The sequence below is a fragment of the Povalibacter sp. genome, from assembly GCF_036520495.1.
Classification (GTDB): domain Bacteria; phylum Pseudomonadota; class Gammaproteobacteria; order Steroidobacterales; family Steroidobacteraceae; genus Steroidobacter.
Genome location: NZ_DATDJO010000026.1, coordinates 115343 through 172396, shown reverse-complemented (window position 1 = coordinate 172396; position 57054 = coordinate 115343). Strand labels below are relative to the sequence as shown.

General features: G+C 63.1%; 53 protein-coding genes (2 of these 53 only partly in view). 32 read left to right on the top strand and 21 right to left on the bottom strand.

Features of this window, described 5'->3' with window-relative positions:
* Positions 1-237, bottom strand: partial view of a glutathione synthase gene (gshB, locus tag VIZ63_RS09685; RefSeq protein ID WP_331609369.1) — the start only. 735 nt of this gene lie to the left of the window's left edge; 237 of the gene's 972 nt are visible here — the first part of the coding sequence; its start codon is at positions 235-237; its stop codon lies beyond the left edge, outside the window.
* 331 nt (positions 238-568) lie between these two features.
* On the opposite strand from gshB, the gene VIZ63_RS09680 reads away from it, so the two are divergent.
* The 6 genes from VIZ63_RS09680 to VIZ63_RS09655 all read left to right on the top strand — a co-directional run bounded on the left by VIZ63_RS09680 (position 569) and on the right by VIZ63_RS09655 (position 11234).
* Positions 569-979, top strand: a complete 411-nt coding sequence (locus VIZ63_RS09680) for a response regulator (RefSeq protein ID WP_331609431.1) — start codon at positions 569-571, stop codon at positions 977-979.
* A 60-nt stretch (positions 980-1039) separates the two neighbouring features.
* Positions 1040-1405, top strand: coding sequence for a response regulator transcription factor (locus VIZ63_RS09675; protein ID WP_331609368.1), 366 nt, complete (start codon positions 1040-1042; stop codon positions 1403-1405).
* Positions 1406-1416: 11 nt separating this feature from the next.
* Positions 1417-2007, top strand: coding sequence for a chemotaxis protein CheW (locus VIZ63_RS09670; RefSeq protein WP_331609367.1), 591 nt, complete (start codon positions 1417-1419; stop codon positions 2005-2007).
* 105 nt (positions 2008-2112) lie between these two features.
* Positions 2113-4194, top strand: a complete 2082-nt coding sequence (locus VIZ63_RS09665) for a methyl-accepting chemotaxis protein (RefSeq protein ID WP_331609366.1) — start codon at positions 2113-2115, stop codon at positions 4192-4194.
* A gap of 67 nt (positions 4195-4261) precedes the next feature.
* Positions 4262-10633 carry an Hpt domain-containing protein gene (locus tag VIZ63_RS09660; protein WP_331609365.1) on the top strand — a complete coding sequence of 2124 codons (6372 nt, stop codon included), beginning with the start codon at positions 4262-4264 and terminating at the stop codon, positions 10631-10633.
* A gap of 127 nt (positions 10634-10760) precedes the next feature.
* The gene (locus VIZ63_RS09655) at positions 10761-11234 is read left to right on the top strand and encodes a chemotaxis protein CheW (RefSeq protein ID WP_331609364.1); all 474 of its coding nucleotides are present in this window, start codon (positions 10761-10763) and stop codon (positions 11232-11234) included.
* Between the two features lie 147 nt (positions 11235-11381).
* Here VIZ63_RS09655 and VIZ63_RS09650 read toward each other — a convergent pair whose 3' ends face one another.
* On the bottom strand, positions 11382-12116 hold the full coding sequence (locus VIZ63_RS09650) for a 16S rRNA (uracil(1498)-N(3))-methyltransferase (RefSeq protein ID WP_331609363.1): 735 nt from the start codon (positions 12114-12116) through the stop codon (positions 11382-11384).
* 129 nt (positions 12117-12245) lie between these two features.
* Between VIZ63_RS09650 and ampD the strand changes: the two genes are divergently transcribed.
* From ampD to VIZ63_RS09630, 4 genes are read left to right on the top strand one after another with little or no spacing between them, the layout of a single operon-like run.
* Complete coding sequence (gene ampD / locus VIZ63_RS09645; protein ID WP_331609362.1) at positions 12246-12821, top strand: 1,6-anhydro-N-acetylmuramyl-L-alanine amidase AmpD; 576 nt, start codon at positions 12246-12248, stop codon at positions 12819-12821.
* A gap of 19 nt (positions 12822-12840) precedes the next feature.
* Positions 12841-13668, top strand: coding sequence for a cobalamin-binding protein (locus VIZ63_RS09640; RefSeq protein WP_331609361.1), 828 nt, complete (start codon positions 12841-12843; stop codon positions 13666-13668).
* Between the two features lie 58 nt (positions 13669-13726).
* Positions 13727-15181: a sodium:solute symporter family transporter gene (locus VIZ63_RS09635; RefSeq protein WP_331609360.1), complete on the top strand. Its 1455-nt coding sequence runs from the start codon at positions 13727-13729 to the stop codon at positions 15179-15181.
* A 40-nt stretch (positions 15182-15221) separates the two neighbouring features.
* Positions 15222-15677 carry an MGMT family protein gene (locus VIZ63_RS09630; RefSeq protein WP_331609359.1) on the top strand — a complete coding sequence of 152 codons (456 nt, stop codon included), beginning with the start codon at positions 15222-15224 and terminating at the stop codon, positions 15675-15677.
* 9 nt (positions 15678-15686) lie between these two features.
* Here VIZ63_RS09630 and VIZ63_RS09625 read toward each other — a convergent pair whose 3' ends face one another.
* From VIZ63_RS09625 to VIZ63_RS09615, 3 genes are all read right to left on the bottom strand, one after another.
* Positions 15687-15884 (bottom strand): hypothetical protein, encoded by a 198-nt coding sequence (locus VIZ63_RS09625; protein WP_331609358.1) that lies wholly within the window; start codon positions 15882-15884, stop codon positions 15687-15689.
* Positions 15885-15986: 102 nt separating this feature from the next.
* On the bottom strand, positions 15987-16757 hold the full coding sequence (locus VIZ63_RS09620) for a LytTR family DNA-binding domain-containing protein (RefSeq protein WP_331609356.1): 771 nt from the start codon (positions 16755-16757) through the stop codon (positions 15987-15989).
* Entirely contained in the window at positions 16678-17820 is a 1143-nt protein-coding gene (locus VIZ63_RS09615) for a sensor histidine kinase (protein WP_331609355.1), read from the bottom strand. The genes VIZ63_RS09620 and VIZ63_RS09615 overlap by 80 nt, the downstream gene beginning before the upstream one ends.
* A 213-nt stretch (positions 17821-18033) precedes the next feature.
* Here VIZ63_RS09615 and VIZ63_RS09610 point away from each other — a divergent pair, with 213 nt between their 5' ends.
* The 3 genes from VIZ63_RS09610 (at position 18034) to VIZ63_RS09600 (ending at position 21526) form a co-directional block, all read left to right on the top strand.
* Positions 18034-19752, top strand: a complete 1719-nt coding sequence (locus VIZ63_RS09610; protein ID WP_331609354.1) for a VWA domain-containing protein — start codon at positions 18034-18036, stop codon at positions 19750-19752.
* Between the two features lie 149 nt (positions 19753-19901).
* On the top strand, positions 19902-20612 hold the full coding sequence (locus VIZ63_RS09605) for an RNA polymerase sigma factor (protein ID WP_331609353.1): 711 nt from the start codon (positions 19902-19904) through the stop codon (positions 20610-20612).
* Complete coding sequence (locus tag VIZ63_RS09600; RefSeq protein ID WP_331609352.1) at positions 20609-21526, top strand: hypothetical protein; 918 nt, start codon at positions 20609-20611, stop codon at positions 21524-21526. The genes VIZ63_RS09605 and VIZ63_RS09600 overlap by 4 nt, the downstream gene beginning before the upstream one ends.
* A gap of 52 nt (positions 21527-21578) precedes the next feature.
* Here the strand turns inward: VIZ63_RS09600 and VIZ63_RS09595 are convergent, their stop codons facing one another.
* Positions 21579-22880, bottom strand: a complete 1302-nt coding sequence (locus VIZ63_RS09595; protein WP_331609351.1) for an ATP-binding protein — start codon at positions 22878-22880, stop codon at positions 21579-21581.
* Between the two features lie 159 nt (positions 22881-23039).
* On the opposite strand from VIZ63_RS09595, the gene VIZ63_RS09590 reads away from it, so the two are divergent.
* Positions 23040-23567: a TIGR00645 family protein gene (locus tag VIZ63_RS09590; protein ID WP_331609430.1), complete on the top strand. Its 528-nt coding sequence runs from the start codon at positions 23040-23042 to the stop codon at positions 23565-23567.
* A 3-nt stretch (positions 23568-23570) separates the two neighbouring features.
* On the top strand, positions 23571-24095 hold the full coding sequence (locus VIZ63_RS09585; protein ID WP_331609350.1) for a gamma carbonic anhydrase family protein: 525 nt from the start codon (positions 23571-23573) through the stop codon (positions 24093-24095).
* Positions 24096-24156: 61 nt separating this feature from the next.
* Here VIZ63_RS09585 and msrB read toward each other — a convergent pair whose 3' ends face one another.
* On the bottom strand, positions 24157-24618 hold the full coding sequence (gene msrB, locus VIZ63_RS09580) for a peptide-methionine (R)-S-oxide reductase MsrB (protein WP_331609349.1): 462 nt from the start codon (positions 24616-24618) through the stop codon (positions 24157-24159).
* A 134-nt stretch (positions 24619-24752) separates the two neighbouring features.
* The gene (locus tag VIZ63_RS09575; protein ID WP_414703782.1) at positions 24753-26204 is read right to left on the bottom strand and encodes an amino acid permease; all 1452 of its coding nucleotides are present in this window, start codon (positions 26202-26204) and stop codon (positions 24753-24755) included.
* A 129-nt stretch (positions 26205-26333) separates the two neighbouring features.
* On the opposite strand from VIZ63_RS09575, the gene VIZ63_RS09570 reads away from it, so the two are divergent.
* From VIZ63_RS09570 to VIZ63_RS09550, 5 genes are all read left to right on the top strand, one after another.
* Positions 26334-27752, top strand: a complete 1419-nt coding sequence (locus tag VIZ63_RS09570; protein ID WP_331609347.1) for an ADP-ribosylglycohydrolase family protein — start codon at positions 26334-26336, stop codon at positions 27750-27752.
* Positions 27753-27755: 3 nt separating this feature from the next.
* Complete coding sequence (locus tag VIZ63_RS09565; RefSeq protein ID WP_331609346.1) at positions 27756-28823, top strand: putative zinc-binding metallopeptidase; 1068 nt, start codon at positions 27756-27758, stop codon at positions 28821-28823.
* 13 nt (positions 28824-28836) lie between these two features.
* Positions 28837-29868: a hypothetical protein gene (locus VIZ63_RS09560; RefSeq protein WP_331609345.1), complete on the top strand. Its 1032-nt coding sequence runs from the start codon at positions 28837-28839 to the stop codon at positions 29866-29868.
* Between the two features lie 358 nt (positions 29869-30226).
* On the top strand, positions 30227-31315 hold the full coding sequence (locus tag VIZ63_RS09555) for a hypothetical protein (protein WP_331609344.1): 1089 nt from the start codon (positions 30227-30229) through the stop codon (positions 31313-31315).
* 35 nt (positions 31316-31350) lie between these two features.
* Positions 31351-33408, top strand: a complete 2058-nt coding sequence (locus tag VIZ63_RS09550) for a hypothetical protein (RefSeq protein ID WP_331609343.1) — start codon at positions 31351-31353, stop codon at positions 33406-33408.
* Positions 33409-33523: 115 nt separating this feature from the next.
* Here the strand turns inward: VIZ63_RS09550 and VIZ63_RS09545 are convergent, their stop codons facing one another.
* Positions 33524-34609 (bottom strand): OmpA family protein, encoded by a 1086-nt coding sequence (locus VIZ63_RS09545; RefSeq protein ID WP_331609342.1) that lies wholly within the window; start codon positions 34607-34609, stop codon positions 33524-33526.
* Between the two features lie 168 nt (positions 34610-34777).
* Between VIZ63_RS09545 and VIZ63_RS09540 the strand changes: the two genes are divergently transcribed.
* Positions 34778-35539, top strand: coding sequence for a helix-turn-helix transcriptional regulator (locus VIZ63_RS09540; RefSeq protein ID WP_331609341.1), 762 nt, complete (start codon positions 34778-34780; stop codon positions 35537-35539).
* Between the two features lie 172 nt (positions 35540-35711).
* Here VIZ63_RS09540 and VIZ63_RS09535 read toward each other — a convergent pair whose 3' ends face one another.
* From VIZ63_RS09535 to VIZ63_RS09525, 3 genes are all read right to left on the bottom strand, one after another.
* A complete protein-coding gene (locus VIZ63_RS09535; protein ID WP_331609340.1) occupies positions 35712-37781 on the bottom strand; it encodes a S9 family peptidase in 2070 nt (689 codons plus the stop codon).
* A gap of 122 nt (positions 37782-37903) precedes the next feature.
* The gene (locus VIZ63_RS09530; protein WP_331609339.1) at positions 37904-39088 is read right to left on the bottom strand and encodes an FIST signal transduction protein; all 1185 of its coding nucleotides are present in this window, start codon (positions 39086-39088) and stop codon (positions 37904-37906) included.
* A gap of 140 nt (positions 39089-39228) precedes the next feature.
* Positions 39229-39897 carry a glutathione S-transferase family protein gene (locus tag VIZ63_RS09525; protein ID WP_331609338.1) on the bottom strand — a complete coding sequence of 223 codons (669 nt, stop codon included), beginning with the start codon at positions 39895-39897 and terminating at the stop codon, positions 39229-39231.
* An 88-nt stretch (positions 39898-39985) separates the two neighbouring features.
* Between VIZ63_RS09525 and VIZ63_RS09520 the strand changes: the two genes are divergently transcribed.
* The 5 genes from VIZ63_RS09520 (at position 39986) to VIZ63_RS09500 (ending at position 44519) form a co-directional block, all read left to right on the top strand.
* Positions 39986-41167 carry an O-succinylhomoserine sulfhydrylase gene (locus VIZ63_RS09520; RefSeq protein WP_331609337.1) on the top strand — a complete coding sequence of 394 codons (1182 nt, stop codon included), beginning with the start codon at positions 39986-39988 and terminating at the stop codon, positions 41165-41167.
* Between the two features lie 153 nt (positions 41168-41320).
* Positions 41321-42022, top strand: a complete 702-nt coding sequence (locus VIZ63_RS09515; RefSeq protein ID WP_331609336.1) for an HAD family hydrolase — start codon at positions 41321-41323, stop codon at positions 42020-42022.
* Between the two features lie 391 nt (positions 42023-42413).
* On the top strand, positions 42414-42722 hold the full coding sequence (locus VIZ63_RS09510; protein WP_331609335.1) for an RNA-binding protein: 309 nt from the start codon (positions 42414-42416) through the stop codon (positions 42720-42722).
* A gap of 393 nt (positions 42723-43115) precedes the next feature.
* Positions 43116-43745, top strand: coding sequence for a hypothetical protein (locus VIZ63_RS09505; RefSeq protein WP_331609334.1), 630 nt, complete (start codon positions 43116-43118; stop codon positions 43743-43745).
* Between the two features lie 126 nt (positions 43746-43871).
* Positions 43872-44519 (top strand): hypothetical protein, encoded by a 648-nt coding sequence (locus VIZ63_RS09500; RefSeq protein ID WP_331609332.1) that lies wholly within the window; start codon positions 43872-43874, stop codon positions 44517-44519.
* A gap of 10 nt (positions 44520-44529) precedes the next feature.
* Here VIZ63_RS09500 and VIZ63_RS09495 read toward each other — a convergent pair whose 3' ends face one another.
* From VIZ63_RS09495 to VIZ63_RS09460, 8 genes are all read right to left on the bottom strand, one after another.
* Positions 44530-44922 (bottom strand): hypothetical protein, encoded by a 393-nt coding sequence (locus VIZ63_RS09495; RefSeq protein WP_331609331.1) that lies wholly within the window; start codon positions 44920-44922, stop codon positions 44530-44532.
* 164 nt (positions 44923-45086) lie between these two features.
* On the bottom strand, positions 45087-45605 hold the full coding sequence (locus tag VIZ63_RS09490; protein ID WP_331609329.1) for an NUDIX hydrolase: 519 nt from the start codon (positions 45603-45605) through the stop codon (positions 45087-45089).
* A gap of 115 nt (positions 45606-45720) precedes the next feature.
* Positions 45721-46149, bottom strand: coding sequence for a DUF6524 family protein (locus VIZ63_RS09485; RefSeq protein ID WP_331609328.1), 429 nt, complete (start codon positions 46147-46149; stop codon positions 45721-45723).
* A 54-nt stretch (positions 46150-46203) separates the two neighbouring features.
* The gene (locus tag VIZ63_RS09480) at positions 46204-47397 is read right to left on the bottom strand and encodes a succinylglutamate desuccinylase/aspartoacylase family protein (RefSeq protein ID WP_331609327.1); all 1194 of its coding nucleotides are present in this window, start codon (positions 47395-47397) and stop codon (positions 46204-46206) included.
* Between the two features lie 150 nt (positions 47398-47547).
* The gene (locus VIZ63_RS09475; RefSeq protein ID WP_331609326.1) at positions 47548-47823 is read right to left on the bottom strand and encodes an RNA-binding protein; all 276 of its coding nucleotides are present in this window, start codon (positions 47821-47823) and stop codon (positions 47548-47550) included.
* Positions 47824-48172: 349 nt separating this feature from the next.
* Positions 48173-48364 (bottom strand): hypothetical protein, encoded by a 192-nt coding sequence (locus VIZ63_RS09470; RefSeq protein WP_331609325.1) that lies wholly within the window; start codon positions 48362-48364, stop codon positions 48173-48175.
* Positions 48365-48525: 161 nt separating this feature from the next.
* Entirely contained in the window at positions 48526-50469 is a 1944-nt protein-coding gene (gene speA, locus VIZ63_RS09465; RefSeq protein WP_331609324.1) for a biosynthetic arginine decarboxylase, read from the bottom strand.
* 228 nt (positions 50470-50697) lie between these two features.
* Positions 50698-51540, bottom strand: coding sequence for a sulfurtransferase (locus VIZ63_RS09460; protein ID WP_331609323.1), 843 nt, complete (start codon positions 51538-51540; stop codon positions 50698-50700).
* Positions 51541-51714: 174 nt separating this feature from the next.
* Here VIZ63_RS09460 and VIZ63_RS09455 point away from each other — a divergent pair, with 174 nt between their 5' ends.
* From VIZ63_RS09455 to VIZ63_RS09445, 3 genes are all read left to right on the top strand, one after another.
* Positions 51715-52392 carry a glutathione S-transferase family protein gene (locus VIZ63_RS09455; protein WP_331609322.1) on the top strand — a complete coding sequence of 226 codons (678 nt, stop codon included), beginning with the start codon at positions 51715-51717 and terminating at the stop codon, positions 52390-52392.
* Positions 52393-52653: 261 nt separating this feature from the next.
* On the top strand, positions 52654-54069 hold the full coding sequence (locus VIZ63_RS09450; RefSeq protein ID WP_331609321.1) for a homospermidine synthase: 1416 nt from the start codon (positions 52654-52656) through the stop codon (positions 54067-54069).
* Between the two features lie 164 nt (positions 54070-54233).
* Complete coding sequence (locus VIZ63_RS09445) at positions 54234-54800, top strand: hypothetical protein (protein ID WP_331609320.1); 567 nt, start codon at positions 54234-54236, stop codon at positions 54798-54800.
* 87 nt (positions 54801-54887) lie between these two features.
* On the opposite strand, the gene greB is transcribed toward VIZ63_RS09445, so the two are convergent.
* Positions 54888-55400 carry a transcription elongation factor GreB gene (gene greB, locus VIZ63_RS09440; protein ID WP_331609319.1) on the bottom strand — a complete coding sequence of 171 codons (513 nt, stop codon included), beginning with the start codon at positions 55398-55400 and terminating at the stop codon, positions 54888-54890.
* A 111-nt stretch (positions 55401-55511) separates the two neighbouring features.
* Here greB and VIZ63_RS09435 point away from each other — a divergent pair, with 111 nt between their 5' ends.
* From VIZ63_RS09435 to VIZ63_RS09425, 3 genes are all read left to right on the top strand, one after another.
* Complete coding sequence (locus tag VIZ63_RS09435) at positions 55512-55706, top strand: hypothetical protein (protein WP_331609318.1); 195 nt, start codon at positions 55512-55514, stop codon at positions 55704-55706.
* 234 nt (positions 55707-55940) lie between these two features.
* Positions 55941-56690: a class I SAM-dependent methyltransferase gene (locus tag VIZ63_RS09430; RefSeq protein ID WP_331609317.1), complete on the top strand. Its 750-nt coding sequence runs from the start codon at positions 55941-55943 to the stop codon at positions 56688-56690.
* 279 nt (positions 56691-56969) lie between these two features.
* On the top strand, positions 56970-57054 hold the beginning of the coding sequence (locus tag VIZ63_RS09425; RefSeq protein WP_331609316.1) for a LemA family protein. It continues 548 nt past the right edge of the window; only the first 85 of its 633 coding nucleotides appear in the window; its start codon is at positions 56970-56972; the stop codon falls past the right edge of the window.

Sequence of the window (57054 nt, the reverse complement as noted above, 5' to 3'; positions counted from 1 at the left end):
CGTCTGTGCCTCGCCGAGTTCGAACCAGTCCTTGAGATCGTCCCGTACCCGCACCGGCCGCAGCCGTCCGAAAGCCACGCCATCGCTCAGCCACAGATCTTGCTGTTCCGCATACCAGAGATCCCAACCGCGTTTCTGCGCCGCCAGCATCATTGCAAGCGTGGTGTCCTTGGCTGGCTTGATCGCGTCGATCGGGTCCATCACGACGACGAGGCGAACGGGGCGAGTGGCGGGCATGAGATGAATCCTGAATCGCTGGGCGGTTGGCAGTGGTTGGTCGACGGTTCGGACGCGGAAGCCGGGAGTCTGGACTGCAGGTCCGCCGCGCCGGCGTCAACGGTCAACGCGTTGTCGCGTGACCGACATCACGCTGCCGGAAAACGCGTGTGACGGGCTTCATATTATAGGAAGGCGGCCAATGGCAGGGCCCTGACCAATATGTTAAAAGTTTGCACCGTCGCGCAAGTCCCGTTGATTGCACAAGATTTCCGCTGTCTTCGCGTGCGCCGCAGGTGTTCGCGAGACATGCCCGGTGAGAAACAAGGCGCGCGAGGTCTACGAGGAAATGATGGACAACCTGGCAACGAACGAGCCGCGGCTTGCAGGTCTGAAAGTGCTGGTCATCGACGACAGCAAGACCATCCGTCGCACCGCCGAAACGCTCCTCACCAAGGAAGGCTGCGAGGTCTTCACGGCCGTCGACGGCTTCGACGCACTATCCAAGATCGCCGATCACCAGCCGGACATCGTCTTCGTCGACATCATGATGCCGCGGCTCGACGGCTATCAGACCTGTTCGCTGATCAAACACAACAAGGTGTTCCGCTCGATCCCTGTCATCATGCTGTCGAGCAAGGACGGATTGTTCGACCGCGCGCGCGGTCGCATCGTCGGGTCGGAGCACTATCTGACGAAGCCCTTCACCAAGGATGAATTGCTGAGCGCGATCGAGACCCACGTCGGGCAGGCGGTCCGCTAGGTTTTTTCCGGAGGCCACTGAATGCGCGGGCAGGCAGTCGCAGCAAGGTCGGAGCGAGGTATGTCCCTGATCCTCATCGTCGATGATTCGCCAACCGAAGTGCACGTCATGCAGAAGGCGCTGGAAAGCCACGGCTACCAGACGGCTTCCGCCGGCGATGGCGCGGAGGCGATCCGCAAAGCCAAGGCCATGAAGCCTGACCTCATTTTCATGGATGTGGTCATGCCGGGCGTCAATGGCTTTCAGGCAACGCGCAAACTCGCATCCGATCCGGACACCCGGTCGATCCCCGTGATCATGGTCACCTCGAAGGACCAGGAAACCGATCGCATCTGGGGCATGCGCCAGGGAGCGGTCGACTATCTCGTGAAGCCCGTGTCCATGGACAAGCTGATCGAGAAAGCACAGGCAGCGCTCGCCGACTGATCCGCCCAACCATGAACGCTCACGCTGCCTCTGCTCCCGCTACCGTGGCGACACTGCGCTCGCTGCGTGACAAGCCGTTCGAACTGCTGCGCGAGCTGGAACGCCTTGCTCGCGTCGCGCTCAGCGGCCAGGGCCGCGACGCGGCGAACGAACACGAATGGGTCGGTATCGCATTCCGCGTCAGCTCGGAAAATTTTCTGGTCGCGCGCGACGAGACGCGCGAAGTGCTCGGGTTTCCCTCGGTCGTGACGCGCGTGCCGGGCGCCAGGCCCTGGATCCGCGGTCTGGCCAATGTCCGCGGTCAATTGCTGCCGCTGGTCGATCTGCGCGCCTTCCTTGGCGGTGGTGTCACCACCATCGGTCGCGGATCACGGGTGCTGGTCGCCAACCATCGCGAAGTGCCCGCCGGATTGCTGGTCGATGAGGTTCAGGGTTTCCGGCGTTTTGTCGATAACGAATTTGGCACTGCCGTGCCGCCGACCATCATCCGCTGCGAACGCTATCTCGCAGGTACGTTTCGCCGCGGAGCGGACAACTGGCCGGTTTTCAGTCTGCGCAGTCTGCTCGAGAGTCCGGAGTTTCTGCAGGCGGCCGCGTCGTGAACGCTGCCGTAAAGGTCATGAGAACGGTCGTGAAAGATTTCAGGCAGAGCATCCTTGCTGACGCGGCGGTCATCTGCGCGTGGCGGGTGGGTGCGGAGTGGGTCCATGGCCGAGGCTAATGCGAACAAAATGCACGGCGTGCGGTTCCTGCCGTTGCTGCTCGGCATCGCGCTGGTCTGCATCGTGATTGCAGTCGGGCTGTTGCTGTTCGCCGGCAGGCATTCCGGCCAGGACGCGCAGCAGGTGCGTCACATCAATGAGGTCGTGGCGCTGTCGCAGAAGATCCCATCGTTGACGACGGGAGCGCTTTCCGGAAAGGCAGAAGCGTTCGGCGCGCTGGCCAAGGCGCTCGATCGCTATTCGAAGCTGGTCGAGGAAGCCGGGCCGGAAGCGCGCAGCTTCGGTCCTTCGGTGGAACTGCAGAAACTGTCGCAGACGATTCTCGCTTCGCGCGAAGCCACGCTCGCGGTCCAGAAGTCTGCAACCGACGTGCATGCTCTCGTGCCGCAGTTGCTGCAATCGCTGGGCAATGTCGTCAGCAGCCTGGGTTCGAACGGCATCGAAGGCATGACGCGGCACATCGAGCGATTCGAACTCACCGGTCTGCGTCTGCAGCAGGACATGGAAGCGCTGGCTGGCGGTGTTGGCGATGCTTCGCTGATCGCGCGGCGTCTCGCTGACGGTATCGATTACATGGGGCAGGTGGTGGGTGGCCTCGGCGGCCAGGACGCCGGGCTCGGACTGACAAAGGTGACCGGCCCCGACGCCGAGGCGCGCCTGAAAGCCATGAGTACGCTGTACTCACAGTTGAGCGAACAGGTGCGCACCGCCATCACATCGGCCGAACGTCTGCGGGTCGCCCGTGAAGCCGGCGTGTCGGTTGCGACCGAAGCAGACAAGATCTACACGCACTTCCAGGATCGCATCGATCTGCCCGTCGCCGCCGATGACCTGCTCGGCAGCAATGTGCTGCCCTTGTCACTGCTGGGTGTGGCCGCCGTCTCGCTGCTGATTCTCGGACTGCTCTTTGCCACTGGCGGCGACATCCGCAAGACCGTGCAGACGCAGGCCAACAAGAACGAGCGCAATCAGGAAGCCATTCTGCGCCTGCTCGATGAACTCTCGAGCCTGGCCGACGGCGATCTCACTGTGCAGGCGACGGTGACGGAAGACATCACCGGCGCCATCGCCGACTCGATCAACTACGCGATCGAAGCGCTGCGCGAACTGGTCGCCACGATCAACGATTCCGCCATCACGCTCGATGGCTCCGTCAAACAGACGCAGGATTCTGCGGGGCTGCTGGCGAAGGCTGCCGTGGCGCAGTCACGCCAGATCGGTCTCGCCTCCGAATCGGTGGCCGCGATGGCCGGGTCGACGGAAGAAGTGTCAGGCAACGCCGAACGCTCCGCTGACGTCGCACGCCACTCGGTGGACGTGGCGCACAAGGGCGGCGACGCCGTGCGCCGCACCATCGACGGCATGAATGCGATCCGCGAGACCATCCAGGAAACGTCGAAGCGCATCAAGCGTCTCGGCGAGAGCTCGCAGGAAATCGGCAACATCGTCGAACTGATCAACGACATCGCCGAGCAGACCAATATCCTCGCGCTCAATGCGTCGATCCAGGCCTCGATGGCGGGCGAATCCGGCCGTGGCTTCGCGGTCGTGGCCGACGAAGTGCAGCGCCTCGCCGAGCGCGCCGCCAACGCCACCAAGCAGATCGAAGTGCTGGTGCGCACGATTCAGGCGGATACGAACGAAGCCGTCGTTTCGATGGAACGCAGCACCACCGACGTCGTGGGTGGAGCACTGCTCGCCGAAAATGCCGGCGCCGCACTGGAAGAGATCGAGCAGGTCTCGAACCAGATCGCGAGCCTGGTGCAGAACATCTCCGCGAGCGCACGCCAGCAGGCGTCAGCCGCACAGAACATCGCACGCAACATGAACGCCCTGCGCGAGATCAGCTCGCACACGGCGGAGAACTCGGCAGCGACTTCCAACTCGGTTGGCAAGCTCGCCGAACTGTCATCGCAGTTGCGTAAATCGGTGTCCGGATTCCGGCTGCCCGATGCGGCGAGCGGCGGCACGGAGTTGCTGGCCGATCCGGCCCGCAAAGCCGCCACGGTGGCGTCCGTCATGTCCACCACACCGCCGCCCAAGAAAGTCAGCGGCCTCGCTCGCTGAGCGACCAACGGGAGTTGCATCGATGACCTCACGTCCGTTGCGCAGTGTCCGGGGGATTTGCTGACCCATGGCCGAGCTCTCCTCGCAGACACTGCATATCGTCGCGCGCGAGCTCAATGCAGAGCTCAACGAAGCGCGGGCGGCGCTCGAACTGTTCGGCGATCAGCAGGACAACCTCGCGCTGCTGCGTCGTTGCAACGAACATCTGCATGCCGTGCATGGCGCGCTGCGTGTCTCCGAGGTGTATGGCGCCGCACTGCTCGCCGAGGAAATGGGGCAGGTTCTCCACTACCTCGTCGACAATTTTGCCGAGAAGCGTCACCTCGCCGAGGGTCTCGATGCGCTGATGCGCTCGATGGTGCAGCTGCCGACGTATCTGGAGCGCGTGCTCAGCGGCGGTCGCGACATGGCGCTGGTGCTGTTGCCGCTGCTCAACGATCTGCGCGCGGTGCGCGGTGATGCGCTGCTCTCCGAAGGCACGCTGCTGCTGCTCAATCTCAGTTCCGATCAGCAGGCGAGTCCTGCGTCGGCCACATCGGGTGAAGGTGCTGCCTCGGTTGCGCAGTGGGCGCGCAAGCTGCGCACCCGGTTTCAGCTGGGATTGCTTGGCTGGATCAAGGGCGAACGCGTCGACCAGAACCTGGAAGTGCTGGCGCGCGCTGCCGAACGTCTCGAGCAGGTGGCGACGACGCAGCCGGTGTTCCAGCTGTGGTGGGTCGTGGGCGCGCTGATCGAAGCGATGCGCGAAGGCGGACTGGAAGGCAGTGCGTCGGTCAAGCGGCTGCTCGGCCAGGCTGATCGCGACATGCGCCGGCTCTATGAGCAGGGCGAATCCCGCTACGCGGATGCGCCGTCGCTCGAACTCCTCAACAACATGCTTTATTACGTCGCACGCGCCAAATCCTCCGGGCCTCGCGTCTCGGCGGTGCGTGCATCGTTCCGTCTGAGCGAACTGTTGCCAGTCGATGATCAGGTCGAACAGGCGCGCGAAAGCCTCTCGGCGCCGTCCGTCAAGCTGATGAAGACGGTGGCCGCTGCCATCAAGGAAGATCTTGGCCGCGTCAAGGATGCACTCGATCTGTTCGTGCGCCGCGGTGGCACGCAGGTCGAAGAACTTGCCCCGCAGCTCGAGCTGCTGAAAAAAATCGGCGACACCCTGGGCGTGCTCGGCCTGGGCGAACTGCGCGACAAGGTACAGGGCGAGACCGCGGAGCTGCAGGCGATCATCGCGCAGCAGGCGCCGGTGAATGACAACGTGCTGCTGCGCATGGCGTCCACGCTGATCAAGGTGGAGGACAGCCTCGACGAACAGCTCGTCGGCATGATCGTGCCGAGCGGCGAACCGAGCGCACCGGCGAAGCCTGCCAGTCCTGACGATATCGAATTCCGCCAGGTCACCGAAGCGGTGCTGCGCGAGTGCATCGTCAACATGGCGCGCATCAAGGAAGCGATCGCGCAATCGATGGATCGCACGCGCGAAGGCCAGACCATCGACCAGATTCCGGCGCTCGTCCGTGGTATCACGGCGGGCCTGTTGATGCTGGGGAAGACGCGCGCCGCCGAGATCATGGAGGGCATCGACAAGGCGTTGTCGCAGTTCGTGCGTTCCGATGGCATGACGTTGCCGCCCGACGCCGTCGATCGGCTCGCGGATGGCATCGTCGCCGTCGAGTACTACATGGAAACGATTCAGGCCGGGCGTACCGATCCCTGGTACATGCTCGACAACGCCGAAGCCTGTCTCGAGTATCTTTCCGAAACGCAGCCGGTGCCGATCGGCGAAGCGTTCCCTGCGGCCACCGATCACGCCCACACGGTCGTCCTCGAGCCGTTGTCGCAGACCGTCGCCGCGCCGACGGAACAGGAACGGACGGCGGTGCTCGACCGCGTTCCGCAGCTCACGCCGGTGCCAAGACCTGCACCGGCTCCGGTCGCCGCGGCGCCGCAAGCGCCTGCCGTCGTGCCGCCGGCGATGGTCAGGCCAACGGATCGCGACATCGATCCGGAATTCCTCGAGCTGTTCATCGAGGAAGCGAAAGACGAAATCGCCCGGCTCGAAAAGTTCTTCCCGATGTGGGACCAGAACCCGCAGGACCTGGATTCGCTGGTCAACGTGCGCCGTTCCTTCCACACGCTCAAGGGCAGCGGCCGCATGGTGGGTGCGCAGCTCATCGGCGAGTTCGCGTGGTCGATCGAAACCCTGTTGAATCGTGTCATCAACAAGACGCTGGATCGGACGCCGGACATCATGGGTGTCATGCGCTCGGCCATCGCTGCCGTGCCGCAACTCGTCGAGCAGCTCGAAACGGGACGCGCGCCGGTGGCGGACATCGGTCTGTTGATGACGCAGGCAAACAATCTGTCGGGTGCACGCCCGCAGGCTCCCGCGAGCGCTGCCGCGCCGGCGCCCGCCGCTGCACACCAGCCGGCTCGAGCGGCACCCACGCTGACCTCGATTCCACCGGCACAAAAAAAAACGGTAGTACCGGCGATGGATCCGGTGCTGCACGATATCTACGGCAAGGAGACCCTGGGGCATCTCGCGGCCATCCGTAAGTTCATCGCGGACTGTCGCCAGGCGACCCCGCCTTACCTGGTCACCGAGGACCTGCACCGATCCTGTCACACGCTGAGCGGCACGGCCAAGACTGCCGGCGCCGTCAATGGCACCACGGTCGCGGATCCGCTGAACCGCTATGTCCGCAAGCTCTACGACAACTCGGCCGGCCTGAGCGACAACGGCCTGGACGTATTGAAGGATGCGGTCGCGGCCATTCAACAGGGGGTCGATCACATCAACGAAGACGCGAGCTTCTTCGGCAACCACGCGGGCATCGTGGTGCGGTTGCACGAACTCGAAGCCGAACTCGATCAGGACATCGCGCGGCTCGGTGAGACGATGGATGTCGGTGCCGAAGCGACGCGCGCCATTCCCGTGCTCAGGAACGTCGAGCTGCCGTCGTTGGCGCACAGTGTCCCGACGCTGGAAGACACGCACGAGGTCCTCATGGAGGACCCGGATGCCGCCACCAACGTATTTGTGGATGCAGACTTTCCGGCCGTTGGTGTGCGCAGAGAGGCGCCTGCTGTCGACGAGCCGGTGACGCAGCCCGTCGAGGAGGAGTCCGAAGAGATCACCATCGACTCTGTCGATCTGGTCGAGATGCCGTCGACCGATGCCAGCGATATGGAAGCGCTGGAATGGAGCTACAAGAACTTCCCTGCGGACGAACCGACCGTGACGACGCCCAGTCTCGACGATCCCGACACCGGCAGGGAGGTCGAAGAGATTTCCTACGCTGCGTCGCTGGATGAAGGTGACGGCATCGTCGTCGAAGAGACCGTCGTTTCCGCAGCGGTCGCGCCCGCCGAGCCCGATAACGGATTCGTGGTGGAAGATTTCGATGGGCTCGCGCAGACGAATCGCGTTCCTGTGCTGGCGATGGTTCATGAAACGTCGCCGCCGGTCGACGAAGCGTTGGCCGCTGCGATCCATGAAGGGATGGTGGGTGAAGAGATCGTGATCGAAGTCGGCGAGATCCCGCTCGACACGGCCGATGCCGGCAGCGTGCCGCACTTCGTCGACGATTCGGAAACGGTGCAGAGCATTGCACTGTCGGTCGTGGCACCGCCCGAACCCGAACCCGCGCCAGATTTTGCGTCTCAACCGGAGCCAGCACCCCTGGCGGAACAGTGGTTCGCGCCCGCGCCCGACGTAGCGATCAGCGCGGACATCGAACCCGAACAGGCACCGCTCGCACCTCCGGTCGTAGTCCCCGCGCCTGCGATGGACGCGCCGCCTGCGGCCCTGCTGCCCGCCGCTGTCGAACCTGACGAACCCGAGCTGGACGAGAATTTCGATCCCGACGTCGCTGCCATCTTCACCGAGGAAGCGGCGGAGCTGCTCGAGACCGCCGACAGCTCGCTGTCGGCCTGGTCGCGCGACCGCGCCAACAAGGCGCTCGTATTCGAGCTGAAGCGCGTCCTGCACACGCTAAAGGGCGGCGCACGCATGGCTGGCATTCGCGCCATGGGCGATCTGAGTCATGAACTCGAAACGCTGATGGAACTGGTGGAGGCCGGGCAGGTCGCCGGCGACCAGCCGGTCTTCGATGTGCTGCAGACGAGCCTGGATACGCTGCATCGCATGCGTGACACCGTGAATCAGGGAGGCCGTTGCGCGTCGCCGCGCGAACTGATTTCGCGCATTCGCGCGCTGTCAGGACAGGAGCAGGCTGCACCGGCGCCCGTGCAACCTGAGCCAGTGGCTGCCGCCGTTCCGGAGATAAGTGCACCCGCGCCCGACGTCGAAATGGCCGCCACGGAGGCCGCCGTTGCAGACGCAGCGCCCATCATCGATGAGCTGGCTCCCGCCGGGATCGTCGCCGATGAGTCGATGGAGATCGAAGTCGAGTTCGGGGCGGATGAACTGGGCGCGGCTGCGGCACGCGAAGCCGTGCGGATCGATGCACAGGCCGCCATGCCCGTTTCGCAGGCCGCGACATTCGACGTCGCCGCAGTGACGCCTGAACTGTTGCCGGAAGCGCCCGTTGCGGGTGAGCCGGAGTTGATTCCGGCACCCGCGCTGCCACCGGGGCGCGAACCGCACATCCAGGAACGCCAGGAATTCGCACGCGTCGACGCGGACCTGCTCGACACATTGCTCAATAACGCCGGCGAAGTGAGCATCTTCCGTTCGCGTCTCGAACAGCAGGTCGGTTCGATCGAGTTCAACCTCGCCGAGCTCGGTCGCACGGTGACGCGTCTGAAGGACCAGCTGCGCAAGCTCGAACTCGAGACCGAAGCGCAGATCCTGCATCGCCGCCAGGAAGAACAGCCGAATCGCTCCGACTTCGATCCGCTGGAACTCGATCGCTACTCGACGATCCAGCAGCTCACGCGCGCCTTTGCCGAATCGGTCAGCGACGTGGGCAGTATCGAAGGCTTGCTCGAGAACCTGACACGTGAAGGCCAGAACCTGCTGCTGCAGCAGGCCCGGGTCGTGACGGAATTGCAGAACGGGCTCATGCGCACGCGCATGGTGCCGTTCCAGCGCCACGTGCAGCGTCTCAGCCGTCTCGTGCGCCAGGTGGCGACGGATGTCGGCAAGAAGGCTGAACTGGTGGTCGTGGGCGCAGCCGGCGAGCTCGACCGGCAGGTGCTCGATCGGATGCTGCCGCCGTTCGAGCACATGCTGCGCAATTCGATCGTGCACGGCATCGAGACGCCGGAAGAACGCGTTGCGAAAGGCAAGCCCGAGAGCGGCACGATCCGCGTGGGCCTGCATCGCGAAGGCGCCGAGATGGTCATCATTCTCGAGGACGACGGTCGCGGCATCGACGTCAACGCCGTGCGCGAGCGCGCTCGCTTACGCGGTCTGCTGCAACCGGGACGCGTGCTGACGGACGAAGAGGCGATGCAGCTCATCCTCGAGCCCGGATTCAGCACGGCAAGTACGGTGACGCAGCATGCCGGTCGTGGCGTCGGCATGGATGTCGTCGTGACCGAGATCAAGAAGCTGGGCGGCGCATTGTTCACCGAGTCGCAGCCGGGGCAGGGCGTGAAGTTCACGATCCGCCTGCCGTTCACGCTCGCGATCACGCAGGCGTTGATCGTGCGCACGGGCGATGAGCTCTACGCGTTGCCGCTGCCGTCCGTCGAAGGCGTGGCGCGCGTGCCGCGCTCGGAAGTGGAAAAGCATCTCGCAGAAGAAACACCGACGTTCAACTACGGCGGACAGATCTATCGATTCCAGCACCTCGGCGCGTTCGTCGGCGGCGGCGCCTCGACATTGCCGGACGGTGACGTTTCCGTGCCGCTGATCCTGATTCGCGCCGGCGAACATTCGACGGCCATCGTTCCCGACGAACTGGTCGGTAGCCGCGAAATGGTCGTCAAGTCCGTCGGTCCGCAGATCGCCACGATCCGCGGTATCTCCGGCGCGACGATCATGGGCGACGGCCGCATCGTCATCATTCTCGACATGGGCGCGCTGGTGCGTTCGGAATGGCGCGGTCGCGGCCACGTGGAGGGTCCGCGGGAAGATCGCCGGACGTTCGCGCTGGTGGTCGACGATTCGATCACGGTGCGTCGCGTGACCCAGCGACTGCTGGAACGCAACGGTATGCGCGTGATGACGGCGAAGGACGGCGTCGATGCACTGTCGATCATCCAGGAGCACCTGCCGGACGTGATCCTGCTCGACATCGAGATGCCGCGCATGGACGGCTACGAATTCGCCACCCACGTGCGCGCCGACTCGCGCACGGCCGATATTCCGATAGTGATGATCACCTCGCGCACCGGCGAGAAGCACCGTGCCCGCGCCATCGAGATCGGCGTCAACGACTACCTCGGCAAGCCCTACCAGGAGAATCAGTTGCTCGATGCGATCGAGCCGCTGGTCGAGGCGCGCAGAAGGCACAGGAGAATGGCGTGAGAAGCCGGCCGACTGGCCGACTGGCCAACTGGTTTACAGGCCAGCGAAGAGGGCTTGCAGATATTTTCTTGCTGGCCAGCAGGCCAGTTGGCCAGTTGGCCAGTTGGCCGGCCGCCAGAGGCGCCCAATGAATTCCGAACTCGCCCACGAACTCTACAGCCTGCTGATTCCGCTCGGTCAGGAACGCCTGATCGTGCCGCGGGCGTGCGTGGCTGAAGTGATCACCTGGCAACAGCCCGAGAAGATGGATGGCACGCCGCCGTGGTATCTCGGCACGATTCAATGGAGCGGGCGACAGGTGCCGGTGATCTCGTTCGAAGCCGCCTGTGGCCAGAGCTTTCCGCCGCCCGGCACGCGTACGCGCATCGTGATCTTCGTGGCGCTGGGCAATCACATCGCAGGTGGCTACTTCGGACTGATCACGCAGGGCTTCCCGCAGCTCGTCCGGGTCAATCCCGATGTCGTCAAGGCCGATCACAGCCGCAGCTTCTCCGACCACGGCCCGACGCTGTGCCAGGTGCGCATGTTGAACGAGTCACCGCTGATTCCGGATTTCGATCATCTGGAGAGGATGATTTCGGAAGAAACTCGCGCCGCGTAGCGGCGCTGGTTTCGGCCAACTGGCCAACTGGCCAACTGGCCAACTGGCCAACTGGCTGACTGGCCAGAGCGAAGAGGCCAGAATTGAAAGTTGGGCTCTTTATCCTTCTGGCCAGTTGGCCAGTTGGCCAGCAGACCAGTTGGCTTCCTACTGCAAATCCCCCCACAACGCCTGCAACACCGTCAGCGCCACCACTGCGGCTGTCTCCGTTCGGAGCACGCGGGGACCGAGTCGCACTGGCATGAAGCCGGCTTTCTGGGCGGCGGTGATTTCGTCGTCATCGAGACCGCCTTCGGGGCCGATCAGCAACTCGACCCTGGATGGCAGGCTGGCGATGCCGGCCAGCGAGCCGGGGGCTGAGGGACTCAGGACCAGGCGCATGCCATCCTTGCGCACGGTGCTCAGGTAATCGCGCAATGCCATCGGCGTGCCCACGGCGGGAATGCGCGAGCGGCCGCACTGTTCGCAGGCGCCGACTGCGATGGCGTGCCAGTGCGTCTGTTTCTTTGCGGCCTGCTTCTCGTCCAGTCGCACGACGCTGCGCGCGGTCAGGACCGGCGCGATGGCGGTGACGCCGAGTTCGGTGGCCTTTTGCAGCGTCCAGTCCATGCGTTCGCCGCGTGAGATGCCCTGGACGAGCGTGATGCGCAGTGGCGATTCGCCGGTGCCGGGCGTTTGACCGCGCAATTGGACCAGAACCCTGTCGCCATCGACTTCGGTGATCTCAGCCCGGTAGTCGATGCCGCTGCCGTCGAAGATAACGAGAGGTGCGCCGGGCCGCATGCGCAGGACGCGCGCAACGTGATACGCGCCCGCAGAGGACAGTGGCACGATCGAGTCCGCGGTCAGCGGTCCGTCACAGTAGATCCGGTTCAGTCTCATAGCCCCCCGCTGGTCGCATCAGCATTTCGCCGGAATTGTAACGAAGCCAAGCAAGTGGCGGGCCACAGAAACCTCTTAACAGCCGCGAGGCACGACCGGAGCCGTGTGCACGGCTGCTAGGATAGAGCCATGTCGTTCACCACCCCCGAACCCATCGATGCCGCCATGGGTCTGCTGCGCACTGCGCGGCAGGTGCCTTCGCCCAATTGCGACGATCGTCCGGCGGGAGTCGTGGCGGATCTCATCGTTGTGCATGGCATCAGCCTGCCGCCCGACGAGTTCGGCGGACCCTGGATCGATCTGCTGTTCACCAATCAGTTGCCGCCGGAGCAGCATCCGTATTTCGCCGCTATCGCCGGACGCAAGGTGTCCTCGCATCTGCTGATTCGCCGCGACGGCGAGATGGTGCAGTACGTGCCGTTTCAGCGGCGCGCGTGGCATGCAGGCGTGTCCAGCTATGACGGACGCGAGCGATGCAACGATTTCTCCATCGGCATCGAACTCGAGGGAACGGATGATTGCGCCTACGAGCCGGTGCAGTACCGCGCGCTGAGCCGGGTCATCCGGCAATTGCTGGCGGCGTATCCGGCGTTGTCGTCGCGGCGGATCGCGGGTCATAGCGATATCGCTCCGGGGCGCAAGACGGACCCAGGTCCGGCGTTCGACTGGGCACGGTTGGGTGCCTTGCTCCAGTGCGATGTCTGACATGCGAGGACCTGCGCGATTGCTTCTGATCGTGTTCGCGCTGGCGTGCGTGCCGTTGCCGGCGGCTTTCGCCGCATCGCGCATCGTCAGCCTGGCGCCGAATCTTACGGAGCTGGCGTTCGCGGCAGGTGCTGGCGATCGGATCGTCGGCACGGTCGAGTACAGCGACTATCCAAAGCAGGCGACGACGATTCCGCGCATCGGCGACGCGTTTCGCGTCGACTACGAAAGGATTCTCGCCTTGCAACCGGACGCGATTCTGGCCTGGCAGCCCGGCACGCCACCCGCAACCGTCGAGCGTCTGCGCAGTCTGCGCCTGACGGTGAATGTCATCCGCACGCAGCGCCTCGCCGACATCGGCGCAGCGGTGCGCGACATCGGTCGCATCGCCGGCACGCAGGCCCTTGCAGCAGCCGAGGCGGATCGCTTCGAACGGGACATCGCATCGCTGCGTCAGGAATATGGCGCCCGCTCACCCGTGAGCGTGTTCCTGCAGATCAACGACCGGCCGCTATACACCGTGAACGGTGCGCAGATCATGAGCGAGGTCATCGGGCTGTGCGGCGGCGTGAACATCTTTTCCTCTTTGAATGAGCTGGCGCCGCAAGTCGGTGTGGAGGCCGTGATCGCCGCGAATCCCGAGGTGATCATCACCACGGGTCCCGCCGATGCCGAAGCATTCACGCAATGGCGGCGCTGGCCACAGATCCGCGCGGTGCATGCGCAGAACCTCTACGCGCTGTCTCCGGACGATCTGTCCCGCTCCGCGACCCGGCTGGCAAAGGGTGCCCGCGACATGTGTCGCACCCTTCAGACAGCTCGCGACCGCCTGTGGCATTCGCACTAGAATGGCCGCCGCGACGCGCCCGTGACGTCGACCGTTGCCAGCAACAATCGACGTGAGCATGACCCGAGCCACCGCCGCGCTGATCGTTCTTTGCGCCTACGCTGCCGCGTTGATCGCCATGGCGATCTGGGGCGGACGGCGTACGCACAATGGCAATGATTTCTTCCTTGCCAGCCGTCGTCTCAGCACCTGGCTGGTGGCGTTCAGTCATGTCGCGAATGCCTCTCCCGCGTGGCTGCTGCTGGCGCTGAGCGGCGCAGCGTTCGTCTGGGGGCTCGCTGCCGTATGGATCTGGCTGGCCGTCGTCGTCGGATACGCATTGAATGCGTTCTACGTCGGTCCGCGCTTGCGCCAGCTGTCGATCGGACAGGGTTCGCTGACCGTGGTCCAGGTGCTGAGCACCGACGCTGGCGACCGGCTGCAACCGCTCATCGTGCGTTCCGCAGCGCTCATTCTCTCGCTGGCCCTGCTGCTGGAAATCAGCGCGGTGCTGCATGCGGCCGGCAGCGCGTTTGCGATCGGCTTTGGTTTCGATTTCACCAGCGCCTGCATCACGGCAATCGCCGCGATTGCCATCGTCACTCTCGTCGGCGGATTCTGGTCACTGAGCTTCAGTGACATCGTGCAGGTTGGCGTGCTGTTCGTCGTGGGCTGCATCGTGCCAATGGCGGCGATCGCAGTCAGCGGCGGTGTCGAACAGTTGCAGATCGGCTTCCAGGCGCTCGGTCCGGAGATGACCGACTGGTTCGCGGGACGCAAGGGCGTCGTGGCGCTCGCTCTGGTGGTGGGTATCAGCGGACTTGGATTCGAACTCACGGGGCAGCCGCATGCGCTGGCCCGCTACATGGCGGCGCGCGACGAATCGACCCTGCGCAACAGCCGCTGGATCGCGCTGGCATGCATCGCGATATTGCTCGCGCTCATGCTGGTCTGCGGCTGGTCGGCCAGCGTGCTCTATGCCGGCCTTGAACGACCGGAACAGGCGATTCCAGTCGTTCTCGAACGCATCCTGTCGCCCCTGGTCTCGGGATTCCTCGTGGCATTGCTGCTGGGCGTGATGGTGATCGGCATGGGCAACCGGCTGCTGATTCTGGCATCGTGCCTCTCGGTGGATATGAAGCGCTCGGTATCGCCTCTGTCATTCGCGTGGGCGCGCGTCGTGCTCGTGTTCTACGCAGTCATCGCGCTGTGCCTGGCGCTGTATGCCACCGACAGCCTGCTCAATCAGGCCATGTTCGCGTTCGCTGCCGTCGGGGCGTCGTTCGGTCCGCTGTTGCTGGTGCGTCTCACGGGCAAACGGGTGCGGCCGGGCTCGACTCTGGGAGCGATGTGGGCCGGCTTCGTTCTCACAGTGCTGTTCCATGTACTGCCCGATGCACCCGGCGATTTTCTCGAACGCGTGCTGCCGTTCGTGGCCTCGCTCGGTATTGCGCTGACGGGTGGCGAGCGTCGCCATAATCCGGATCGTGCCGACCGCTCGCAGGAGACGGTGCATGACCGGGTGGCAATTTGACGAAGCGGCCAGCGGTCAGCGATCAGCCTGAGGGGATGCGATGCGAGGCAGGCGCGACGACAAGCAGGCGAGGCCGAAGAGGCCCCGGACGGGAAGCAAGCGTGTCGCTGCCAAAGTAACCAGGCGCAAGCAACCGGTTGCGCTCATCGCCACCGATCTTCCAGCCCGCATTCTCGCAGCGGTGCGCCGCATTCCGCGTGGGAAGGTCTGCACTTATGGAGATGTTGCAGACGTTGCGGGGTTGCCGCGACGCGCGCGTCTGGTGGGCACGGTGCTGCGACAAACGCCCGCTTCACGCGATCTGCCGTGGTTTCGGGTGATCAATGCGGGCGGTCGCATCTCGTTTCCCGTCGGCAGCGATGCCTACCAGCGTCAACGCAGCAAGCTCGAGACGGAAGGCGTGGTCTTCGTCGGCGGCCGTGTCGATCTGAAACATTACGGCTGGCCGCCGCGCGAAGAGCAACTCGACGAACTGTTGTGGCGCATGGATCGCTAACGGGTGCGCTCAGACCTCCGGCTGCAGGTGGCGCTTGATCTCGCCAAACTGCGCGTCGGTCAGGCGGACACAATCCTTGGCCGTTCCTTTGACGTGGCACACGAATTTCGTGAGCGGCTGGGGCTGCGGCTCGCGCCACTGCAATGCCGGATTGCAGCCCGTGAGCCAGGGAAGCAGCACAGCAAAACTGATCAGCTTGGCGTTCATACCTGTACCCCGATGTGATGTGACGGGGTAACTGGATAGATGCTTCGCGCACTCCCGGAAAGCAGTCTGGGATGAAGTCCATCGGCAACGATGCAGACTCCATCAATCCGTAACTGCGTTGCTCATCAGCGCAGCGAGACGCGGGCGAAATGCGCGACCGATCGTGAACTGTGTGCCGTCCCGTAACACGGCAATCTGTTCGCCGCGCGACCACGGCAGCAGTTGCCTGATGCGTTCGACATTGACGATGGCGGAACGATGCAGTCGCACGAATTGCTCGGGATCGAGCTTTTCATCGAACGCGGTCAGTGTTTCGCGCAGCAGATAGGTCTCGCGCCCGACGTGCAGCGTCACGTAGTTGCCTGAGGCTTCGAGCCAGTCGATTTCCGCTGTCTTGAGAAACACCAGCCGGCCGGCGCTCGTGACGACGACCCGCTGCAGGAATTTCTTTCGCTCCGGTCGCACGGCGTGCATGACGCTTTGCAGGCCGGCCTGCGCTTCTGCCGGCCTTTGCAGCTCCTTGCGTACGCGATCGAGCGCGCGGCGAAAGCGATCTTCGTCGAACGGCTTGATCAGATAGTCGAGCGCCTGCGCGTCGAAGGCGCGCAGTGCATATTCCTGATGCGCGGTGGCGAAGACCACGATGGGCATCGCTGCGACGCCGATCGCCTCGATGACATCGAATCCATCGAGCCCGGACATCTGCACGTCGAGGAACACCACTTGCGGTGCCAGCGTGGCAATGGCCTCGATGGCCTCATCGCCGTTCGAGCAGGTCCGTACCAGCTCGAACTCAGGATCGGTGCCAAGCAGCGTCGCGATGCGCTTCCTGGCCCACGGTTCGTCGTCGACGATCACCGTTCGGATCTTCATGGGCGACCTCTGCAGCCTCCGGCGCGGCGGTGAGCGCGGTGTGAAACGGGATCTCCGCCGTCACCGTGGCGCCGGATGGGGAGCGCGCTTCGAGGCGGAATGCATTGTTCCGGGGATACAGCTGTTCCAGACGCTTGCGGGAATTGGCGATGCCGACTCCTTCGCGCAGTCCAGCGGCGGACGGCAGGCCGCAGCCGTTGTCTGTTACGGTCAGAATCAGTCGGGAGCCAAGGCGCTGCGCCGAGATCGCGATGATTCCATTCTCGCGCGGCGGCGCCAGTCCATGCTTCACGCAGTTCTCGACCAGCGGCTGCAGAAAGAGTGCCGGTACGAGCGCGTCGAGCGCTGGCGGCGGCACCAGGATATGGGCGGTGAGACGTTCACCGAAGCGTACTCGCTCGATCTCGAGATAGGCGCGGACGAAATCGAGTTCTTCGGCGAGCCGCACTTCCTGGCGACCGATGTTGGCGAGCGTCAGGCGCAGCAGTTCGCTCAGACGGCTGATCATGCGATCGGCGCCTTTCACGTCCTCGTGCATCATCGCCGAGATGGTATGCAGCGTGTTGAACAGGAAGTGTGGCTGCAGCTGCGATTTGAGAACTTCCAGCTGCAGCTGCGCGATCTGCCGCTCGCGTTCCTGGTATTTGCGGAAGTAGTCGAAGGCCTGGGTGAAGCCGACCACGGCCCAGTAGGTCAGGAGGTTCGGATGGAATCGATAGAACAGCGGCCCGCCCACGTCGTTCCAGGCATGACAGACCACGGCATAGAGCATCGAGTGTCCGATCGAGAAGGCCAGGCATGCCGGAATGTGGGCTAGCAGTCCAACGCGCCAGCGCCGGCGCTCCAGCGGGAAGCGCCGCGTCAGCATCACGATCGCGGGAATGAACAGCAGCGCAATGGCGGAATTGACGACGGTCAGCTGCAGCGTCTCGCCCCACGAGATCGGTGCATTGCGCAGATAGAAGGTCAGATAGGCCTCCGGCGCGAACAGCAGCGACAACGCCGCCCATCCGAACAGGAACAGCACCCATCTGCCCCAGCGCTCCCTGAACAACGCGTTCATGAGGCGGACTTTGGACTGTTTTGGCGGGCGACGAAAGTACGTGGGGGCGAACTTCATCTGGGGCGGGACGAACGACATCAATGGGATGCCGGCTCCTGGCTGGGGGTCTCGCGATGCGCTGCCTCTGCCTGACCGGTTGCTTGCCGATTAACCCCGTTGGGCGCCCGATGACGTTGATGGAGGGGAGGGCGCATGGTGCGCCGGGAGATATCGATGAAGGCTCTTGTGCGTCAGTGTTCGGTAATGACGGCGACCGCGTTGCTGGTTGCCTGCGCCTCCCAACGGGACGGCAACAAAGAGGAGGAGGTCCGCAACCAGTCGCCAGGCCCTGCGGCTGCGAACGTGCGGGTGCCCACGATCGAAGAAGCCGTCGCCGCAGATGCGGCTACGCGCGCTATCGCCTCGCCGGCTGCGCCAGAGTTGCGCATGGTGAGGATTGCCCAGAAGGCAGCCTTTGCCCCGCCGTATTACCAGCTGCCGCCGGTCAACACGGAACGATATGAGCACAACAACGATAATCCCGTGCACCTGGTCGCGGAGCAGCCCGTGTCGACATTCTCCATCGACGTCGATACGGGGGCCTATGCGAACGTACGGCGATTTCTCAACGACGGGCAGTTGCCGCCGCAGGACGCAGTGCGTGTCGAGGAGATGATCAGCTACTTCGACTACCAGTACGCACCGCCGTCGACCCGCGAAACTCCGTTCAAGGTGACGACCGAGCTGGCGCATGCGCCGTGGAGCAAGGATGCATGGCTTCTCAAGGTCGGTATCAAGGGGTACGAGGTGTCGAACAGCGAACGGCCGCCGGCGAACCTGGTGTTCCTGATCGACGTGTCGGGATCGATGCAATCGCCTGACAAGCTGCCGCTGCTCAAGAATGCATTTCGTCTGCTGACCGATCAGTTGTCGGCGCGCGATCGTGTGTCGATGGTCGTCTACGCGGGCAGTTCCGGCGTGGTGCTCGAACCGACGCCCGGCAATCAGAAGCACAAGATCCTCCAGGCGCTCGATCGACTGGAAGCCGGTGGCTCGACGAACGGCGCCGAGGGCATCGAGCGCGCCTACCAACTCGCCAAGGAAGGGCACATCGACAGGGGCATCAATCGTGTCGTGCTCGCGACCGACGGCGACTTCAATGTCGGCACGGTGGATTTCGAATCGCTGGTCGACATGGCAGAGCGTCAGCGGGCATCCGACGTCGCGCTCACGACGCTCGGCTTCGGCACGGGCAATTACAACGACAAGTTGCTGGAGCGTCTCGCCGATGCGGGCAACGGCAACTACTCGTACGTCGATTCGCTGTCGGAAGCGCGCAAGGTACTGGTCTCCGAACTGTCCTCGACGCTGTTCACGATCGCGAAGGACGTGAAGATCCAGGTCGAATTCAATCCGGCGGAAGTGCTCGAGTACCGGCTGATCGGCTACGAAAACCGCATGCTCGCCCGCGAGGACTTCAACAACGACAAAGTCGATGCGGGCGAGATCGGCGCCGGCCACCGCATCACGGCGTTGTACGAGGTGGTGCCGGCGGGTGCGCAGGGACGCATCGACCCGTTGCGCTACGGTTCGACCGGGCAGTCATCGCAGGCGGGGAAGGGCGAGATCGCCAACGTGCGTCTGCGCTACAAACTGCCCGATGGCGAAACGAGTCAGTTGCTGGAATATCCGATCGCGCGCACGTCGCTGGTCAGTGCAGAAAAGGCATCCACCGATCTGCGTTTCGCTGCGAGCGTTGCCGCCTTCGGCCAGCTGCTGCGAGGCGGCAAGTACATGGAACAGTACGGCTACCCGGCCGTGGCGGCTCTGGCGAAAACGTCGCTGGGCGAAGATCGCGAAGGATATCGTCGCGAGTTCGTCTCGCTCGTCACGCTGGCTCAGTCGCTGACGCCGCAGGAAAGTGACGAGAAGGTCGGGCAGATCGGTCGTTGAAAGGCGAAGCGAAGAACTCCACGGGGGCACGGGGCAACACGGGGTGCGGAGGTAGAGTTGTCGGAGCCTGACTTTCACACTCTGGTCCCCGTGGATCCCCCGTGGATCCCCGTGGAGATTCTTTTCTCGTTCAACCTCCGCTACGCTCCATGGATCTGAAGGATGCGACCATCGATCGCATGAGTGATCTCGGCGATGCGAGTGCCCTGGCGGCGCCGCTCGGGCGCGTTGCGGCCTTTGCTGCAGCGCCTCCGGTTCAGGACGCGGACGATGATGCAGCGTTGATGCTGCGGTATCGCGACGGTGACATGCGCGCGTTCGAGTTGCTCTACAGCAAGCACAAAGGTGGGCTGTATCGGTATTTGCAACGGCTCTGTCACAACCCGGACGTTGCCAATGATTTGTTCCAGGAGGTGTGGAGCAAAGTGATTGCCACTCGCGAGCGCTACGAGCCGCGTGCTCAGTTCAATACGTTTCTGTTTCGCATCGCGCACAACTGTGCGGTCGATTATTTCCGGCGTGCCGGGCGCCAGCAGACCGGTCGCATGGAAGACGTGGGTGAGCTGGAAGAGAGTCTGCCCGATACGCCGGTGAGCCAGCCGGATACGCAGGTGTCTGAAATGCAGGTGCGTGCCTCCTTCAGGCAGGCGCTGGAGGATCTGCCGGCCGAGCAGCGCGAAGTATTCCTGTTGTACGAGGAAACGGGACTCAGTCTGGAGGACATCGGCCGGACCACCGGCGTGGCAATGGAAACGGCCAAGAGTCGCCTGCGCTATGCCTTCCGCAAATTGCGGACAGCGCTGCGTCACCATCAGCCCCGGATTGAGGACAGGCCTGCCGGCCAGGACATCGAACCGTGAACAGTCCATCCGACGACAAGGCGTTTGACGAGTATCTGGGACGCCGTTCGCGGGTGTCGCAGAACTATCGCGGCCTGCCGTCCGGTGAGGTGCCGGCGCATCTCGATCAGCAGATCCTCGCTCAGGCGCGTGCCGCCATTGCATCCGGCGCCGATGAGCTGGCGCGTGTCCGCGCGCGACGCAGGCGTTTGCTGCAATGGAGTGTGCCGGCCGCGGTCGCGGCCTCCGCGCTGCTCGTGGTGTCCATCGTGATCCGCAGCGGCGTCGAGCATGAAGTGACGCCAGCAGATTTCCCAGCAGATTTCCAGGCGGCGAAGCAGGTCCCCGCCAGTGCGCCCGCCGCACAGGTTGCGAAACCCGAAGCGGCTGGGACCTCCACCGAAGAGAGCGTGGTGCTCATCGCGCCGCCGCGCGACGCGGTCACCGAGTTTTCTTCCTATGCGCGAAAGCCATCACCCCGCGACGCTTCGCAGGCAAAGCGCACGGCTGCTGCGCAGCCACAGCAAGTGCCGGCAATGTCGCCGCCGACAGCAAGCGCACCGACACCCATGGCGCCACCGCCGCCGCAAGTGGCGGCGATGCAGGAGCGTGCGGTCATGGAAGCGGCCCGGCGCGAACAGGAAGAGCAGGTTGCGGTTACCGCGCAACGGCAGGAAACCGCGAAGCAGTCAGTGTCCGCGATGGCGATGCAACGTTCGCGCAGCATCGGCGAATCGGCGAACGTGGCGGATGCCCCCTTGAGCGTCGCTCGCCTGCACGCCGATCCGGACGACTGGCTGGAGCACATCCGCCAGTTGCGTCGCGACGGCCAGCAGGCAGCAGCGGATCGCGAATGGCAGCAGTTCGAAGCGACTTATCCGGATCATCCCGTCGCCGCGACGGATCTGGCGCGGACGAAGCAGGACAGTCGTTGACTGGTGCTCTGCGCCAGATCACGGCCGGGCGACAGCGGCAGTGCCACCAGGCTTAGTCGGCGCTGGCCGCAGCGATGCGGGGCAGGAGCAGGCTGACCTTGGTGCCTTTTCCCGGTGTGCTGTCGATCTGGATCAGCCCGCCGGCGCGCGTCACGATCTGGTGGACGATGGCGCACCCGAGGCCGGTGCCATGTTCGCCCTTGGTGGTGAAGAATGGTTTGAAGATGTTCTCGCGTGTCGCGTCGTCCATGCCGACGCCGGTGTCGGTGACGCTGATCTCGACGAACACGCCCTGTTCGCCGTCCGGGTCCTCGATGACGACGTCTTCGGCCCGCAGCGTGAGTTCGCCGCCCAGCGGCATGGCGTCGCGCGAATTGAGCACCAGGTTGAGCATCGTGCGTTCGAGCTGCGCCGAGTCCATGAAGATGCGGCTGACCGGTCGGTCCAGATCGCTGGTCAGCCGGACACGATTGCCCAGCAGCACCTGGAACATGCTGTGCATCGCCGTGATGGTTTTCGCGACATCGATGACCCGTGGCGAGACGGGCGTGTCCTTGCCGAACGACACGACTTCGTTGGTCAGGTGATTGCCACGCTGCAGGGTCTCGACGATTTTCTGCGAGTAGCGATCGGCATCGACCGGCAGGCCCGGTATCCGCTGGATCAATTCGGCGAATCCCATGGCGGCGCCGAGAATGCCGCGGAAGTCGTGTGCGATACCCGCAGCCATCCGGCCGACGGCTTCCATGCGATGCAATTCCATCAGGTGTTCTTCGTAGGCATCGAGCGTTACGCGGGTGTCCCTGCGTTTATGTTCCTGGTACAGGCGCGCGATGTTGTCGGCCACGGCGCTGGTGAAATCGCACTCAGCTCCCGTCCATTCGCGCGGTTCGCCGATGTGCTCGTGGCAGATGACACCGGCGACGCGGCCTTCGATGTAGAGCGGCGCATCCAGCAGCGAGGTGATGCCCAGCGGCTGCAGGTAGGAGCTGCCGAGTTCCTGCGTCAGCGAGGATTCATTGGCATGCGCTGCTGGCAGGGTGCGGCGCGAATACAGAGCCGCGAAATACCGGGGAAAATCCTGCTGACGCAGAATTGCCCCCTGGAAGATCTGCTGGCTGGAGCGCTGAAAGAGGTACTGGCAACGCAGCGCGCGACCCTCATCCACCAGTACCCAGACCCCGATGCGGTCGATGTTCAGGGTTTCTACTACACAGGTAGCCAGTTGCAGCCAGATCTCCTGCGGGGATCGGACGCCGCTCGCGTCGAGCCGGGCCAACTGCAGTCGCGCCTGTTCGAACAGGCGGGTCTGGTCGAAGGCGCTCGTCGCCGGAGTGTTATCAGAGACTTCCATGCGATTACGTTCCCCGCTTTTTCATTGACTCTACGCTTCGGTACCCGCACTGGCCAATAGCGGCAAGCCCGTGAAGCGTAGCGACACGATGAGCCTGGTCGCAGGCCCGGCGCTGTCGGGTAGAATCGCGGCCCCCACCCCTGCGAGTGCCGATTTGTGATTGAACGTGCGATCGAGAAGTTGCTGTTTTCCAGCCGCTGGATTCTTGCTCCGGTCTACCTGGGGATGTCGCTGGCGCTGCTCGCGCTGGGCATCAAGTTCTTTTTCGAGGTGTATCACCTGCTGCACACGATCCTGGAAGTTACCGAGGCCGATCTGGTGCTGCGGCTCCTTGCGCTGGTCGACCTGGTCCTGGTCGGCAGCCTGATCGTCATGGTCATGTTCTCGGGCTACGAGAACTTCGTGTCCAAGATCGACGTGAAGGACGGCGGCGACAACCTCGGCTGGCTCGGCAAGCTGGATGCGAGCAGCCTCAAACTGAAGGTGGCCGCTTCGATCGTCGCAATCTCGTCGATTCACCTGCTGCGGGCCTTCATGAGCATCGGCAACCAGCAGGTATTCGACGACACCGCGGGCACCAAGCTCATGTGGTTCGTGATCATCCATCTGACCTTCGTCGTGTCTGCCGTCATGATGGGCGTCCTCGACAAGATGTCGTTCGCGAGTCATCGCGACGACAAGCACTGAGCGGTGATTTACTCCCTCGGCGATCGCCGGATAGAAACTGTCGGCGACGACTATTTCGTCGCGCCCAGCGCCGATGTGATCGGCTCGGTGCGGCTCGGCCGCTGGGCCAGCGTCTGGTTCAACGCCGTGCTGCGCGGCGACAGTGACTGGATCGAACTCGGCGAGGGGACCAACGTGCAGGACGGTTCCGTGCTGCACACGGACTCCGGCACACCGCTGGTGCTGGGCGCGCATTGCACTGTAGGGCACCGCGCGTTTCTGCATACCTGCACGGTGGGTGATCATTCCATGATCGCGAATGGCGCGATGGTGATGGAGGGCGCGAGGGTCGGCAGCTACAGCATTGTCGCGGCCGGCGCCCTGGTGCTGCCGGGCAAGACGGTGCCGGATGGCGTCGTCGTGATGGGCAATCCGGCGCAGGTCGTGCGCGAGATCACGGAGAAGGACAGGCAGCGGGTGCTGCATGCTGCGCATCACTATGTCGGGAATGCGCAGAGGTACAGGGAAGAACTGCAAGCGACGAAGTGACGAAAGTCATCCGGGGTCGGAGTCTGCACCTTCGTCCCTTTCCTGACTTTCGTCAGCAGGGTCACTTCGCCGTCTTCTGCTCCGGCTCCACCCCCGTCGCGTAGAACTGGAGCGAAATCGAGTTCAGGCAATGCCGCTGATGGGTCGGCGGCGGACCGTCGTTGAACACGTGTCCCAGGTGCGCGTCGCAGCGCGCACAGCGAATTTCCGTGCGGACCATGCCGTGACTGCGATCCACGATCTCGGTGATGTGCTGCGGATCGAGCGGCTGATAGAAGCTCGGCCAGCCGGTGCCTGATTCGAACTTCGCATCGGCTTTATAGAGCGGCAACCCGCACAGCCGGCACGCATAGATCCCCGATTGTTTGTTGTTCAGCAGCGTGCCGCAGAAGGGCCGTTCGGTTCCCTGGTGCAGGATCACCTGCCGTTCCTCGGCTGAAAGATCTTTTGCGTACTGTTCGCGTTCTGCGTCGCTCAGCGGCCGCACGTCATAGCCGCTGGCGGATAGGGTGGTGTGTGGCATCTCATACCTCAGACGGATAGGTGGGCGGTCCCAGGGTTATCGCGGAACCATCGTGCTCGAAATCGGGAAGAACCCTGAGTCTGGTGGCGCTGGCGGACTATTCAACCGCCGCAGCGCCTCCGCAGGCAGTTCGCCTATCTTCCTTCCGCCCGCAGCTTGCTGTGGCGGTAGCCGTACGCCGCGTAGATGGAGAACCCCAGCGCCGACCAGATGCCAAGCCGCCACCAGGTGTCGGGCGGCAGGAACGCCATCATGGTCATGCACACCAGGGCCCCCAGCACACACGTCACCGGTGCGAACGGCACACGGAACGGCCGCGGCATGTCGGGCTTCGTATAACGCAGCACCAGCACGCCGATGCACACGCCGGTAAAGGCGAGCAGGATGCCGATGGAAATCAGCTCACCGAGCACATCGAGCGGGAGCAGGCCCGCAATGATGGCGGCGACGACGGTCGCGACGATGGTGGCGACATGCGGCGTGCGGTGGACCGGATGGATTTTCTTCCACGACGGCGGCAACAGACCGTCTTCGGCCATGGCGAGGAAAATTCGCGGCTGACCGAGCAGCGACATGAGGATGACCGACGTCATGCCGACGATGGCTCCGGTCTCGACCAGGGCGCCGAGCCAGGCAATCTGCGGATGTGCGTCCAGTGCGACGGCGACCGGGGCGGCCACATCCAGCGACGTGTACGGCACCATTCCGGTAAGCACTGCGCTCATCGCGATATAGAGCACTGCTGACACCCCGAGCGCACCGAGGATGCCCAGCGGCACGTCGCGCTGCGGATTGCGCGCCTCGCGCGCGGCGGTCGATGCGGTATCGAAGCCGATGTACGAGAAGAAAATGATCGCGGCGCCCTGGAACACGCCGCTCCAGCCGAACTCGCCGCGCTTGCCGGTGTTCTCCGGCAGGAACGGCTGCCAGTTCGCCGTATCGATGAAGCTGATGCCGGCGAGGATGAAGACGACGATGATGCCGACCTTGATGAACACCATGAAATTGTTGAGCCGGGCCGATTCCTTCACTCCGACGTAGCACACCCAGCCCAGGGCCAGCACCACCAGCACAGCTGGCATGTTGACCACTGCGCCGGTGAACCCGAGCCTGCCGCTCTCCGTCTTGCCCAATGGTGCGTTGATGAGGGCTTCGGGCAGGTGAATGCCGATCTTGGTGAGCAGGCTGGCCACGTACGCCGACCAGCCGACGGCGACGGCCGATGCGGACAGCATGTATTCCAGCGAAAGATTCCAGCCGATGAACCAGGCGATCGCTTCGCCCAGCGTCGCATAAGAATACGTATAGGCGCTGCCCGACACTGGAATCATCGCGGCAAACTCGGCATAGCAGATTGCGGCGAAGCCCGACCCAATGGCGGCGATGAGCAGCGCCAGCGTCAGTGCCGGCCCGGCATGGTTGGCAGCGACCGTCCCCGTCAGGATGAAAACGCCTGTACCTATCGTCGCGCCGAGGCCGATAGCCGTCAGCGATCGTGCGGTCAGGACCCGCTTGAGCGGTGGCGCGCTGTTCAGGTCGTTCACGATGGACTCAACGGAGCGTACGGCGAACAGTCGGCTCAGCAGGTTGGACATCGGCAGACCTCGTTGGAATTGTGCTGGTCGGCGGGGCCAGGGACGACAGACAGGCTACAGGCTCCCGACGGCGCTGAACAAGGACTCCGCCACCTGGCCACTTCCCCTTATCATTCCCGGGTGATTCAACCCCTGGCACCTGTTCCGTTCCCACCCACGCCGATTCCCAACAGTTACTGGGTTCGGCCGGGTCGCCTGCTCGCCGGCGAATATCCGGGACTTCCTGCGCCTGCCCCGACACTCGACCGTATACAACGCCTGCTGCGTGCGGGCGTGACTGCGTTCGTCGATCTGACCGCCGAGGGCGAACTCGCTCCGTATGTGCAGCTGCTGCCGGTCGATGGTTCGGTGACGCATCAGCGCTGGCCGATCCGCGATCACGATCTGCCGGAGTCGCCGCAGTACATGCAGCAGATCCTCGACGCCGTCGATGCCGCGCTTGCCGAGGGTCGCTGCGTCTACGTGCACTGTCGTGCCGGCATCGGTCGCACCGGCACGGTCGTGGGTTGTCACCTGATCCGCAGCGGCCTGGGTCCGGATGCTGCGCTGGAGTACCTGAATCAGCTCTGGTTGCAATGTGCGCGCAGCGAGAGCTGGTCCAGTGTGCCGGAGACGGATGAGCAGTACCGCTATGTCAGGGAGTGGCGCGAGGCTGGCCCGGTTGCACACGCCGTGGCTCCGGATCCCGAGGAGCGGCGCGAAGGTGCATTGATCGGGCTCGTTTGCGGCGACGGTTTGGGGGCGTTGGTCGCTGCTGGCCGCTACGATTTGCGGCAACTCGCACAGACAGACGTGCCGCCGTTGCAGCCCGGATTCGATGCGGCGACGACGCTGTGTGCCTTGAACAGTCTGCAGGAGCGGGCGGGACACGATGCCAGCGACCAGATGCAGCGCTATCTCGAGTGGTCCCGCAGCGCGCCGGCTGCGGAACTGCCGGCAGACTTCCGGCGTGCGCTCGCTGCCTGGCAATGGTCGAAGAAACCGAATGCGGGTTCGCACGATCCTGCCGATCGCAGTGCGCATTCGCTCGCCCGATCGCTGGCCGCTGCGTTGTACATGCATCGCGAAGCCGGTGCGGCAATCGAACTTGCAGCGGACATCTCGCGTACGACGCAGCAGTCGCCGATCGTGCTCGACATGTGCCGCTTGTGGGCGGCCATTCTTGTCGATGCATTGTCGGGCGTAGAGGTCGGCGAACTGCTGGCTCTGCGAGGAACGCCCGCGATCGTTTCGTTACAAGACCGCCGCCTGCGGCCGGAGGTCCGCGCGTTGCTGGATGGCGGCTGGCGCAATGTCGGGTCGAACGATGGCGATGTCATCGCGGTCGGCGTGCGGGCGTTGCGAGCACTCGATACGGGTCGCGATTTTGCCGCCGCGATGCAAATCGGCCTGGATGGCGCCGCGCCGTTGCCGACAGTCGGTGCGCTCACGGGAATGATCGCCGGCGCCTGCTTCGGTATCACCGCGATCCCGCAACGCTGGCGCGAAGCCGTGCCGCAGCTGCAGTCATTGCAGGCACTCGCCAGGTCATTTGCTTAAGTCATGGCGACGAAGAAGAAAAAGAAGGCCGTCCGAACCGCGACACGCAGCAAGGTGCGCGAACCGGCGTGGACGAAGCTCAGTGACACAGAGCTGCTGCAGAAACGTTTCTGCGACCTGCGCTTGTCCCTGCGCGGTACCGTGGTCGACCGGCACTGGAAGGAAGTGCAGAAGGATCTGGCAGGTCGCGGCATCCGCTTTCGTCCGCACCTGTGGCTGTCGGAGGAATGGTTCTCGCCCGACGGCGTGCCAGGCATCGCCGTGCCGTTCTACATGGCGCACCCGCGCCTCATGCGGCTCGAGCGGCTCATCATGGATGAAGTGGAGGGCGGCAACGCCAACTGGCTGACGCGCATCCTGCGTCACGAGGCCGCGCACGCACTCGACAACGCCTTCCGTCTGCGTCGGCGCAAAGGCTGGCGCAAGACCTTCGGCAAGTCGACGCGTCCGTATCCCGATGTCTATCGGCCGCGTCCGGCGAGTCGCGACTATGTGCTGCACCTGGGTCACTGGTACGCGCAGAGTCATCCGTCGGAGGACTTCGCGGAAACCTTTGCCGTGTGGCTGCAGCCGCGCGCCCGCTGGCGTCGTGATTACCAGGGCTGGCCGGCACTGAAAAAACTGGAGTACGTCGATTCACTGATGAAGGAGTTGCAAGGTGCCCGGCCGGTTGTCGACAATCGCGAACGTATCGAGCCGCTGAGCGAGGACACACGTACGCTCGCCGAGCACTACCAACAGAAGCGCGCGCGCTATGAACTCGATCGTCCGGGCGCCTACGACCTGCGACTGAAGCGAATCTTCGGCAAGCGCAGTCCGCTACGCCGGCATCTGCGCGCCAGCACGTTCGTGCGTCGCGTTCGCCCGCAGCTCGAGCGCCTGCTGATCCGGCGCTCGCGTCTGCATCCCTATCTCGTTCATCACGTGCTGCGCGTCGTGATCCAGCGCTGCCGCGATCTGGATCTCGTGCTCGAAACATCACAGCGCGATGCGAAGCGCGCCGTGCTGGGCGTGGTCGAGCGGATCATGATGGATATTCTGCGTCGAGACCGTGAGCGCTATGCATTGTGAGTAACAACAATCCATGAAACCACTTCGTGTGCTGGTGCTGATGCACGAGAGCCTGGTGCCGCCGCCGACCCTGCGCGGTCTGACCGTCAAGGAGATCGACGAGATCCGGACCGAGTTCGACGTGATGAGCGTGCTGGAAAAAGCCGGTCACACCGTGAAGGCGCTCGGCCTGCTCGACAACCTTTCCGACCTGCGCACGGGGATCACCGACTGGAAGCCGGACATCGCGTTCAACCTGCTCGAGGAATTCCAGGGCATCGTCACGTACGACCAGCACGTGGTGGCATTCCTGGAGTTGATGAAGCAGCCATACACGGGCTGCAATCCACGCGGCATGATGATCTCGCGCGACAAGGTGCTGTCGAAGCAGATTCTCGCGTACCACCGCATCCCGACGCCGGGCTTCGCGCTGTTCCGTCGCGGCCAGAAGTACAAACTGCCGCGCAAGCTCAAGCTGCCGCTGTTCGTGAAATCGGCGACCGAAGATGCGTCGCTGGGAATCTCGCAGGCGTCAGTGATTCGCGAGTCCGACAAACTCAAGGAACGCATCGAGTTCATCCATGAACAGACCAACTCCGATGCGCTGGTCGAGGAATACATCGAAGGTCGTGAGCTCTATGTGGGCGTGCTCGGCAACGACCGCCTGCGCACGTTTCCGATCTGGGAAATGGACTTCGGCACGCTGCCCGATGTGATGGCGGGCATTGCGACGCGCAAGGTGAAATGGGACCGCAACTACCAGAAGAAGCACGGCATCAGGACCGGCGCTGCGCCGACCCTGCCGGAAGGTGCGCCGGCCTATCTCGACAAGCTGTCGAAACGCATCTTCCGGGCGTTGCACATGAGCGGCTATGCGCGCATGGACTTTCGCATGCGGCCGGACGGCAGCGTCTTCGTGCTCGAAGCGAATGCCAATCCGAACATCAGTCACGCCGAGGATTTCGCGGAGTCGGCACGCGCGGCCGGCGTCGAGTACCCGACACTGCTGGAACAGATCATCCGCCTGGGCTGCAACTACCAGGCGGCGTGGCGGATCGACGAGTAGTCAGCGGTTTCTCTCCGAACAGTCGCTCCGCGATAGTCAGGTGACTGTTCGCTACGAAACTGAGATTACCCGCACCCACGCGCTGCGCCGGATCGCCCTGGGCAAGTGATCCTGGTCCCGGGAACCAGCATTCGCTGTAGCGGTTAAGGGCAATGCGCTGCCGTGAACTGCGTCGAGCGCGCCGGATCATCGAGTCATGCTACGTAGTCCCTCCCCATGGGCACCCGACCCCGAGCACAGCCTCCGTTGTGTATTGCGGGGATCGCTATGGCACTGGATTGCCTCGGAGCGGATACTGGAACGGTTGGTAACCTGCTCGATAACTCGAACGGCATTTCGCTGCCGCTGGGATTGAGCGATGCGCAAGCCGCGATCGGGTCATGCATTCGGGACCTTGGTCATTGCCGGGGTGTGCCTGCTGCTGGGTGCCTGCGCTTCAAAACCACTCGTCCCGTATTCGACCGACACGCCTCCGCTGGTGCTCGTGCCGGCTGCACAGGCCGGGGTCGCCGACAAGCGCGCACGCTTCCGTGAAATCTATTGCGCCGTACTCGAAGCGCGGCAGGGGTTGCCGGACCATCGGCCGTGCGAGGAAGTCTTGACGCGAGTTGGTGAAGAGCCCGCCGGGACGGGGCGGCCCGTCGACCTGGGAGCGTCGCGGCGGCACCTGATTGCAGCAGTCGTACCCGGTGTGGGGTTCGATTGCGTCGAGAAATGGCTGGCGTCGCCGGGCACGAGCACAGCGCACGTGCGCCAGTTCGGATACGACCAGGTGTTGATCAAGGTCGATGCGCTGTCCGGCACGTCGATCAATGCGCGTCAGATTCGCGATGCATTGCTCGCGATGCCTGAGGAGCCCGGCCCGGCGCGCATGGTGCTGCTCGGTTACTCGAAGGGCGCACCGGACATTCTCGAGGCGATCGTTACGTATCCCGAGATCCGCCATCGTGTGGCCGCCGTGGTCAGCGTGGCAGGGGCGGTCGGCGGATCGGCTCTCGCGAACGATGCGGAGCAGTACCAGGCCGACTTGTTGCGCCACTTCCCCGGCGCGAATTGCCAGTCTGGCGATGGCGGTGCCGTCGAGAGTCTGCGACCCGCGGTGCGCAGGCAATGGCTCGCCAGCAATCCATTGCCGAACGATGTTCGGTACTACTCGCTGGCGACGTTCCCGCAGCCGGAGCGCATTTCCTCGGTGCTGAAATCGAGCTATCGCAAACTCGCCCGCATCGATGCACGCAACGACAGCCAGGTGATCTTCTACGATCAGATCATCCCCGGCAGCGACCTGATGGCCTACATCAACGCCGATCATTGGGGGCTCGTACTGCCGATTGCACGCTCGCATGCAACCATCGGCGCACTCTTCGTCACCGAAAACGCCTATCCCCGCGAAGCACTTCTCGAAGCCGTCCTGCGCTTCGTCGAGGAAGACCTCTCGAACGAATGAACTCTCCCGATTGCGGGTCAACAGGAACCGACGCGATGCTGCATCCGGCACGGAACCAGGGTACACACACGACGCGAGGCCGCGTGTCCGCGGTGGGCGAGTCATCGAGGAAACGATGGCGGACAAGACTGCTGCTGCTTGCTCTTGGACTCGCTTGTGCCACGAGCCCGGCCTTCGCATGGGTCTATCCTGAGCACCGCGACATCGCCATTCTCGGTGTCGAAGCCCTCGATGCGGAACGCAAGGCGCAATTCGATCGACTCTGGACGGACGCGCGCACCGGTTACGAGAAGCGCCTGTGCGAGCAAGGCGCCGACAGCACACAGGGCGTGAACCCAGAGTGCATCGACTGGGCAGCGATGTCCGCGATCGCCGGCGATCATTCGTGCTCGAGCAAGCAGACGTTCGACACGGTCAGTTCTTCGGAATGGATCCTCGCGGTCGCCGAGGTCGCGGCGCAACTCAAGGTCGACCTGCTGCGGGTCTCGACAGCGGCGGCCGCCACGTCTCCAACGAGCGGCAGCGGCCTGATCGGTGGCTTGCGAAGTCAGGTGGAAAGCGAGGCCGTGAGGGCCGATCGCGTCAACGCATTGCGGATTGCGGATGTACGGTTACAGCGCGCCGACCCGGAGTACGCGACGCGGGCCGGATCCAACAATGCTCATTTCCTGCTCGCGCGACCCACAGTGGACTTCAGCGGGCGGGAATATCTTGAGTCCACGCTCCTTGCCGGGTCCGAGCTCAACGCCGTTGGTGTGTGGGGCCACTATCACTTGAGCGCCTTACAGAAGGCAACGCGGCTGGCGCGCGAGACCCTGACTGCGGAAGAACGCTCGGCGCTCGCTCGCGCCATGCTGGTCGATGAGGCGTTTGCGCTTCACTTCATGGAGGATGTCTTCGCAGCAGGGCACGTCGCCGGAACCTGGGGCGATGTGTCGCAGCGCAAGGGCACGCACGACTACTACAACGCCAGTGGCCTGGAAGTGCGTACCTGGCAGGGAGGCGAGAACACCGTCGTGCTGATGGGTGATGCGCACATGCATCCCGAGAATGCCGCGCGCGCTGGCGAAGCAGTGCGTCTCAGTCTCGAGCAACTGCTCGACACCGCGGCCGGGCGCTCGCGGCAGGTCAATCTTCCGTACACCCCGGCAGCTCCTGCCGAACCTGATGCGTTCGACGTGTGCGGGAACGACAGCCTCGGACACTGGCCCGTTGGACAACAGCCGACAGCCGAGGCCATCGAGCTGGGAGTCGAAGTCCTGGTGCTCACTCCGGTGCCGAGCCTGAATGCCGGACTCGGATCGATGCCGCGCTTCCGCGCCGAAGTCGGCCCGTTCATCGGCGCGGCTGGCTCGCTCGACGCACGCCATCTGGACGGCGGCTTTACGGGACTGGAAAGCGGCAATGGCTTCGTGGGTGGTGCGGACCTGTCGCTGCGCGTCGGCTATGGACTCGAAGGCGTGCTAGGCGAACAGGGAGACGGACTCATTTATTTTTCCGCAGGCTACAAGGGCGATACACCTTCCAGCAACGAGTTCAGCGAGAGAGCTGCTGAGACCGACGGCGCGGTTCTTGCCGCGATTCCGGGACGCACCGGATACACGATGCGAATGCGGATGCCGTTCTATCTTGTACCCGGCGATCTGCTGCTCCTGTCGCCGCTGTACCTGGTGTCGCCCAAGACCTATCAGGGCATGGCGATCACGGCGGCGAATGGCGGGCTGATTCCATGGCAGCTGGGCTGGGCGACACGCTTCGGCCGATTTCAATTCGTGCTGGGGCGTGAAATCGGTGCGACCTTTTATGGATACGGGTCGGACGACAGTCTGCTGGCGCCGGGCGCGCAGCCGGGCACGGGTCCGCGCGTGATCAGTTTCGAATCGACGTATCTGGAATTTCCGATCCTCGAGTACCGCCCATATCGGGCATTTGACACGACCCAGAGCTCTGCGCTGATCCTGCAGGTCTTCGGCGCCGTGGATATTCCGCACAAAGAGAATGTGATCACCCCGATGGGCGCTCCCGGTATTGAGCTGGATGAGGTGTATTCAATCGGAGTGCGACTCGTATTCGACTGGCGTCGTTACTTCTGACGCATTCCTGTGGGTTCTGCGGTGCCGGGCACCCAGATAGAGACGCCAGATAGAAAAAGGCCCGACGGCGATTGCTCGCAGCCGGGCCCGGGTTTTACCGATTAATTAAATCGGATCAGCGCACGGCGCCTTCAACCTTCACTTCGCCAGGGTTGTCGAGCACCTGCATGACGACGCGGCGGTTCGTGGCGCGTCCATCCGCCGTGGTGTTGTCCGCCACCGGCTGTGCTTCACCGTAGCCCTTGGCCGTCAGCTGGCTCGTCGCCACGCCCTGCTCGAGCAAGTGGGTGCGGACGGAGTCGGCACGCTGCCGCGACAGGGTCAGGTTGTAACGATCGGAACCGCTGCTGTCGGTGTGACCCTGCAGCTCGATCTTCAGGCGCGGATACTTCTTCAGACCCGTGGCCACCCCGTTGAGGACGGTGCGTGAGTCGGACGTCAGTTGCGCCGAGTTCGTTTCGAACGTCACGCCTTCCAGCGTGATCGAACCCTTGAGCGGGCAGCCGACGGTATCCACGGCGATGCCTGCAGGCGTTCCGGGGCACCGATCGATATCGTCAGTTACGCCGTCCTTGTCCGTGTCAGCTGGCGCTGGCGGCGGAGGCGGGGGCGTCGGTGCCGGCGGTGGCAGGGGGGTGGGCTCTGCGGCGCGAGCCTTCGGTGCGCCGAAGGAGTACTGGAAGCCCAGCGTGCCGATGTAATCCACCAGATGGCCTGCCGAGCCTGCATCGTCCCAGCGTGCCTTCAGGTCCGGGCGCAGCGCGAAGCTGCTCGAACCGTCCGCGCTTTCCCACGTGTTGATCAGCAGACCCACGCCGGCCTGTGTCATGAAGTCCGTCGCGTTCGAGCCGGGGCTGCGCTCGTTCTGTACCACGCCCAGACCTGCGCTCAGGTACGGAGATACCTTGCCGGCGCGATTGAAGACGCGCAGCAGGTCGAGAGAACCGCCGTACAGGCTCAGATCGCTGCGACCGGGGCCGCCGCCGATCTGTGAGCCGTTCAAATTCATTTCGATGCTCAGTGCGTCGCTGACATGCTTGCCGATGCCCAAGCCGTAGAGCCAGTCCTTGTCCTGCACGGGACGATCGTTGTCGACTGAAATGCCGCCGATCTGCGGCGTAACGTACCAGTGACCAACATTGTCCGCGGCGACTGCCGCGACGGGCGCGGCCAGTGCGCAGAATAAAGCTACTTGCTTCATCATTACCTCTTCGAATTTCTTGCAAAGTCTCGTCAGAAACGACCGCCTCAGCGATCGTCGGAGCGCATGTTCATGGCACGAGGGCTGCTGGGCAAGACCGAACTCACGAAGTACCGGATTACGGTACCCTAGAGTTCGCGATCCGAACCGTTTGACGAGGACGAGGCCATGAACGAGACCAAGCGCATGCTCGAAACCCTGAAGCGATGTCTGCGAGCCCGCGGCGTGACGTATGGCAGGCTGGGTAAAACGCTCGGATTGAGCGAGTCGTCCGTGAAGCGTCTGTTCGCCGACGAATCGTTCACGCTGTCGCGCCTGGAGCGCGTCTGCAGCGCGCTTGACATGAGCGTTGCAGATCTTGCGCGAATGACTACCGGCGCGGCCTCGCAGCGAGACGTGCAGGAGCAGCCCTACAGCCTGACGCTCGAACAGGAGCGCACCCTGGCGAGCAATGCGTCGCTGCTCGCATGCTTCTACCTGCTCTTGAACGGCCGCTCTGTTACAGATACGGGCGAGAGGCTGGGCCTGTCGCAGCGGGCGATGCGCACGTTCCTCAATCGTCTGTCGGCAGCGCGACTCATCGATACCGATGCCGGATACAACGTGCGATTGCACGCGCGCCTGCCGATCGCGTGGCGTCCGGAAGGGCCGGTGCGGAAGCTGTATGAGCGTCAGGTGCGCGCAGAGTTCCTGCAGGGTGCGTTCGCGGCAAGCAACGAGGCGCTGAGCTTCCATTCGGCCGAGCTGTCGCCGGCGTCGGTGCGCATCCTGTTACGCAAGATCGAGAAGCTGGCCGCGGACTTCGCCGATCTCGCGGCGCTCGATAACCAGGTGCCGTCGCGCGACAAGACCAGCATTGCGCTATTGCTGGCCTGCCGGCCGTGGGTGTTCTCGATGTTCTCCGCGTATCGGACGCGGGTAAATCGGTGACTGGCTAACTGGCTAGCCGGCCAACTGGCCAACCGGCTAACCGGCTAACCGGCTAACCGGCTAACCGGGTAACTGGCTAACTGGCCAACTGGCTAACCGGCCAGCTGGCCAGATGCCTTCTGCTCCAGCCAGTTGGCCGGTTGGCCGGTTGGCCGGTTAGCCCCTGCTTCCGTCATTCTGCTTTTTTCTGCGTCCACTCGCCGAGCCACATCAGCACTTCCTGATGCCATTGCACGCTGTTGGCGGGCTTGAGAACCCAGTGGTTCTCATTCGGGAAGAACAGCAGGCGGCTCGGGATGCCACGCCGCTGCAGCGCCGTGAATGTTCCGATGCCCTGCGTGTCAGGAACGCGGAAGTCCTGCTCGCCCTGGATCACCAGCATCGGCACCGACCATTTGGCGACCAGGTTCACGGGATTGAATTTTTCGTAGTTCTCGGGAACTTCGTAGTAGGGGCCGCCGTGTTCCCATTCGTCGAACCACAGTTCTTCGGTCGTGTAGGCCATGCCGCGCGCGTCGAAAATGCCGTCGTGGTTCACGAGGCATTTGAACGGCTCCTGCCAGTTGCCGGCAATCCAGTTGACCATGAAGCCGCCGTAGCTGGCGCCCAGCGCGCAGGCGCGGTCGGCGTCTATCCACGGATACTTCGCGAGTGCAGCGGCAAGGCCCTTCTGCAGATCCTCCAGCGGCTTGCCGCCCCAGTCTTGCGAGATCGAGTCCGTGAACGCCTGGCCGTAGCCGGGCGACCCGTGAAAATCGATGAAGACGGCTGCGTAGCCTGCGCCTGCATAGGTCTGCGGATTCCAGCGATAGCTCCAGGCATTGCCGAACGACACCTGCGGACCGCCGTGGATGATGAAGGCCAGCGGGTACTTGCGCTGCGGATCGAAGCCAGCCGGCTTCATCACGTGGCCATATACGGTTTCGTCGTTGGCGCCGACGAAGGTGAATTGCTCCGGTTCGCCGAGCTGCACTTCGCTCAAGGCCTGTGCATTGATGCGCGGCAGGTCACGCAGATCGTTGCCCTTCATGGTGAGCGCATACAGCTCTGACGGTGACTTGAGCGAGGCCAGCGAAAAAACGATCTCGCGCTCGCCGATGGAGAACGAGTCGACGTGTCCCGGGCCCGTCAACATCGTCGGCTTGCCGGTCTTCACATCGATCGACCACAGCGGGTGCTGGCCGAAATTGTCGGCGGTTGCATAGAGGGTCTTGCCATCGTGGGAAAAATCGATCGCATCGACGGAGCGATCCCAGGTCTGGGTAAGCGCGCGGCGTTGGCCACTCTTCATGTCCTGGATCACGACATGGAAGCGATCGGCTTCGAAGCCCGGTCGTTCCATGGCGCGCCATGCCAGCTGCGAGCCGTCGCGCGAGAAGACCGGTTGCGTATCCCAGGCAGGATTGTCGGCCGTGAGGTTGCGCGGTTCGCCGCCGTCGCTGGCCACTTCGTACAGATCGAAGTTGGTCGACAAGGGTTCCAGCTTGCCTTTGAGGCGCGCTGTGAAGACGACCTTCGAGCCGTCCGGCGAGAACGTGTATTCCGACGCATCGCCGAAAGGTCTGGAAGGCACGTCGGCATCGAGCGATCCGGAAAGCGACAACGGTTCGCCCTTCACTGCGCCGTTCTCCAGTGTCAGCACGAAGAGTTGTGAAATACGGCCGTCCGTCCAGGTATCCCAGTGCCGGATGAAGATCCGGTCATGAACCATTCCTGCGGCCTTGGACCTGGATTTCTCGTCCAGGCGCCTCGCCGTGCACGCAAGGTCGGCGCAGTCGGGAAAGACGTCGAGCGACACGGCCAGTTTGCTGCCGTTGGGCGAGAGCTTGAACGTGCCGACGTCCAGCGGCAGGCGCGTCACTTGTTCGGACTCACCCCCGGTGCTGCCCAGTCGCCAGACCTGGCTCGAGCCGCTGCGGCTGGAGAGGAAGTACACGTAGCGGCCATCGCCTGACCACTGTGCGCTGCTGTCGTTTTCGGCATGCGACGTGAGGCGGTGCGGTTGTGCGCCCTTGGTGACGACATCCAGCGCCCACAGATCGCTGCGTCCGCGATTCGCGTCCATGTCGGTTTCACGCACGGTGAAGGCGACAGTCTTGCCGTCCGGCGAGAGTGCCGGCTCGGACACGCGGTTCAATCGGACGAGATCGTCGACGGAGAAGGGACGCTTGGCCTGCGCAAATGCAGCAGGGGCGAGCAGCAACGAAGCGAGCAGGGCACTGGCGGCGCGCAAAGGAATCATGCAGAAACTCCCGGAAAAGAACCGGCGAAAGAATGTCACAGGGAAGCGGGAAGAGAAAGGAACCTGGGGAGGTGGAGGTTTCACACAGAGATCAGAGAGATCTCTGTGTGAAATCCTGTCTCTTACTTCCGTTCGCTGAACACGGCGAAGGCGCTTGTATACCCGTGCAGGTAGGTCGAGTTCTGGACGGGTCCGATTTCCCCGTCGCCGAAGAAGCCGCCGATGGGGACGTCGGCGATCAGGCGGCGAAAGGCATTGCTGTCGTGATCGGTCTGACCGTACAGACCGTAGCCGCGTCCGGAGCAGGAGAACAGCAGAGCGCCGGTCGACGGCCCGGAGAGTGTCGAGGTCTTGTAATGAGTGAGTGCCCGTTCGAGATCGTAGGCGGAGGTCGCAGCGTCGCGCAGATGAAACTGCACCACGCTGTTGGTGGGCACATGCGCATTGACCCATAGCGCGCCGCTTTGCGGATCCATGCCGAGGATGTTGCGGATCAGGAAGTCGCCCGGCACGTACTGGCTGGCATCCGCACGCATGGCCATGCCCAGGAACAGCGAGTCGGTGAGCAATTCGCGATCCAGGGGTGGCAATCGTTCGAACAGCGTTCCCAGTACGTCGCGTGGCACCCGGCCGTCCAGTTCGCGAATCAGATTCTCGTGCGCGAGCGTGACGAACATTGGATCGCCGATCGGCCGGCACCCCTGAGCGACCACGGGGTCGATCTGCACATTGCCCGTCAGTGCGAGTGCGATGGCGCCGGAGCGATGAATCTCATTGCCGAGATACAACGCGCTGCCGCCGACCTGGCGTGCGCCACTCGCGAGTCCGCCCACCTTCGTCGCACTCGGATAGACGCGATCCAGACCCTTCACGAAGGTTTCGGTTTCGAAGCTGAAAGGGTCGGCGAGGATCAGGAACGAGGGTTGCTGACTCGCCGTCAGGTGCATCGTGTCTTCCCAGACGTGCGGTTCGGCATAGACCGGCGGCACCTGTGCCGCATCGAGGTGTACGCCTTTCATTCGCACGCCCGGCAGCGTCGCGCCGGTCAGTGACAGGCAGGGGCCATCCTCGATCTCGCGTCCGCCCCCGATCACGCCGACGGCGCAGCAGCCGAAGAGATAGCTGCTTTCGAACTCGCGCAGCAACAGATACGAGAGTTCCTCGAAACGCGCGGCGTGATGGGCGCTGACGAATACGGTCAGCAGATCGGGTTCGCAATTACCCAGGCCCTTGAAGATCTTTGCGGCGGCATGCGTTACGGCCGTAGACAGCAGCGCGTCGGTGTCGATGACGGAGGCCCAACGCATAGTGGTCGACGATCCAGGGTGAGTTCACGGGTGAGTTCGCGAGTGCCGGTTGATTCTAGCGAGCACCAGCGCGCTTGTCCGTCGTGCGTTCTACGGGTTGTGCGGTTGTCGGCAGTCCGATGACTCCCATTCGATCGGGATCATCGGCTCAGTTCATCACGTGCGCCGGCGATCCATTCGCCGAGCGCAGCATCGCCGAGAACCTGCGTGACGTACGCTGTGGCCGCATCGGACAACGTCGCGCCATAGGTGTGGAAGCGCAGTACAACAGGCGCGTACATCGCATCGGCCGCGGAGTAGTCGCCGAACAGCCACGGGCCGCGGGCGGCATACCGGCGGCGACAGTCCTGCCAGAGTTCATCGATCCGGGCGACATCCTTCAGACCCGCCGGCGGCAGCGCGACGTTGGGAAGGATGCTGGCGGCCTGCATGGGCCAATGCTCGCGCAACGCGGAAAAGTCGGAGTGCATCTCCGCGCTGATGGATCGTGCATGCGCGCGCTGTGCCGGATCGGCGGGCCAGGCGCGCGCGCCGGACTTTTCATGCAGGTATTCCATGATCGCCAGCGAATCCCAGACGTGAGTGTCGCCATCGATCAGCGCCGGAACGCGGCCGGAGGCAGAGTACTGGCGTATCGCTGACGCGAATTGCGGCGTGTCCAGCTGCAGGGCCACTTCGCGGAACGGCAGATCGAGGTGCCGCAGCAGGATCCACGGTCGCAGCGACCAGCTCGACAGGTGTTTGTCGCCGATGACGAGAGTCAGCATGGGTCGATTCCAGAACAGAAAGTGCCGGGCAGTATCATGCATGGCCGCGCCTCACGGCAAAGGTAAAGAGTGAATGCCGCGGGGCTTTTTCTTTACACTGTGGGCCCCGGTTGCAGCCGATATCCCGCGTATGTCCGACCTTCATCTGTCCACGCTCGCCGTCCGCGCCGGCCAGGTTCGCACTCATGAAGGCGAACATTCCGAACCGATCTTCGCTACGTCGAGCTATGTCTTCCGCAATGCGGCGGAGGCAGCCGCGCGCTTCAGCGAAACCGAGAAGGGCAACATCTACTCGCGTTTCACCAATCCCACCGTGCGTTGCTTCGAAGAGCGGCTCGCGGCGATGGAGGGCGGCGCGTCCTGTGTCGGCACCGCGTCCGGAATGGCCGCCATCCTGGCCACGTGCATGGCGCTGCTCAAATCGGGTGATCACATCATCTGTTCCGACAGCGTCTTCGGTTCGACCATTGGTCTGATCAATCGCTACCTGGTGAAATTCGGCGTCGAGGTCACGTACGTGCGTCCCGACGACAACAACGCATGGCGCAACGCCATGAAGGACACCACGAAGCTGCTGTTTCTGGAAACACCGTCGAATCCGCTCGCCGTGATCGCCGACATTCGCGCGATCGCCGATATCGCTCACGCGCAGGGCGCGTACCTGATCGTCGACAACTGCTTCTGCACACCCGCGCTGCAACGGCCGTTCGAGTTCGGTGCGGATCTCATCATTCATTCGGCCACCAAGTTCCTCGATGGCCAGGGTCGCTGCGTCGGTGGCGCCGTCGTCGGCAACCAGCAACTTGTCGGCACGGAGATCTTCAACTACATCCGCTCGGCCGGGCCCAGCATGAGCCCGTTCAATGCCTGGGTCTTCCTCAAGGGGCTCGAAACGCTGGAGTTGCGCATGCGTGCTCATTCGAGTGCGGCGCTCGACCTGGCGCGCTGGATGGAGCAGCAGCCCGGCATCGCCAGGGTGTATTACGCAGGCCTGGAGTCGCATCCACAGCACGCGCTGGCGCGCAGCCAGCAGTCAGGCTTCGGCGGCATCATTGCGTTCGAGGTCGAGCGCGCACGCGACGGCGCCTGGGCCTTCATCGATGCGACCCGCCTGATGTCCATCACTGCCAATCTCGGTGACACCAAGACGACGATCACGCATCCCGCCAGCACGACGCATGCACGCATCACGCCCGCGGAGCGTGAACGTGCCGGCATTCGCGAAGGCCTGCTGCGCATCTCCGTCGGTCTCGAAAACCTCGACGATCTCAAGGCCGATATCCAGCTCGGTCTCGCGGCGGTACGGTGCTGAACAAGAGCAGCACGAGAGAAGTGCAGGTACACAGAGGAGCACATAGGAAACAAAGGAGCACAAAAGCTCGGATATGACTGAATTTTTCTGTGCTCTTTTGTGATCCCGTTTGTGCTCCTCTGTGTACCTGCCTTTTCTGCGACTTTGTCTCCGATGAAAACACTCCGCGCTCTCTGTTTCGATCTCGACGACACGCTCTGGGAAGTGTGGCCGGTCATTCGCAAGGCCGAGCAGGCGATGTACGACTTCCTGCTCGAGCGTTATCCGCGGGCGGCCGAGGCGATGACGATCGAAGCGATGCGGGATGCGCGGGCGCGGATAGCGCTCGACTACCCGCACATGGCGCATGACTTTACGTTCCTGCGGCAGCAGGCGCTGCGCGAACAGGCAGCGGCTTGCGGCTATCCGGAAGTCATGGCGGACGAGGCGTTCGAGGCCTTCATCGCTGCCCGGAACCGGGTGGAATTGTATGCAGACGTACGTCCGGCACTACAGGTGTTGCAGGGACGATACCGGCTGTTCACGGCCAGCAATGGCAACGCCGATCTCGGCCGGATCGGGCTGTCGCATCTGTTCGAGCGCAGTGTCGCCGCCCGTCAGGTCGGCGTCCTCAAACCGGCCGCTGCGGTCTTCCTCAAGGTCCTGGAGGGAACGGATCTTGCCGCCGCCGAGGTCATGTACGTGGGCGACGATCCGCACCTGGACGTGGAGGGTGCCCGCGCAGTTGGCATGTCTACGGCCTGGGTCAACCGGACCGGCGCGGCCTGGCCGGAGGACATCGAGCCTGCCACGTATTCTGTTACATCGCTGTCCGAACTGGTGGCGGTGCTCGAAGTCAGTGCATCCGTGGGTTGAAAAGCTGCAACGCAGAGCAATCTGCGACCTCGACCAGATGCCGTTGACACGTTCGCGTGGCTGCTCCGGAGCGTGATTTGTATTCCATGAATTCAACGGCCTGCACCTATTTGCCTTGATTCTGCCTTTGGCGTAGATTTCGCGCGGTTCGTTGCCTTTGCCTGCTTTTTTCTCTGGCTTGGCCAGCCGGGTCATTGACGACCCAACGTTTCGGCCAACTTCTGAAAAATCCGACGAGACCGCGAACGTTAGGCCTGGGACCAAAACCTTCGTGCTGTGAGGACACAGCCATGCAGGGGGAGGAGCCCGTTTGTAACCAGGCCTCGTGTGTTCGCTCGTCCTTGACCGGCGGTCGCGCTCGAGGCTTTTTTCAGAGAGAGCTTGTCCTTTTATGACGAAAATCTACGTTGGCAATCTGCCTTTCACAGCAACAGAACAGGACGTACGCGCATTGTTCGAAGCACACGGCGCCGTGCAGTCCGTGGCACTGATCAACGATCGTGAAACCGGTCGTCCGCGCGGCTTCGGCTTCGTTGAGATGTCGAGCTCCGATGCACAGCGCGCCATCCAGTCCCTGAACGGCAAGGACATGGGCGGTCGTCCACTGCGCATCAACGAAGCACAGGAACGCCAGGGCGGCGGCGGTGGTGGTGGCGGCGGTCGCGGTCCTCGCGGCGGCGGCGGTGGCGGCCGCTGGTAATCACCAGCTGCAGCATTCGCTGATTGAAGACCCCGCGGTGCGCAAGTGCCGCGGGGTTTTTCTTTTCGTGGAGAGAAGAATTTACACAGAGAACACAGAGAACACAGAGTTACAGAAGGAGGGATTGAAAGATCGTCGTTTTCTGCCTCTGTGCACTCTGTGATCTCTGTGTGAAATCCTGTTCTTGGCACTCCCGCCACCCTGCTGCTAAGCGCCACCCGCGACGTTCGTCACAGACCTTGCTGCATATCCGCGGCATTTAATCGCGGGAACCGTCGTGCCGATTACAGGATTAAGGAAATTGGTCGACTGAAGAATGGAGACAGTCACGTTAACTTGCTGGTACGGATCTTGAAGGTCCCGAGGTCGTGTCAGTGAACGAGGTGTGTCGCGATGGAGGATGCAGAGCAGGCCAGGTCGCTTCTCGCCGTCACCAATCTGCGCGAGTTCTTTCATGACTCGATGCAGGCTGCGCTGCGGCAACAGAAGGTCGCTGTGGATGATCACACCGAGCACTACGTCGTGAATGTGCTCACCATGTTCGCCCGCTCGGAGGAGCTCTACGAACGGACGCCCGAGGGTGTCCGCATCAAGCCGCTGGCCCACATGCTGGCTGAAGCTTCCGAGGCTCGTTCCGCTCAGCAACGCGATGGCGCGTTACGCCGCCTCGGCGATGTGTCGCTCTTCATCGCTGGATTCTTCGCGCAGAGCTTTGCTCGCAAGCTCATCGACGTCGACTATCACATCGCGATGGGTGGACGCGCGTACGCGACGCTGGCCGACAGTGCACGCAACACGGTGCGCGGCCAGGCCTTCGCGGTGGTGTTCATGGAACTGGCCCAGAAATTCCAGCGACTCGTCGATGTGCTCAACGATGTGGCCGAGATGTCCTACACCCACACGGACAAGGACATCCTGCGTCAGTACGAAATCTGGATGAAGACCGGCAGTCCGCGCGCATACAACATCCTGCGACGGCTCGGCGTCTCGCCCGTTGCGGCCATGGCTCGCAGCGAGCAGTGAGCAGATGAAGAAATTTCCACGGGGAACACGGGGATACACAGGGGTCAGAGCGGAATCTCGTCTTGTCCCCGTGCTACCCCGTGTCCCCCGTGGAGATCTTCATTCCTGTTCCCATGAAGGCCCCCAATGATCCTCCGTCGCATGCAGGAGATGCTCGCGCGACTCTATGACGTACCTATCGGGCACGACGTCGAAGACTATGTGATAGCGGATCGTGGCCGGTTCGCGGCGCTGACTGGCGAGTCTTGCGAAGCCGACGAGCAGGTCGCAGTCGTTACAGATCGCAATGAGGTGCGGGTCGGTGTCTATGTCGATCAGCAAGTGCTCGACAGGCTGGAGCGACGCGATCCGCTACAGCATCTCGACGATGGCAATCTCGAAGACTTCTGCACCGCGCTGGAAGGCGTGAGTCATTTTCACTATCTGATGTGGAGTCTCGGGCGAGCGCGCGGCGTGTCACTGCTGGAGCTCGAGCTGCAGGCAGACGTGGACAAGTACGCCGGAGCGGTGAAGTTGTTGACGCGGCAGGATGAGGGACGCTTTCCGACTGCGTTGCACCGGCGTCTCTTTCATGGGGTCAGCTATCTGCCGGGGCTCGACGAGGAGAGCCGGCGTCGCTACCAGGAGGCGAACCGCAGCGCGGCGCGCTTCTGTCGTTCGCTCGAAGAAAAATTCCTGCGGCCACGACAATCGCGGCCGGAAGCGTGGTTAGCGGAGCTGCGGCGATTCTTCCGCTGCAGTCATCAGGAGAAGCTGCGGCTCGTGAGCCTGTAGCAAACAGACTTCACTTGTCTTCCGGTGGATTGCCGTTGAGCTTCTTCCTGGCTTCGATCCATCTGGACAGTGCGTGCAGGTCGCGCTTGGGCTTGCGTTCCTTCTTGGTCAGCAGACCGCTTTCATACGGGTTGTAACCGACCCGCAGGCCCTTGGGGTTCTGGCGGATCGGCGCATTGGTCGGCGGCTCGTCTTCCACCAGGGACAGGCCGACATGCGCCAGTGCTTTGCGGCGTGCCCGCTCGCCGGTCTCGCTGTCTTCGTTGAGCTGGTCGCCCTGCCACTCGTACTTGGCATTGCCGAGGTCGTCGAAGGCGATCTTGCCGGGCTGTGCAGGCGCGGTTTCGCCGCCCACCTTGCGGGGTCGTATGCGTAGTCCGAGTTTCTTCAGTTCGTCTTTCACGGTCCAGTGATCGTCATTGCGATTCCTGAGAATGGAATCATCGCGATCATCTTACGAAGTTCGTTGCGCATGCATTGTGTGCAACGTCACGAGCTGCGCTCGTCTTTCGCCTTAGTTGGGGCAAGAGGAAAGGCTGCGAATCCGCTGTTTAACGTAACGGCAGATCAGAGCCGCGCGGTTGCGCGAAAAATGCCTACAAGCGACTTCGCGTCGCGGAGTTCGCCACGGTGTGCCATCTGCAGCACCTCTGCGACTGGCTTCCAGTGAACCTCCAATACCTCGTGTTCTTCGGGCTTCGCGGCGGCCTGGGTCAGGCCGGTGGCGAGGAAGAGGTGGATCACTTCGGTGAATACGCCGGGCGAACTCACCATGTCGCCGAGGCTTTTCCAGGAGGTTGCACTGACCCCGGCTTCTTCTTCGAGTTCGCGCTGTGCGGTTTGCAGCGGAGGTTCGCGGTTGTCGATCTTGCCGGCCGGCAGTTCCCACAGCCAGCCATTCGCCGCGTGGCGAAACTGGCGCAGCATGCAGATCTCGCGCCTTTCATTCACGGCGACCACGGCGGCGCCGCCGGGGTGATGAATGATCTCGAGATCGGCAATCGCGGCGTTCGGCAGCTGGACGCGCTCGACGTTCACTTCGATGACGCGGCCGCGGAAGACGTTCTTCAGGGAGAGAATGGTCATGGCGGGATCGAGTGACGTAAGTGACGAAAATCAGGGAGGTGACGAGGGTAGCAAACCCGAGTTCCCCGGGCTTCGTTCATGCCCCCCGTGAATCGCGTCACTCACGTGACTTGCGTCACTTTCCCTCGTCCACTTCATCCACCGTCGCCTGGCCGGTCCAGCGCCGGTAGAGATGCGACCACGACATGCCGACGGCGAGGATCAGTGCCAGCACGATCAGCCCGATCCACGTCAATGCGTTCCGGTCCGCCAGCGTCACCCACCCCCACGAGACGATCATCCAGATGAGCGCGGCGAAGAGTGCAAAGCCGAGCACCATGCCGACCAGCCCGATCGATTTGAGCGTGGCACCGAGGAACACGATCCAGGCAATCAGCAGCACGATGCCGCAGACAGCCTCCACCGGCGTGACGTGCGGGAAGTCCTTCATCACCATGTGGACGTAGGAATAGCCGCTGGGATTGAAGGTCAGCAGCACGAGCACCAGCGCAAACGCTGCACGCAGCAGGACGCCGCTGAAACTGAGTCGTTCATCCATAGGCATGCGTTGTTCCTGATCGGTGACTCAAGCGTGCAGGGGTTGTTGCGGCGGCGTCAATCAGCCGCGGGGTGGCGCATCTTCGGCGCCGTCCTCGTCTTCGACGGCGTCTGGTCCTTCCTCGCTGCCTTCCTCTCGGTCCCGGACGGCCTTGGCCCGGGCGGTATCGATGCCGATCCGGTAGGCCGCAAATCCTGGCAGCACCACCTGGTTCAGGGCCATGCCGAGCACGCGGCCGCTGGTCGGCGCATAGATCCGATGCTGCTCGTTCGACAACGGGTCGGTCACGACGCCAAGCAGTTCGCCTTCGCTGACGCGCTCGCCGAGGGCGACGTCGGAAAACAGGATGCCGCCATTGTCGACCCGCACCCATTTCGAGGAGTAGTACACCTGCTCCGGGTCGCCCCAGTAGCGACGCTGCCTGGTCATGCCCAGCGCATAGAGCAGCGTTTCGATCGCCTTGGCGCCGTGCTCCACCTGTTCAGGCTGCACGCGCATGGGCTCGCCCATCTCAAAGGTGACCGACGGAATGCCGGCGTCGTTGGCTGCCCGCCGCAGCGACCCCTTGTCGCCGGCGCTCTGCAGCACGACGGTGGCGCCGAATGCGCGGGTCATGCGCGTTACCGTGGGCGACCTCAGGTCGGCGCGCACCTGCGGCAGGTTGGTGCGATTCAGCGAACCGGTATGCAGATCGATGAGGGCAGAGCAGTGGCGAATCACTTCCGTGAATAGCGAGTGCGCCATGCGGGTCGCGGAACTGCCCTTGGGGTTGCCAGGGAAGTAGCGATTCAGATCGCGCCGGTCCGGCAGGTAGCGGGTGCCGCGATAGAACCCCTGGATGTTGACGATCGGTATGCCGATGATGGCGCCGTTCAGTTCCTCGACATCGATATCGTCGAGCACTCGGCGTGTGACCTCGATGCCGTTGAGCTCATCTCCGTGCACGGCAGCCGTGATGCACAGGACGGGTCCGGGGCCCTTGCCGTTCAGGACGATCACGGGCACGGGCACCGCGAAGCCTTCGATGGCGGTGCCATTGGTCCAGGTGAGGCGTTTACGTGTGCCGGGCGCAATCTCGGCGCCGAGCAGCCGCAGCCGCCCCTTGGGCTTCAGCTCGGCGACAGCGTTGGATTCGGCCGCGCGGACGGGAGTGGGGCAGAGGGTCGAGAGGCCGGCCGCAACAAGACAGCATGCGGTCAGCAACAGGCCGCACCCTGCAGCGCGCCCTGGGCGATGCACCCTGATACCCGACATTTTCCTGCCCCTTCAATGACTCAGCGAGGGCGGAAGATAGAGGAAATACCGCAGTGCGGCTACCGGGAGGGCACGGAGAAGCCGCGATGCGCCGGGCACATCGCGTTGCGTATAGGGCGAGGATCCGGTGGTGTCCGGATCCCGGGGCGATTACCAGCGTGCGGTCTGTCGTGGCGGACGCGATTCGCGTTCACGCGCCTCGTTGACGCGCAACGGACGGCCGCCCATGTCCAGGCCATTCGTATGCTCGATCGCCTTGAGGGCGTCCGAGGAGGACATGTCAACGAAGCCGAAGCCGCGTGGGCGGCCCGTCTCGCGGTCATTCACCAGTTTCACCGACTGCACAGCTCCGTACTGCTCGAACAGCGTGCGGACCTCGGCCTCAGTGGCGCTGAAGGGGAGATTGCCAACGTAGATCGTCGTCATCGATTGTCACTCGGTTCGCGGAGAAACAGCAGCATGGTCATCCTTACGGCGAGCCCGCGTGGGCTGTCGCTCGCTTGAAGGGACACACTGAGCCTTGGTCGTTCGCACAGAACTGATCGCAAATCGTGCCAGGGTGGGTGGGGTGCCAGAGAGAAGGTGGTCGCCTGAAATGCTTCAGTTGAATGCGTTGTTTTGCTGACCGCGGCCGATACTACGTCAGCATTTTTGGGCTTGCAACGGTGCGGTGCGGTGGGATCCGGAAAGTAAAATCCCGGCTTTTTTGCAGTTGCAGAAAGACGGCTCTGCCTGCGTCGACAATACGAAGGTCCGGCATGAGCGGACCGCAGGCTCAGCGTGCGATGCCTCGCTCGCAGCGGGCACGCGATATCCAGTGCTCGAAATTCCGCAGGTTGCCGAGGTCGGTGTCTTCGTCGTTCCAGAAGCGCAGCCAGTCCTGCAGCAACGGCGGTTCTTCGGGCCAGTTGCCCGCGGCGCCGGCCCGCTCACGCAGGCGATCGTAGAGAGTGGTCAGCGGATCCATGAGTGCTCCTTCGTTGATGAGGAGCATCGTGCAGGCCGCGCGTGAAGTCACTGTGACGGAAGGGTGACGGGCAGATGACACAGTTAATAGTGGATAGCGGCTAGTTGAAGCCCGCAAGTCCGACGCTTTCAACCATCAACTTTTAACTATCAACTATCCACTCACTCCAGGTACGTATACCCGTTGAGTTCCCACTCGTAGAAGCGGCGCAGCGCCTGACCTTCGGCCAGGGTCATGCGACCTTCACGCACGGCGCGTTCGCAATCGCGCGTGAACTGCGGATACAGGTGATCCACGTCGTACTGCATGTAGCTCAGCACCTTGCCCGCCGTGTCGCCCTTGACGATCTCTTCGATCCACCAGCCGCCTTCGTCGTGCAGGCGGATGTGGACTACGTGGGTATCGCCGAACAGGTTGTGCAGATCGCCAAGCGTTTCCTGGTAGGCGCCGACCAGGAAGGCGGCGAGGTAGTACTCCTCGCCCGTGCGCAGCTCGTGCAGTTCCAGCGTGCGCTTGACGTCGCGATGACTGACGAAGCGATCGATCTTGCCGTCGGAATCGCAGGTGATATCCGCCAGCACGGCGTTGCGCGTGGGTTTTTCGTCGAGCCGGTGGATCGGCATGATGGGGAAGAGCTGGCCGATGGCCCAGCTGTCCGGTAGCGACTGGAAGACGGAGAAATTGCAGAAGTACGTGTCGGAGAGGATCAGTTCCAGCCCTTCGAGTTCTTCCGGCACGTTGTCGAGCTTGCGGCAGAAGTCGCGGATGCGTGCGCAGGTCGCCCAGTACAGCCGCTCCGCCAGACCGCGGAATTCCAGGCTCAGCAGGCCGAGATTGAACATCTGCAGCACCTGCTCGCGCGCCTGCACGGCGTCGTGATAACACTCGACGAGTCGTCGCTCCGATACGCCACGATGCGCGACGAACAGATCGGCGACCGGCTGCGGCAGTTCCTGATCGCCTTTGTAATCCTCTTCGACTTTGCCGGTGACCCGGAATTTATCGAGAGCGGATGATCCAAGCGTATTGAAGACCAGCACGCTGTGATGTGCGGCCGTGGCACGCCCGGACTCGCTCACGATGATAGGATGATCGATGCCGCGCGCATTGCAGACGCTGGCGATGCGGTACACGACGTCGCTGGCGTACTCGTTCATCGTGTAGTTCATCGACGATTCGTAGTTCGTGCCGCTGCCGTCATAGTCGACGCCCAGGCCGCCGCCGACGTCGATGTACTTGAGTCCCGCGCCCATGAGTTTCAATTCCGCGTAAACGTGCGCGAGTTCGTTGATCGCATCCTTGACGCGGCGGATGTCCTGCAGCTGGCTGCCCGGATGGCAGTGCACGAGTTCCAGGCAGTCGAGCATGTCGTGTTCGCGCAGCGTGCGCACGAGTTCGATGATTTCGGTGACGAACAATCCGAACTTGGATTTCTCGCCGGCGGAATCGCGCCAGCGGCCGGCGCCTTCGCTCGCGAGCTTGACGCGCACGCCGATGCGCGGACGCACCTGGTATTTCTTCGCGTGCTTGAGGATCAGTGCGAGCTCCTCGAAATTCTCCACCACTGGAATGATGGTGCGGCCGAGCTTGGTCGCGAGGATCACGGCCTCGATATAGCTGTCGTCCTTGAAGCCATTGCACACGATCATGCGGTCGGGCGCATCCTCGGTCAGCGCCATGACGGCGAGCAGTTCCGGCTTGGAGCCGGCTTCGAGGCCGAAGCCGAATTCCTTGCCGTAGCGATACACCTCTTCGACGACGAGCCGCTGCTGGTTCACCTTGATCGGAAACACCGCGCAGTAGCGGTTCTTGTAATCGTTTTCCGCGATCGCCTGCGAGAACGCGCCGTGCAGCCGGATGAGTCGATGGCGCAGGATGTCGGAAAAACGGACGACGACGGGCGCGGTGAGATCGCGCGCCTTGAGGCCTTCGACGACTTCATGCAGATCGATTTCGTGCTGCACTTCACCGTCGGGGCGCACGACGACGTGGCCTGCGGCATTGATGCCGAAGTAGTGCTTGCCCCAGGCGGGCACCTGGTAGAGATCGAGTGAGTCTTCGATCTTCCAGTTGCCGTTGGCTTCGCGTGGAATTGGTCGTGACATCGTGGGCAATAGCCTTTAGGACTCAGTGGCTCCGCAGAGCGCAGAGAGAGGGTTGGTCAGAGAGAACGGCCGGGAGGAGAGACTTGTTGCATGACGCCAAGTTGCATGGCGCAGGCGGATTCGCGGACCTTGCCACGATGCATTCCTCGGCCGGCGAGCGACGGCGCGAACGATAGCACCGTGGTTGCGGCGATTACAGCGGTGAGTGACGGGATGTGATGTGTTCGATCAGCGGCCTGTGGCGATCCCTCGCGCCGGATCGCGGATCCATTCGCTCCACGAACCTGCGTACAGCTTTCCGCCCGGTTTGCCCGCAGCTTCCAGCGCCAGCAGCAGATGGCACGCGGTGACGCCGGAGCCGCACATTGCAATCGTATGGTCGTCGTCGATGCCGTCCTGCGAGCGTTCGAAGCGCGCCCGCAATTCCTCCGGCGGCAGGAAGCGTCCATCGCTGCCGAGATCGAGCGCGAACGGGTGATTGATTGCGCCAGGCACATGCCCCGCGACCGGGTCGATGGGCTCGACCTCGCCGGCAAATCGTTCCGGCGCGCGGGCGTCCAGCAGACGCCATTGGTTGCTGCCAGCACGGGCGGCCACCTCCGCGGCATCCAGCCACAGGCTGCGGTCCGCAGCGACTTCGACATGTGTCGGAGTGCGCGGACGAATGTCGGTCGTGACTGGCAATCCCGCGTCCTGCCAGGCCCTGAAGCCGCCATCGAGCACCGCGACGCTTCGATGGCCTGCCCAGCGCAGCAACCACCACAGTCGCGCCGCATAGGCGCCGGTATCGGCGTCGTAGGCAACGACCTGCGTTTCGCGCGTCAGTCCCCAGCGGCCGAGGGTGCGTGCGAATTCCTCCGGGTGCGGCAGCGGATGCCGGCCGCTCGACGGCGTGATCGGCGCGGCGAGATCGCGATCCAGATGTGCGTAGATGGCACCGGGAATATGGCCCTGCGCGTAAGCCAGTTCACCCGCAGCAGGGCGCGCCAGATCGAAGCGGCAGTCGACGATCAGCAAGCCCTGGTCGGCAATGTGGGCGGCGAGGTCAGTGGTTGAGATGAGTGGGGACATGCTTGTCGTAGGTAAATGAGCCAGCGATAGCTCAAGAATAGGCGCTGCTCCTCAGAAAGACATCCGCGCCAACCCTATTCTGGGACGATCGACCGATCAGCCCACCGCGCGGCCACGCGTCTCGCGCCACTTCGCTACAATCCCCGCGCTCGCGGGCATTCTCAGGACTCCTACATGGCACTCGAACTCTGGTGGGGTAGCGGCAGCCCGTATTCATGGCGGGCGTTGCTGGCTCTCGAATACAAGCAACTGCCGTACGTCTCGCATCTTGTGCAGTTCGGCAAGCAGGAGCACAAGTCGCCGGAGATGCTGCAGATGAATCCGCGCGGCCGCGTGCCCGTGCTGCGTGACGGCGACTACGTCTGTTTCGAGTCGATGGCCATTCTTTATTACCTCGAGCGCAAGTATCCCGAGGTGCCGCTGCTCGGTCGCACGCCCGAAGAGGCAGGCACCATCGTGCGCGTGATCAGCGAGTACGAGGCCTATGTCGAGGAGCACGTCAAGAAAGTGATGTACTCCATTCTCTTTCAGGCCGCCGACGGCGGTCATTCCGACGATGCGATGCGCGCGATGCATCTGCTCGCTACCGAAGCCCGCACCATCAACGAACGATTGAGCACATCCTCCTGGGTGGTGGGCGAAGCGTTCTCGGCCGCCGATGTCGTGATCTTCCCAGGCATTCAAATGCTGCTGCGCGCGCTGGAGCGCCGCGAAGCCGGCGATCTGCGCGGTCGACTGCTGCCGCTGGACACCAAGTATCCCGCCATCGCTGCGTGGATAAAGCGCATCGAAGCGCTGCCTGGCTACGAACGCACCTATCCGCCGCACTGGCGCGAGCTGCGCGATACCTGAAAAACCAGGACGAAAAGATCGCCACGGGATTCCACGGGGCAAGAACAAGAAAGCTGTGGGTCGAACAATCTCCGCTCGACTGACGTCGTACCAGCGCTAGACGCGGCCGTCGCCCCGCGTATTTCGCGACGACGCTTTTAAACTCCGACCCCGTGTTTCCCCGTGGAGATCCGATCTTCGTCTTTTCCGCGGGGTTCGCCGCGCGGACAAAAGTCAGTACACTCGGTCGCGAATGTGTTCCCGACCAGTCGAGTGTTTGATATGTCTGATCACCCCGTTCACTTCGTATTCCCCGGCCGCATCGTTTTCATAGGATTCGGCAGTATCGGTCAGGGAGTGTTGCCGCTGATCTTGCGGCACATCGGCGTGAGCCCCGAACGCATCACGATCGTGACGGCGGACGATGCCGGTCGCGCAGAAGCGTCGGAATACGGCATCAAATTCGTGAAGCACCCGTTGACGCGCGAGAATTACCGCCAGGTGCTGGATCCCCTGCTGGCGCGTGGCGATTTCCTGCTGAACCTGTCGGTTGACGTGTCGAGTCTCGCGCTCGTCCAGTTCGCGAACGAGAAGGGCGCGCTCTATCTCGATACCTGCATCGAGCCGTGGCCCGGCGGTTATACGGATACGAGCGTGTCGCCAGCACGTCGCACCAACTATGCGTTGCGTGAAACTGCGCTGGCGTTGCGCGCTTCGGGCCTGAAGGGGCCGACGGCTGTGATGACGCACGGTGCGAATCCCGGCCTGGTCTCGCACCTGCTGAAGCAGGCGCTGCTCAACATTGCGGCGGACACCGGCGTCGCTGCAGGCAATCCGCAGTCTCGTGAAGAGTGGGCTGCGTTGTCGCACGCGCTGGGTATCAAGGTGATCCATATCGCCGAACGCGACACGCAGGTGTCGAACGTGCCGAAGAAGCCGGGTGAGTTCGTCAACACCTGGTCTGTCGATGGTTTCATCAGCGAAGGTTGTCAGCCGGCGGAGCTGGGTTGGGGAACGCATGAAAAAACGTTGCCGCCGCGCGGCCAGGAGTTCGACTTCGGACCGAAGTGCGCCATCTACATGCTGCAGCCGGGCGCCAGTACCCGCGTGCGCACCTGGACGCCAAAGGCGGGCCCGTTCCATGGCTTCCTCATCACGCACGGCGAATCCGTCTCGATCGCGGATTTTCTGACACACCGCGAAGGCGGCAAGGTCCTGTCGCGCCCGACGACACACTACTCCTACCACCCCAGCAACGACGCAGTGCTGTCGGTGAACGAATTCGCCGGGCGGAACTGGCAGGAGCAGGAAAAGAAGCGGATTCTCGGCAAGGAAATCATCGAGGGCATCGATGAACTGGGCGTGCTGCTCGCGGGCCACAAAAAAAATGCCTACTGGTATGGCTCGCAGTTGTCGATCGACGAGGCACGCAAGCTCGCGCCTTACAACAGCGCAACGAGTCTGCAGGTCTGCATTTCCGCGCTGTCAGGCATGGTCTGGGCGATGGAGAATCCGGAACGCGGCCTCGTCGAACCCGACGAAATCGACTTCCGCCGCAATCTGGAAATCTGCAGGCCGTACCTCGGGCCCGTGGTCGGCGAGTACACCGACTGGACGCCACTGACCGGCCGTGAATCGCTGTTCAAGGAAGACATCGATGCGTCGGATCCATGGCAGTTCAGGAATGTGCTTGTTTGAGGCACGCGGCCAACTGGCTGGCCGACTGGTCCGCTGGCCAGAGGAAGAGTTAGATCCAGCTAGTCGGTGTATGAAAAGTGGGACTCGTGCCGGTGCGCAGCCGGCACGAGCTTCCTATTCTGGCCAGCAGAACCAGTAGCCAGTTGGCCAGTCGGCCTATCCCAATGCCCCTGCGCATCAGTTTCAATCTCGGCGACGAAGATCTGCGTCACTACGAAACAGTGGCACAGCAGACGCAGGCGGCGGCGCGTCAGCGATCGGCTGAAATCATCGTGGCCGCGGCGCGCCAGGTGTTCGAAGAGGCGCAGCGCGCCCAGCAGGCCGAGTTCGTGCGTGAGCGATTTTCGCGGCTCGGCAGCATGCTCGACATGGCTATCGATCCTGACTGGCCGCTCGGTGCTGAAGACAGCCAGCGCCTCATCAATGCCTTGGCGTGCTTCGGCAATGCGGAGCCGACGGCCGCGCGCGCCGGCTTTCTCGATCACGCCATCATGGTCGAACTGGTGAGCCGCGATCTCGAGCACGATCTGGCCGCGTATCGCGAATTCTGCAAACTTCGCGACGCTCAGGAAGCACGCCGCCGCCCCGGCGCTGACCAGGACGCGCAACGCGACGAGTGGATGAAACAGAAGCGCAGCGAGTTGCAGCAGCGAATGCAGGAGCGCCGCAGGCGTGACCTCGACAAGGCGGGCAGCTCGGTGCGGAAGCTGTTTTCGCTTTTCGGTCTGTAAGCCCGAAAAGCAAGTTGATAGTTAATAGTTGAAAGTGGATAGCGCGTGAGCGTGCCGCGCGGTCTCTGAGCTATCAACTATCCACTATCAACTATCCACTCCGTCTTCGTATCTCACCCCCACCACCACATAGGTCTTCATTCCGCCTGGCACTTCCACCCGCACTTCGTCGTCCCGCGCTTTTCGCAACAGCGCCTTGCCGAGCGGTGAGTCCATGCTGAGGTAGCGTTTCGCCACGTCGAACTCGTCGGGGCCGACGATGCGGTATTCGCTTTCCTCGCCGTCGTCGTCTTCGAGCGTTACCCAGGCGCCGAAGAACACGCGGTTGCGATCTTTCGGCGGCTGATCGACGACCGTCATGCCCTCGAGTCGTTGTCGCAGAAAGCGCACACGGCTATCTATCTCGCGTAGCTGGCGTTTGCCGTAGATGTACTCGGCGTTCTCGGAGCGGTCGCCCTGGGCGGCGGCTTCAGATACCGCTTGCGTCACCTGAGGCCGCAATACGCGCCACAGATGATCCAGTTCCTGCTTCAGCCGGCTTGCCCCTTCGGGCGTGATGAATTTCGAGCCCCGCGGTGTGGGCGGTCGATAACGACTCATGTGATCCCGTTTGCTAAATCGATCTAAGGCAACGCCTGATACGGTCAAACCGCGGAAAAAATGTGCGTTCCTTCACGGTACGTACAGGGTGTGCTCCCTAGTCTGAGCCCCATGAGTGTCAAGTACTACACGCATTTCCTGCTTCAGGAGACCAAGCCCAAAGGTCTCAGCGAGTTCCGCGGCGTGGTTGAGGTCAGCCGCACCATGCGTCGCGGCGACATGAAGGAGGCCGCTGCGGTACTGGCACGCAACTTCGAATGCGAATCGCGGGACATCAAGGTCCTGCAGTGGTCGCGGTTGCACTGATCCAGTCGATGCCGTCGGTTTGAGTGGATGTGAGCGTTGCGTTGATGTTTCCTGCGAATCCCCTGGCGGGCTTCTTCCCTTCAGAAGGTCCGCTTCTCTGCCCCGAGCCGCAAACTCGGGGTTTTTTTTGCCCCGGATAATTGCATCCGACGATAGCGCCGTCGCGCCGCAGCGTAGGAAGCCGCGGCGCATTGTGGCAAGGTTCAAATCCTGGCCGCACGAACGCGTCTTCCCATGTCGTTCAAGGATCACTTCTCCGGACACGCCGCACTGTACGCGAAGTACCGTCCGGACTATCCGCCCGCGCTGTATGAATTCCTGGCGACGCTCACCCGGCGTCATGACTATGCGCTCGATTGCGCGACCGGCAACGGCCAGGCGGCGATCGCTCTCGCGCGATATTTCGATTGCGTGATCGCGACGGATGGCAGTGTGCCGCAGTTGTTGAATGCGCAGGCGCATGAACGCGTTCGCTACGTCGCCAATCTCGCCGAGCAGCCGGCGTTTCGCGACGGTTCGATCGACCTGGTCGTCGCGGCGCAGGCGGCACACTGGTTCGATCACTCGCGGTTCTACGCGGGCGTGCGGCGCGTGCTCAGGCCGGATGGTGCATTGGCCCTATGGACTTACGGACTCACGCGCATCGATCCCAAGGTCGATGCCATCGTGCGCGATTTCTACGACACCACGGTGGGCAAGTATTGGCCGCCGGAACGTCGCTACGTCGAGGATGCGTATCGAACTTTGCCCTTCGAACTGAACGAAGTCCCCGTGCCGTCGCTGGAGCTGCGTCTGGAATGGGATCTCGGCGCGCTGATGGGCTATCTCAGCACCTGGTCGGCGGTACAACGGTACGTCAGGACGCTGCAGCTCGATCCGTTGCCGGCCTTGCGCGAGAGGCTGGCGACAGTGTGGCGGCCTGGCGAGCAGCGTGTCGTCATCTGGCCGCTGCATCTGCGAGTCGGCCGGCCCCAGGCACAATGACGTTTGCTCCAGCATGTGCGCGCGTTGCATATAGAAGACAAAAGTCTCCACGGGAACACGGGGTAACGCGGGGTGACAGAAAAACAAAAAAAGCGTTCTTCCGACCCCGTGTCTCCCCGCGCGCCCCGTGGAAATCTTCGGTTCTTTTTCGCTGGCGCCGCAACCTGGGCGCCATTGGCCCCAGGGCACGATTCTCGCCGGCGGGAACTGCGTCTTGTCTCCGGTAGTTGGTTCCCCTATATCAGCTGCGTTCGCCGCTGGCGCCAACAAGGAATTCCCATGCAAGCCGTCCGCGTTGTCTTTTTGATCATGCTGGCCGCCCTGTCGACGGGGTGCGGTTACAACACGTTGCAGTCGCAGGACG

Coding starts and splice junctions, on each gene's coding strand:
- VIZ63_RS09680 (WP_331609431.1), top strand. CDS start 569: ATGGACAACCTGGCAACGAACGAGCCGCGGCTTGCAGGTCTGAAAGTG.
- VIZ63_RS09675 (WP_331609368.1), top strand. CDS start 1,040: ATGTCCCTGATCCTCATCGTCGATGATTCGCCAACCGAAGTGCACGTC.
- VIZ63_RS09670 (WP_331609367.1), top strand. CDS start 1,417: ATGAACGCTCACGCTGCCTCTGCTCCCGCTACCGTGGCGACACTGCGC.
- VIZ63_RS09665 (WP_331609366.1), top strand. CDS start 2,113: ATGGCCGAGGCTAATGCGAACAAAATGCACGGCGTGCGGTTCCTGCCG.
- VIZ63_RS09660 (WP_331609365.1), top strand. CDS start 4,262: ATGGCCGAGCTCTCCTCGCAGACACTGCATATCGTCGCGCGCGAGCTC.
- VIZ63_RS09655 (WP_331609364.1), top strand. CDS start 10,761: ATGAATTCCGAACTCGCCCACGAACTCTACAGCCTGCTGATTCCGCTC.
- VIZ63_RS09650 (WP_331609363.1), bottom strand. CDS start 12,116: ATGAGACTGAACCGGATCTACTGTGACGGACCGCTGACCGCGGACTCG.
- ampD (WP_331609362.1), top strand. CDS start 12,246: ATGTCGTTCACCACCCCCGAACCCATCGATGCCGCCATGGGTCTGCTG.
- VIZ63_RS09635 (WP_331609360.1), top strand. CDS start 13,727: ATGACCCGAGCCACCGCCGCGCTGATCGTTCTTTGCGCCTACGCTGCC.
- VIZ63_RS09630 (WP_331609359.1), top strand. CDS start 15,222: ATGCGAGGCAGGCGCGACGACAAGCAGGCGAGGCCGAAGAGGCCCCGG.
- VIZ63_RS09625 (WP_331609358.1), bottom strand. CDS start 15,884: ATGAACGCCAAGCTGATCAGTTTTGCTGTGCTGCTTCCCTGGCTCACG.
- VIZ63_RS09620 (WP_331609356.1), bottom strand. CDS start 16,757: ATGAAGATCCGAACGGTGATCGTCGACGACGAACCGTGGGCCAGGAAG.
- VIZ63_RS09615 (WP_331609355.1), bottom strand. CDS start 17,820: ATGAACGCGTTGTTCAGGGAGCGCTGGGGCAGATGGGTGCTGTTCCTG.
- VIZ63_RS09610 (WP_331609354.1), top strand. CDS start 18,034: ATGAAGGCTCTTGTGCGTCAGTGTTCGGTAATGACGGCGACCGCGTTG.
- VIZ63_RS09605 (WP_331609353.1), top strand. CDS start 19,902: ATGGATCTGAAGGATGCGACCATCGATCGCATGAGTGATCTCGGCGAT.
- VIZ63_RS09595 (WP_331609351.1), bottom strand. CDS start 22,880: ATGGAAGTCTCTGATAACACTCCGGCGACGAGCGCCTTCGACCAGACC.
- msrB (WP_331609349.1), bottom strand. CDS start 24,618: ATGCCACACACCACCCTATCCGCCAGCGGCTATGACGTGCGGCCGCTG.
- VIZ63_RS09565 (WP_331609346.1), top strand. CDS start 27,756: ATGGCGACGAAGAAGAAAAAGAAGGCCGTCCGAACCGCGACACGCAGC.
- VIZ63_RS09560 (WP_331609345.1), top strand. CDS start 28,837: ATGAAACCACTTCGTGTGCTGGTGCTGATGCACGAGAGCCTGGTGCCG.
- VIZ63_RS09555 (WP_331609344.1), top strand. CDS start 30,227: ATGCGCAAGCCGCGATCGGGTCATGCATTCGGGACCTTGGTCATTGCC.
- VIZ63_RS09550 (WP_331609343.1), top strand. CDS start 31,351: ATGCTGCATCCGGCACGGAACCAGGGTACACACACGACGCGAGGCCGC.
- VIZ63_RS09545 (WP_331609342.1), bottom strand. CDS start 34,609: ATGAAGCAAGTAGCTTTATTCTGCGCACTGGCCGCGCCCGTCGCGGCA.
- VIZ63_RS09540 (WP_331609341.1), top strand. CDS start 34,778: ATGAACGAGACCAAGCGCATGCTCGAAACCCTGAAGCGATGTCTGCGA.
- VIZ63_RS09535 (WP_331609340.1), bottom strand. CDS start 37,781: ATGATTCCTTTGCGCGCCGCCAGTGCCCTGCTCGCTTCGTTGCTGCTC.
- VIZ63_RS09530 (WP_331609339.1), bottom strand. CDS start 39,088: ATGCGTTGGGCCTCCGTCATCGACACCGACGCGCTGCTGTCTACGGCC.
- VIZ63_RS09525 (WP_331609338.1), bottom strand. CDS start 39,897: ATGCATGATACTGCCCGGCACTTTCTGTTCTGGAATCGACCCATGCTG.
- VIZ63_RS09520 (WP_331609337.1), top strand. CDS start 39,986: ATGTCCGACCTTCATCTGTCCACGCTCGCCGTCCGCGCCGGCCAGGTT.
- VIZ63_RS09515 (WP_331609336.1), top strand. CDS start 41,321: ATGAAAACACTCCGCGCTCTCTGTTTCGATCTCGACGACACGCTCTGG.
- VIZ63_RS09510 (WP_331609335.1), top strand. CDS start 42,414: ATGACGAAAATCTACGTTGGCAATCTGCCTTTCACAGCAACAGAACAG.
- VIZ63_RS09505 (WP_331609334.1), top strand. CDS start 43,116: ATGGAGGATGCAGAGCAGGCCAGGTCGCTTCTCGCCGTCACCAATCTG.
- VIZ63_RS09500 (WP_331609332.1), top strand. CDS start 43,872: ATGATCCTCCGTCGCATGCAGGAGATGCTCGCGCGACTCTATGACGTA.
- VIZ63_RS09490 (WP_331609329.1), bottom strand. CDS start 45,605: ATGACCATTCTCTCCCTGAAGAACGTCTTCCGCGGCCGCGTCATCGAA.
- VIZ63_RS09485 (WP_331609328.1), bottom strand. CDS start 46,149: ATGCCTATGGATGAACGACTCAGTTTCAGCGGCGTCCTGCTGCGTGCA.
- VIZ63_RS09480 (WP_331609327.1), bottom strand. CDS start 47,397: ATGTCGGGTATCAGGGTGCATCGCCCAGGGCGCGCTGCAGGGTGCGGC.
- VIZ63_RS09475 (WP_331609326.1), bottom strand. CDS start 47,823: ATGACGACGATCTACGTTGGCAATCTCCCCTTCAGCGCCACTGAGGCC.
- VIZ63_RS09470 (WP_331609325.1), bottom strand. CDS start 48,364: ATGGATCCGCTGACCACTCTCTACGATCGCCTGCGTGAGCGGGCCGGC.
- speA (WP_331609324.1), bottom strand. CDS start 50,469: ATGTCACGACCAATTCCACGCGAAGCCAACGGCAACTGGAAGATCGAA.
- VIZ63_RS09460 (WP_331609323.1), bottom strand. CDS start 51,540: ATGTCCCCACTCATCTCAACCACTGACCTCGCCGCCCACATTGCCGAC.
- VIZ63_RS09455 (WP_331609322.1), top strand. CDS start 51,715: ATGGCACTCGAACTCTGGTGGGGTAGCGGCAGCCCGTATTCATGGCGG.
- VIZ63_RS09450 (WP_331609321.1), top strand. CDS start 52,654: ATGTCTGATCACCCCGTTCACTTCGTATTCCCCGGCCGCATCGTTTTC.
- VIZ63_RS09445 (WP_331609320.1), top strand. CDS start 54,234: ATGCCCCTGCGCATCAGTTTCAATCTCGGCGACGAAGATCTGCGTCAC.
- greB (WP_331609319.1), bottom strand. CDS start 55,400: ATGAGTCGTTATCGACCGCCCACACCGCGGGGCTCGAAATTCATCACG.
- VIZ63_RS09435 (WP_331609318.1), top strand. CDS start 55,512: ATGAGTGTCAAGTACTACACGCATTTCCTGCTTCAGGAGACCAAGCCC.
- VIZ63_RS09430 (WP_331609317.1), top strand. CDS start 55,941: ATGTCGTTCAAGGATCACTTCTCCGGACACGCCGCACTGTACGCGAAG.